49 protein-coding genes, 4 tRNA genes and 1 pseudogene (1 of these 54 running past the window's edge) are annotated in these 57671 nt (G+C 69.1%); 11 read left to right on the plus strand and 43 right to left on the minus strand.

Features of this window, described 5'->3' with window-relative positions:
- From MHN80_RS23760 to aspS, 9 genes and pseudogenes are all read right to left on the minus strand, one after another.
- A pseudogene (locus MHN80_RS23760) lies at window positions 1-259 on the minus strand (ABC transporter substrate-binding protein); the annotation flags it as partial.
- Complete coding sequence (gene ruvX / locus MHN80_RS23765) at window positions 246-707, minus strand: Holliday junction resolvase RuvX (protein WP_239403930.1); 462 nt, start codon at window positions 705-707, stop codon at window positions 246-248. The gene ruvX and the pseudogene MHN80_RS23760, both read right to left, overlap by 14 nt.
- Window positions 707-3418 (minus strand): alanine--tRNA ligase, encoded by a 2712-nt coding sequence (alaS, locus tag MHN80_RS23770; RefSeq protein ID WP_239403931.1) that lies wholly within the window; start codon window positions 3416-3418, stop codon window positions 707-709. Before alaS ends, ruvX begins: the two co-directional genes overlap by 1 nt.
- A gap of 123 nt (window positions 3419-3541) precedes the next feature.
- Window positions 3542-4927 carry a replication-associated recombination protein A gene (locus MHN80_RS23775; protein ID WP_004019009.1) on the minus strand — a complete coding sequence of 462 codons (1386 nt, stop codon included), beginning with the start codon at window positions 4925-4927 and terminating at the stop codon, window positions 3542-3544.
- Window positions 4928-4934: 7 nt separating this feature from the next.
- Window positions 4935-6113 (minus strand): hypothetical protein, encoded by a 1179-nt coding sequence (locus tag MHN80_RS23780; protein WP_033203545.1) that lies wholly within the window; start codon window positions 6111-6113, stop codon window positions 4935-4937.
- A 148-nt stretch (window positions 6114-6261) separates the two neighbouring features.
- Window positions 6262-7167, minus strand: coding sequence for a transglutaminase family protein (locus MHN80_RS23785; RefSeq protein WP_239403932.1), 906 nt, complete (start codon window positions 7165-7167; stop codon window positions 6262-6264).
- A complete protein-coding gene (locus tag MHN80_RS23790; RefSeq protein ID WP_239403933.1) occupies window positions 7164-9869 on the minus strand; it encodes a circularly permuted type 2 ATP-grasp protein in 2706 nt (901 codons plus the stop codon). The genes MHN80_RS23785 and MHN80_RS23790 overlap by 4 nt, the downstream gene beginning before the upstream one ends.
- On the minus strand, window positions 9866-13351 hold the full coding sequence (locus MHN80_RS23795; protein ID WP_239403934.1) for a DUF2126 domain-containing protein: 3486 nt from the start codon (window positions 13349-13351) through the stop codon (window positions 9866-9868). The genes MHN80_RS23790 and MHN80_RS23795 overlap by 4 nt, the downstream gene beginning before the upstream one ends.
- A gap of 98 nt (window positions 13352-13449) precedes the next feature.
- Complete coding sequence (gene aspS, locus MHN80_RS23800; RefSeq protein WP_239403935.1) at window positions 13450-15282, minus strand: aspartate--tRNA ligase; 1833 nt, start codon at window positions 15280-15282, stop codon at window positions 13450-13452.
- Window positions 15283-15422: 140 nt separating this feature from the next.
- Here aspS and MHN80_RS23805 point away from each other — a divergent pair, with 140 nt between their 5' ends.
- Window positions 15423-16286 carry a neutral zinc metallopeptidase gene (locus MHN80_RS23805; protein ID WP_239403936.1) on the plus strand — a complete coding sequence of 288 codons (864 nt, stop codon included), beginning with the start codon at window positions 15423-15425 and terminating at the stop codon, window positions 16284-16286.
- Between the two features lie 10 nt (window positions 16287-16296).
- Entirely contained in the window at window positions 16297-17970 is a 1674-nt protein-coding gene (locus tag MHN80_RS23810) for a DUF885 domain-containing protein (RefSeq protein WP_239403937.1), read from the plus strand.
- Window positions 17971-17986: 16 nt separating this feature from the next.
- On the opposite strand, the gene MHN80_RS23815 is transcribed toward MHN80_RS23810, so the two are convergent.
- Together MHN80_RS23815 and MHN80_RS23820 are read right to left on the minus strand one after the other, a co-directional pair.
- Window positions 17987-18802, minus strand: coding sequence for an SDR family oxidoreductase (locus tag MHN80_RS23815; protein ID WP_239403938.1), 816 nt, complete (start codon window positions 18800-18802; stop codon window positions 17987-17989).
- On the minus strand, window positions 18799-19476 hold the full coding sequence (locus MHN80_RS23820; protein WP_239403939.1) for a hypothetical protein: 678 nt from the start codon (window positions 19474-19476) through the stop codon (window positions 18799-18801). Before MHN80_RS23820 ends, MHN80_RS23815 begins: the two co-directional genes overlap by 4 nt.
- A gap of 113 nt (window positions 19477-19589) precedes the next feature.
- Here MHN80_RS23820 and MHN80_RS23825 point away from each other — a divergent pair, with 113 nt between their 5' ends.
- Entirely contained in the window at window positions 19590-20261 is a 672-nt protein-coding gene (locus MHN80_RS23825; RefSeq protein ID WP_004018778.1) for a TetR/AcrR family transcriptional regulator, read from the plus strand.
- Between the two features lie 15 nt (window positions 20262-20276).
- On the opposite strand, the gene hisS is transcribed toward MHN80_RS23825, so the two are convergent.
- Window positions 20277-21542 (minus strand): histidine--tRNA ligase, encoded by a 1266-nt coding sequence (hisS, locus tag MHN80_RS23830; protein WP_004018779.1) that lies wholly within the window; start codon window positions 21540-21542, stop codon window positions 20277-20279.
- Window positions 21539-22279: an MBL fold metallo-hydrolase gene (locus MHN80_RS23835; protein WP_239403940.1), complete on the minus strand. Its 741-nt coding sequence runs from the start codon at window positions 22277-22279 to the stop codon at window positions 21539-21541. The genes hisS and MHN80_RS23835 overlap by 4 nt, the downstream gene beginning before the upstream one ends.
- A gap of 210 nt (window positions 22280-22489) precedes the next feature.
- On the opposite strand from MHN80_RS23835, the gene MHN80_RS23840 reads away from it, so the two are divergent.
- Complete coding sequence (locus tag MHN80_RS23840; protein ID WP_033203425.1) at window positions 22490-23410, plus strand: peptidylprolyl isomerase; 921 nt, start codon at window positions 22490-22492, stop codon at window positions 23408-23410.
- A 291-nt stretch (window positions 23411-23701) separates the two neighbouring features.
- Here MHN80_RS23840 and MHN80_RS23845 read toward each other — a convergent pair whose 3' ends face one another.
- The 24 genes from MHN80_RS23845 to MHN80_RS23960 all read right to left on the minus strand — a co-directional run bounded on the left by MHN80_RS23845 (window position 23702) and on the right by MHN80_RS23960 (window position 48561).
- Window positions 23702-26086: a bifunctional (p)ppGpp synthetase/guanosine-3',5'-bis(diphosphate) 3'-pyrophosphohydrolase gene (locus tag MHN80_RS23845; protein ID WP_239403941.1), complete on the minus strand. Its 2385-nt coding sequence runs from the start codon at window positions 26084-26086 to the stop codon at window positions 23702-23704.
- A 109-nt stretch (window positions 26087-26195) separates the two neighbouring features.
- Complete coding sequence (locus MHN80_RS23850) at window positions 26196-26771, minus strand: adenine phosphoribosyltransferase (protein WP_004018784.1); 576 nt, start codon at window positions 26769-26771, stop codon at window positions 26196-26198.
- A 16-nt stretch (window positions 26772-26787) separates the two neighbouring features.
- A complete protein-coding gene (locus MHN80_RS23855) occupies window positions 26788-28509 on the minus strand; it encodes an ABC transporter substrate-binding protein (protein WP_239403942.1) in 1722 nt (573 codons plus the stop codon).
- 10 nt (window positions 28510-28519) lie between these two features.
- Window positions 28520-29716, minus strand: coding sequence for a protein translocase subunit SecF (gene secF / locus MHN80_RS23860; protein WP_004018786.1), 1197 nt, complete (start codon window positions 29714-29716; stop codon window positions 28520-28522).
- On the minus strand, window positions 29713-31338 hold the full coding sequence (gene secD / locus MHN80_RS23865) for a protein translocase subunit SecD (protein WP_239403943.1): 1626 nt from the start codon (window positions 31336-31338) through the stop codon (window positions 29713-29715). Before secD ends, secF begins: the two co-directional genes overlap by 4 nt.
- 252 nt (window positions 31339-31590) lie before the next feature.
- Window positions 31591-31974, minus strand: coding sequence for a preprotein translocase subunit YajC (gene yajC, locus MHN80_RS23870; protein WP_239403944.1), 384 nt, complete (start codon window positions 31972-31974; stop codon window positions 31591-31593).
- Window positions 31975-32123: 149 nt separating this feature from the next.
- Window positions 32124-33212, minus strand: coding sequence for a Holliday junction branch migration DNA helicase RuvB (ruvB, locus tag MHN80_RS23875; RefSeq protein ID WP_004018789.1), 1089 nt, complete (start codon window positions 33210-33212; stop codon window positions 32124-32126).
- The gene (gene ruvA, locus MHN80_RS23880) at window positions 33213-33806 is read right to left on the minus strand and encodes a Holliday junction branch migration protein RuvA (RefSeq protein ID WP_239403945.1); all 594 of its coding nucleotides are present in this window, start codon (window positions 33804-33806) and stop codon (window positions 33213-33215) included.
- Window positions 33803-34372, minus strand: a complete 570-nt coding sequence (gene ruvC / locus MHN80_RS23885) for a crossover junction endodeoxyribonuclease RuvC (protein WP_064571789.1) — start codon at window positions 34370-34372, stop codon at window positions 33803-33805. Before ruvC ends, ruvA begins: the two co-directional genes overlap by 4 nt.
- Window positions 34373-34476: 104 nt before the next feature.
- A complete protein-coding gene (locus MHN80_RS23890) occupies window positions 34477-35232 on the minus strand; it encodes a YebC/PmpR family DNA-binding transcriptional regulator (protein WP_004018794.1) in 756 nt (251 codons plus the stop codon).
- 155 nt (window positions 35233-35387) lie between these two features.
- A complete protein-coding gene (gene pdxT / locus MHN80_RS23895; RefSeq protein WP_064571788.1) occupies window positions 35388-36008 on the minus strand; it encodes a pyridoxal 5'-phosphate synthase glutaminase subunit PdxT in 621 nt (206 codons plus the stop codon).
- On the minus strand, window positions 36005-36847 hold the full coding sequence (locus tag MHN80_RS23900) for an acyl-CoA thioesterase II (RefSeq protein WP_004018797.1): 843 nt from the start codon (window positions 36845-36847) through the stop codon (window positions 36005-36007). The genes pdxT and MHN80_RS23900 overlap by 4 nt, the downstream gene beginning before the upstream one ends.
- Window positions 36848-36911: 64 nt before the next feature.
- Complete coding sequence (locus tag MHN80_RS23905) at window positions 36912-37406, minus strand: LuxR C-terminal-related transcriptional regulator (protein ID WP_101818785.1); 495 nt, start codon at window positions 37404-37406, stop codon at window positions 36912-36914.
- A 170-nt stretch (window positions 37407-37576) separates the two neighbouring features.
- Complete coding sequence (locus MHN80_RS23910) at window positions 37577-38344, minus strand: FHA domain-containing protein (RefSeq protein WP_239403946.1); 768 nt, start codon at window positions 38342-38344, stop codon at window positions 37577-37579.
- 11 nt (window positions 38345-38355) lie between these two features.
- Complete coding sequence (locus MHN80_RS23915; RefSeq protein WP_101818783.1) at window positions 38356-39222, minus strand: PP2C family serine/threonine-protein phosphatase; 867 nt, start codon at window positions 39220-39222, stop codon at window positions 38356-38358.
- A 131-nt stretch (window positions 39223-39353) separates the two neighbouring features.
- Complete coding sequence (pdxS, locus tag MHN80_RS23920; protein ID WP_004018801.1) at window positions 39354-40265, minus strand: pyridoxal 5'-phosphate synthase lyase subunit PdxS; 912 nt, start codon at window positions 40263-40265, stop codon at window positions 39354-39356.
- A 95-nt stretch (window positions 40266-40360) separates the two neighbouring features.
- On the minus strand, window positions 40361-40906 hold the full coding sequence (locus MHN80_RS23925) for a LemA family protein (protein ID WP_239403947.1): 546 nt from the start codon (window positions 40904-40906) through the stop codon (window positions 40361-40363).
- Entirely contained in the window at window positions 40906-42030 is a 1125-nt protein-coding gene (locus MHN80_RS23930) for a glycosyltransferase family 4 protein (protein ID WP_101818781.1), read from the minus strand. The genes MHN80_RS23925 and MHN80_RS23930 overlap by 1 nt, the downstream gene beginning before the upstream one ends.
- Before the next feature lie 46 nt (window positions 42031-42076).
- Window positions 42077-43000, minus strand: a complete 924-nt coding sequence (locus MHN80_RS23935; RefSeq protein WP_239403948.1) for a phosphatidylinositol mannoside acyltransferase — start codon at window positions 42998-43000, stop codon at window positions 42077-42079.
- Window positions 42997-43698 (minus strand): phosphatidylinositol phosphate synthase, encoded by a 702-nt coding sequence (pgsA, locus tag MHN80_RS23940; protein ID WP_239403949.1) that lies wholly within the window; start codon window positions 43696-43698, stop codon window positions 42997-42999. Before pgsA ends, MHN80_RS23935 begins: the two co-directional genes overlap by 4 nt.
- 96 nt (window positions 43699-43794) lie before the next feature.
- Window positions 43795-44358 (minus strand): HIT domain-containing protein, encoded by a 564-nt coding sequence (locus MHN80_RS23945; protein WP_004018806.1) that lies wholly within the window; start codon window positions 44356-44358, stop codon window positions 43795-43797.
- Window positions 44351-46444, minus strand: a complete 2094-nt coding sequence (thrS, locus tag MHN80_RS23950; protein ID WP_239403950.1) for a threonine--tRNA ligase — start codon at window positions 46442-46444, stop codon at window positions 44351-44353. Before thrS ends, MHN80_RS23945 begins: the two co-directional genes overlap by 8 nt.
- A gap of 121 nt (window positions 46445-46565) precedes the next feature.
- Entirely contained in the window at window positions 46566-47078 is a 513-nt protein-coding gene (locus MHN80_RS23955; protein WP_004018808.1) for a TIGR02611 family protein, read from the minus strand.
- A gap of 85 nt (window positions 47079-47163) precedes the next feature.
- Window positions 47164-48561, minus strand: coding sequence for a glycosyltransferase 87 family protein (locus MHN80_RS23960; protein ID WP_239403951.1), 1398 nt, complete (start codon window positions 48559-48561; stop codon window positions 47164-47166).
- Window positions 48562-48709: 148 nt separating this feature from the next.
- On the opposite strand from MHN80_RS23960, the gene MHN80_RS23965 reads away from it, so the two are divergent.
- On the plus strand, window positions 48710-49243 hold the full coding sequence (locus MHN80_RS23965; protein ID WP_239403952.1) for a hypothetical protein: 534 nt from the start codon (window positions 48710-48712) through the stop codon (window positions 49241-49243).
- Between the two features lie 43 nt (window positions 49244-49286).
- On the opposite strand, the gene MHN80_RS23970 is transcribed toward MHN80_RS23965, so the two are convergent.
- Window positions 49287-49619, minus strand: coding sequence for a hypothetical protein (locus MHN80_RS23970; protein ID WP_239403953.1), 333 nt, complete (start codon window positions 49617-49619; stop codon window positions 49287-49289).
- Window positions 49620-49889: 270 nt separating this feature from the next.
- Here MHN80_RS23970 and MHN80_RS23975 point away from each other — a divergent pair, with 270 nt between their 5' ends.
- Complete coding sequence (locus MHN80_RS23975; protein ID WP_239403954.1) at window positions 49890-50651, plus strand: GTP pyrophosphokinase family protein; 762 nt, start codon at window positions 49890-49892, stop codon at window positions 50649-50651.
- Window positions 50652-50734: 83 nt separating this feature from the next.
- On the opposite strand, the gene MHN80_RS23980 is transcribed toward MHN80_RS23975, so the two are convergent.
- Window positions 50735-50809: transfer RNA gene (locus MHN80_RS23980), tRNA-Val, on the minus strand.
- A gap of 253 nt (window positions 50810-51062) precedes the next feature.
- Here MHN80_RS23980 and MHN80_RS23985 point away from each other — a divergent pair.
- The 3 genes from MHN80_RS23985 (at window position 51063) to MHN80_RS23995 (ending at window position 51327) form a co-directional block, all read left to right on the plus strand.
- Window positions 51063-51135 (plus strand) — tRNA-Gly (locus tag MHN80_RS23985).
- 22 nt (window positions 51136-51157) lie between these two features.
- Window positions 51158-51231, plus strand: a tRNA-Cys gene (locus MHN80_RS23990).
- A 21-nt stretch (window positions 51232-51252) separates the two neighbouring features.
- Window positions 51253-51327: transfer RNA gene (locus tag MHN80_RS23995), tRNA-Val, on the plus strand.
- Between the two features lie 49 nt (window positions 51328-51376).
- Here the strand turns inward: MHN80_RS23995 and MHN80_RS24000 are convergent.
- The 4 genes from MHN80_RS24000 to MHN80_RS24015 are packed head-to-tail and all read right to left on the minus strand — an operon-like array spanning window position 51377 to window position 55338.
- A complete protein-coding gene (locus MHN80_RS24000) occupies window positions 51377-52471 on the minus strand; it encodes a CaiB/BaiF CoA-transferase family protein (RefSeq protein WP_239403955.1) in 1095 nt (364 codons plus the stop codon).
- Window positions 52468-53112, minus strand: a complete 645-nt coding sequence (locus tag MHN80_RS24005; RefSeq protein ID WP_004018814.1) for a TetR/AcrR family transcriptional regulator — start codon at window positions 53110-53112, stop codon at window positions 52468-52470. The genes MHN80_RS24000 and MHN80_RS24005 overlap by 4 nt, the downstream gene beginning before the upstream one ends.
- Complete coding sequence (locus MHN80_RS24010; RefSeq protein WP_239403956.1) at window positions 53093-54703, minus strand: class I adenylate-forming enzyme family protein; 1611 nt, start codon at window positions 54701-54703, stop codon at window positions 53093-53095. Before MHN80_RS24010 ends, MHN80_RS24005 begins: the two co-directional genes overlap by 20 nt.
- A complete protein-coding gene (locus tag MHN80_RS24015; protein ID WP_239403957.1) occupies window positions 54700-55338 on the minus strand; it encodes a nitroreductase family protein in 639 nt (212 codons plus the stop codon). The genes MHN80_RS24010 and MHN80_RS24015 overlap by 4 nt, the downstream gene beginning before the upstream one ends.
- Before the next feature lie 138 nt (window positions 55339-55476).
- Here MHN80_RS24015 and MHN80_RS24020 point away from each other — a divergent pair, with 138 nt between their 5' ends.
- On the plus strand, window positions 55477-57420 hold the full coding sequence (locus MHN80_RS24020) for an NAD(P)/FAD-dependent oxidoreductase (RefSeq protein WP_239403958.1): 1944 nt from the start codon (window positions 55477-55479) through the stop codon (window positions 57418-57420).
- 22 nt (window positions 57421-57442) lie between these two features.
- Window positions 57443-57671 carry the 5' end (the start) of a sulfurtransferase gene (locus MHN80_RS24025; protein ID WP_239403959.1) on the plus strand. It continues 590 nt past the right edge of the window, so only the first 229 of its 819 coding nucleotides appear in the window; the start codon lies at window positions 57443-57445; the stop codon falls past the right edge of the window.

Genomic DNA, 57671 nt, shown 5'->3' on the forward strand with positions numbered 1-57671 from the left:
GCGGCGAGCCGGCCACCGGACGCGCCTGCTCGGCGGGCGGGACGGGCGGCGGGACCGGCCGACGGCCGGCCGGGTCCGCGGAGTCCGGACCGGTCCGGCGGCGACGATGCCGCGTGTGCGGGGACCCCTCGGCGGACTGGGTGAAATACCGCAGACGCTCCGGATCCATGCCCTCGGTTCGGCGTCCCTGGCCGTCGCGGTGGCGTGTGCGACGCCGATCGTCGGTCACCGGAGGCTCCCCTGACTCACCGTCGTGCATCCAACCACCCCTGAAGAATAGCGACCGCCGCGGCCTGGTCGATCACCGCGCGCGAGGACTTCACCGTCCGGCCGCTCGCGTGCAGTGCCTGCTGTGCGGTCACCGTCGTGAAACGTTCGTCGTGCCACTGCACCGCCACCGGGTCTATCCGGGACGCGAGTCGGTCCCCGAAAGCACGTGCGGTCTCCGCCGCCGTGCCCGCGGTGTTCTTGAGTGTCTTCGGGAGGCCCACGACCACGCCGACGGCCTCGTACTCGGTGACCAGGGCCGCGATCCGGTCGAGATCGTCGGTGCGCGACGGAGTCCGGCGCACCGTCTCCACCGGCGTGGCGAGGATGCCGTCGGGGTCACACACGGCGACGCCGATCCGCACGCTCCCGACGTCGATGCCGAGGAGTCGTCCTCGGGTCCGCGGCGCAGCGTCGGGCCGGGATTGCGGGTCGGGCATCAGGCGACGAACTCGCGGATGCGGGTCAGCGCGGCGGCGATGCCCGACGGATCGGTACCGGCACCCTGAGCCAGGTCGGGTTTGCCGCCGCCACGTCCGCCGAGCAGCGGTGCGACTTCCTTGACGAGGTCGCCGGCCTTGATACCGGCGTCCCGCGCGGCGGCCGTGGTGGCGATCACGAACGGCACCTTGGCATCCGGCCCGTCACCGCTCGGCGAGAAGAGCGCGATCACCGCCTGCCGGTCGGCGACCCGGCCACGCAGGTCGGTCACCACCGAGCGGAGCCCGTTGGCGTCCAGGCCCGGCACCCGGCCCTCGACCACGAGCGTCGCACCGACGGTCGTCGCGGTCTCGAGAAGACCGGAGACCGCGGCCCGTGCGGCGTCGGCGCGCACCCGCTCGAGTTCCTTCTCGGCGTCGCGCAGCTTGGTGACGAGCTGCTCCACGCGGCCCGGCACCTCCTCGGACGGCACCTTCAGCGACGACGCCAGCCCGGCCAGCAGCGCCCGTTCCTTCGACAGGAACCGGAACGAGTCCATGCCGACATACGCCTCGACGCGCCGGACGCCCGAGCCGACCGAGGATTCGCCGATCAGGGTGATGGGTCCGATCTGGGACGACGACGCGACGTGCGTGCCGCCGCACAGCTCCATCGAGAACGGCCCGCCGATCTCGACGACGCGGACGACGTCGCCGTAGTTCTCGCCGAAGAGCGCCATCGCGCCCATCGCCTTGGCCTCGGACAGACCGGTCTCGAAGGTGTTGACCTGATAGTTCGCCTCGACCGCGGCGTTGCTGATCTCCTCGATCTCACGACGCTGGGCCTCGGTCACCGGACCGCCGGCGTTGAAGTCGAAACGCAGATAACCGGGACGGTTCAGGGACCCGGCCTGCGTCGCCCCGGGGCCGAGGACCTCGCGCAGCGCCGCATGGACCATGTGGGTGCCCGAGTGGCCCTGGGTGGCGCCGTGACGCCAGGCGGTGTCCACCGCGGCCAGGACCTCGTCGCCCTCTTCGATCTCACCCTCGTCGATGCGGACCTTGTGCAGCCACACCGACTTCCCGACCTTCTGCACGTCGGTGACCGACATGCGAACTCCGGATCCGGTGCTGATGGTGCCGATGTCGGCCATCTGTCCACCGGACTCGGCGTACAGCGGCGTGCGGTCGAGAACGACCGTCAGCTCCTGCCCGGCCGATGCGGCGGGCAATCGCGCACCGTCGGCGACGAGGCCGAGGACGCGGGCTTCCGACACCAGCTCGTCGAAGCCGGTGAACTCGGTCGGCCCGCGGTCGAGGAAGTCGCGGTAGACGCTGAGATCGGCGTGCCCGGTCTTCCGGGCGGTCGCGTCGGCCTTGGCGCGTTGCTTCTGTTCGGCCATGAGCGCGGTGAAGCCCTCTTGGTCGACGGCGAGACCGGCCTCGGCCGCCATCTCCAGGGTGAGGTCGATCGGGAAACCGTAGGTGTCGTGCAGGGTGAAGGCGTCCGACCCGGTGATGGTGCTGCGCGACGCGGCCTTGGTGGCGGTCGCGGCGTCGGCGAACAGCTTCGAACCCGCGGCGAGGGTCTTGGAGAACGAGGTCTCCTCGCCCACCGCCACGTCGACGATGTGCTTGCGCTGGGTCTCGAGTTCGGGATACGACGGCGCCATCAGATCGATGACCTTGCCGATGATCGTGCCCATGGTGGGCTGACTGTCGCCACTACCGAGCTGATTCGGCCCGCTCGCTCCGCTCCCGGCGCCGAGCAGACGCATGGACCGGACGACCCGCCGCAGCAGACGACGCAGGACATATCCCCGGCCGTCGTTGCCGGGCAGCACTCCGTCGCCGATCAGCAGGGCCGACGTGCGGGCGTGGTCGGCGACCACGCGGAACCGGACGTCGTCGGCGTGCGAACCGGCGCCGTAGGCCCGCCCGGACAGCTGCGCGGCGAGATCGATGATGGGCTTGCACAGGTCGGTCTCGTAGACGTTGTCGACGCCCTGCAGGATGCAGGCCACGCGCTCGACGCCCATGCCGGTGTCGATGTTCTGCTTCGGCAGCGGACCGAGGATCTCGTAGTTGTCCTTGCCGCCGCCGGGGCCGCGGACGTTCTGCATGAACACGAGATTCCAGATCTCGATGTAACGGTCCTCGTCGGCCTCGGGGCCGCCTTCCACGCCGTACTCGGGCCCGCGGTCGTAGAAGATCTCCGAACAGGGACCGCACGGGCCGGGCACGCCCATCGACCAGTAGTTGTCCTTCATGCCGCGTCGCTGGATGCGTTCGGCGGGGACACCGATCTCATCGCGCCAGATGGCCTCGGCCTCGTCGTCGTCGAGGTAGACGGTCGGCCACAGCTTCTGCGGGTCGATGCCGAAGCCGCCGTCGGCGACGCTGTTGGTCAGCAGCGTCCAGGCGAAGGTGATGGCCTCCCGCTTGAAGTAGTCGCCGAAGGAGAAATTGCCCGCCATCTGGAAGAAGGTGTTGTGCCGGGTGGTGATGCCGACCTCGTCGATGTCGAGGGTCCGGACACACTTCTGCACGCTGGTGGCCCGCGAGTAGGGCGGGGTCTGCTCACCCAGGAAGAACGGCTTGAACGGGACCATGCCGGCATTCACGAACAACAGGTTGGGATCGTCGAGCAGCAACGAAGCGCTCGGCACCTCGGTGTGCCCGGCCTTGATGAAGTGGTCCAGGAACCGCTTCCGGATGTCATGCGTCTGCACTGTGGGTTTCGTCCTGCCGTTGGTGATCGCAGCCGTTGGTGGTGGCGGCCGTTGATGTCGCGACATCCCAGCCTACCGTCGGCGGGTCGTCGAACGGCGCAGGGACTCTCAACTGCGAGAACGTCAGCGGGACCGGCGCCGCGACACCGCGCCGCGCACGATCGACCGCAACTTCGCCACTCGCGGACCGATCTCGCGCTCCAGCCCGTGGTCGGTGGGGACGTAGTAGTCCCTCCCGACCAGATCGTCGGGCGCATACTGTTGCGCCACAACGCCATCGGGATCATCGTGCGGATATCGGTAGGCGACGCCGTTGCCCAGCTTCTTGGCCCCCGGATAGTGGCTGTCGCGCAGGTGGGCCGGAACCGCGCCGGCCTTGCCCGACTCGACGTCGGCGAGGGCCGCGCCGATGGCCGACACCACACCCGCCGACTTCGGGGCCGTCGCGAGGTGGATGGTCGCCTGGGTGAGTGCCAGTTTGGCCTCCGGCATCCCGACCAGGTTCACGACCTGAGCGGCCGCGACCGCGGTCTGCAGGGCCGTCGGGTCGGCCATCCCGATGTCCTCGCTGGCATGGATCATCAGGCGCCGCGCGATGAACCGCGGGTCCTCCCCCGCCGCGATCATCCGCGCGAGATAGTGCACGGCGGCGTCGACGTCCGAACCACGGATGGACTTGATGAACGCGCTCGTCACGTCGTAGTGCTGGTCGCCGTCCCGGTCGTAGCGCACCGCGGCGCGATCGATGGCGGTCTCGACGTCGGCCAGGTCGATGGACTCGGTCGAGTCGGCGCTCGCCTCGAGGGCGGTCAGTGCCCGGCGCGCGTCCCCGCCCGACACCGCGACGAGGTGGTCGTAGGCGGCGTCGGAGACCTCGACCTTGCCGTCCAGCCCCCGCGGGTCGGCGACCGCCCGGGTCAGCACCTCGCGGATGTCGGCGTCGGTCAGGGACCGCAGCTGCAGGACCAGCGACCGGGACAGCAGCGGGGCGACCACCGAGAACGACGGGTTCTCGGTCGTCGCGGCGACGAGCAGGACGATGCGGTTCTCCACCGCGTCGAGCAGTGCATCCTGCTGTGTCTTGGAGAACCGGTGCACCTCGTCGATGAACAGGACCGTCTGCTGACCGCCGTTCTTGCCGTCGCCGATGAGCCGGCGGCGGGCCACGTCGATGACCGCCCGCACCTCTTTCACCCCTGCGGTCAGCGCGGACAGCGCCTCGAAACGGCCGCCGGTGGCCCGCGCGATGAGCGAGGCCATGGTGGTCTTGCCGGTGCCCGGTGGCCCGTAGAGCAACACCGACGCCGCGCCCGACCCGCTGATCAGCTTCCGCAGCGGCGAGCCGGTCCCGAGCAGGTGCTGCTGCCCGACGATCTCGTCGAGGTTCTGCGGGCGCATCCGGACCGCGAGCGGCGCGGTCGGGGACGGCGGCGCGGTGAGGCCGCCCGCGTTGCCGGGCCCGGCGGAACCTGCCCGAGGATCGTCGGGTGGGTCGAACAGTCCGTCCACGAGCGTGTCAGGCCAGCCAGATGCGCTGGAGCGCGACGCCCATCGCGGTCGCGAACACGGCGGTCTCGTCGTCCCCCGCCCGTCCGGCCGCGGCGGCGAGATCGGTCCAGCGGCTGACGATCACGCGGGGGTCGTTGGTGTGCAGGGCCCAGTCGTGGGTGAAGCCGGCGGCACCGAAGTCGGCCACATCGAACTCGGCATCTGGCTGGTCGGTCGTCTCCGGATCGCCCGGCAACATCCACACCGTCGACAGCCACACCCAGAGCTGGCGGGCGAGCAGCACCTTGCGCTGCATCTCCCGCTCGTGGGCGAGGGCCGGCCAGATCGAGTGCACCTCGGACCGCCAGGCGTCCACCATCGACACCTCGAGGTCGGTGGCACGCGCGGAGGTCCGGGGCGGCAGCTGGGCGGTGATGGTGACGAGCGCGTAGGCGATGTCGAGGGTCGCGTCGCGGAATCCGCCCCACTCGTAGTCCATGAACTGGACACCGTCGTCGTTGAGCAGGATGTTCTCGGGTCCGACGTCGGAGGGGCTGAAGGCGCGGTGATCGCCCTCGTCGAACAGCGTCGCCGCGCTCCGCAACGACTCGACGACCTGCTCCGGGACCACGACGTCGAGCGCGGCAGCGTGCCCGACAACCGAATCGATCGACCGCAGCGCCTCGTCGCGCAGGATGTCGCGCCCCTGCGTACCCGACGGTCCGCGGCGCAGCAGCGCGAGGAAGTCCCCCTCGCCGCCGACCGTGGCCGCATGCATCCGGCCGAGGGCCTGACCCCAGGCGCTGACCGCGCGGGAGGTCTCGACGGGGTCGACGCCGGCGAGGTACTCGAGCATCGAGCGGCCGTGGCCGAGGTCGGAGAGCACCATGATCCGCAGGTCGGGATCCGAGGCGATGAGTTGCGGCCCCGGGCGTGATTCGTTGGGCAGCGCGGTCGCGTACTTGTACGACGCGATCTCCCGGTGGAAGGCCTGCGGGTCCTCGTGCTCGGGAAGGGCCTTGATCACGAGCGATCGGTCCAGGCTGAGAGGGTTCTGGGCGACCCGGACCCGCACCACCGTGGTGCGCCCGCTGCCGCCGAGGTCCTCGGGATCATCGAGGACCACTGCTGATCCGGCGCGGTGTGACAGCAGCGCCTCTGCCGCCCGCACCACGCTGGTGATGCGGCTTTCCGTAATGACCGTCATGTCGCCCACCAACCTACCCGTTGCAACGATGTCGCAACAGCACTGTTCGTTCATCTGTACCACGTCGCGATCGGGGCGTCAGCAGATCGGGTACCGAACACGCTGTGGCACAGCGGGTTACCGCGTGGGCCGCGGAACCGTGTCCGATTCAGCCCGACGCGGGGCCGTCGGCCGGGCTCACGTCCACCGACACCTCGATCCGGCTCTTGGTGGAGTCGGTGTAGATGACCCCGCGTAGCGGCGGCACGTCGTCGTAGTCGCGTCCCCAGGCGACCGTGACGTGGCGTTCGTCGACCAGCTTGTCGTTGGTCGGGTCGAAGGGCAGCCAGCGGCCGTCGGGCATCCAGACCGCAGCCCACGCGTGGCTGGCATCCGCGCCGAAGACCTTCTCCGTGCCGGGCGGCGGCTCGGTCGCGAGATACCCCGACTCGTACCTCGCCGCGAGGCCCTGCGACCGCAGGCAGGCGATCGCGACGCGGGCGAAGTCCTGGCAGACGCCCTCGCGCCGCTGCAGGACCGTGTCGACCCGGGTGGTGATGGCCGTCGACCCCGAGCGGTAGGTGAAGTCGGCGAAGATCCGTGAGGTGAGTTCGGTGACGGCCTCGACCAGCGGCCGGCCCGGGGTGAAAACCCCGGCGGCGTACTCGTGGACCGCGGGGGTGATCTCCGGCCGCTCCAGATCCAGGACGAACTCGGCGGCCAGGGCACCCTCCCGGCCGTCGACGGCGGCCGGACGTGCCTGCTCCCACGGGGTACGGGCGGCCGGGCTCAGGAGGACACCCGGGTCCACCGGGTCCACCTCGACGACGGAGCGCGCGGTGACGGTGAGCTCGCGATGCGACGTCCGCACGTGGAAGTAGCTGTCGTGGTTGCCATAGACGTCGAGCCCCGTCGACCGGTCGTCGGGCTCGGGTTCGATCTCCAGCGACGTCGAGTGCACGCGCTGCCCGGGCAGGTCACGCGGCGTCAGGTGGCACCGCCCGTACGACGACGACACGTCGTCGTCGTAGGTGTAGGTGGTCCGGTGCATGACGCGGTAGGTGCGCGAACTCACGATTCCCCACCGGCCCAGATCGGTCGCGCCTGACGGGGGGTGGCGAAGCGGGTCCGGGTCAGCAGGTCGGAGAGTTCGCGCGCACCGGTGCGCAGCGTCGACATCAGTTCGACGAGTTCGGGACGGCGCCGCTCGGTGTCGACGTGCACGAGATCCACGGGGTCGCTTCGCCGGAGTTCGGCGATCATGTCCTGGACGGCGCGTTCGGCCCCGGCCGACCGCAGGGTCTCCGGCACCGAGGACAGGGCTGAGTTCAACCGCTCCAGTGAGAAGATCATCGACCTCGGATTGGTCGGGTCGAACAGCAGCAACTCGGCGACGCCGGCCGGCTGGTACAGACCGCGGTTGCGGCGGCGGTAGATGACGGACGACTCGTTGGCCACCAGGTACGACTCCAGCAGCGCCTGCTCGACGTCGGTGTCCTGCGCGTCGGCGAACATCGCGAGCGTGAGGTCGGCGAGGGTCACCGCCCGCTCGATGCGCCGGCCGACATCCATGAACATCCAGCCCGGGTCGTGCACCATCGACTCGGCCTGTAGTCCGGTGAGGGCCAGCACGCCGTGCAGGATCTCGTCGTGCGCGCTGGCCAGGTCGGGGCCGAGGTCGAGCGCGGCGTCGCCTGCGCCCGCCTCGGCCCGCGACCGGACGACCAGCTTGGTCGTGCTCGCCATGACGCGTTCGACCGGGGCGAGCACCATCCAGGTGCTCGTCGACATCTGGTCCCGGACCGCCCGGGCCGTACTGATGAGCCGGTCGATCGAATACGCGATGGTCCCGGGCACCGACCGCGACACGGTGAGGTCGGCGATCTTCTCGATCGCCTCGTTCACCTGCTCGGGCGACGGCGGCCGGTCCGACCCCGACATCAGCAGCCCGGCGGTGTCGAGGTAACGCGCGGTGCCGGTCACCGTGGCGACGGCATGCAGCAGCCGCGGTACCGCCGGCGTGCCGGACATCCACGGCCGATACTGGAAGTCTTGATAGCGCTCGCGGGACACCTTCGCCAGTCGGGTCACGAGCTCGGTCCGCTCGCCGTAGCGGCCGAGCCAGAACAGGTCCGCCAGCACTCGTGGGCTGGCCGCGGCCGCGACGTCGGAGTACTCGCGGGTCACCGGACGGCCCGCCGCAGCGCCTGCGACGACCTCGGCGGCCGGCTCGGTGCGGGTCTCCGGACGGCGCGAGACGTGCCCGCCCACCTCGGTGCTGGTGACCCAGACGTCCTTGGCGGCGATCACGTGGTGGGCGGCGCCCTCCACCCCGTCGGCGAGGACCGCCCCCAGCCCGCCGGGCATCACCGCGTAACCGGGACCCTGCGCCACGCTGAAGGCGCGCACCGACACCGGCGCCGCACGAAGCGGCGCCTGCGACCCGCCCGGAGCGCTGCCGGGGGTGACCGTGGGGGCCACCGAGAACGCCTCGAGTTCGCGCGCGACCCACTGCCAGGTCTGCGCCTCGATCCGGGCGGCGAGGTCGGCGCGCTCGGACGCGGCGAGCAGCGGGCCGATGACTTCCTCTCCCGTGCACGTGTCGGTCAGCACGAGGGACGCCAATCGATCGCGGATCAGGCTGCGCTGCAGCGGATCTCCCGCCCAGTAGGTGGTGACCGAACCCAGTTTCAGCTCCTCGTCGAGCAGGACCGGCGCCAGCCGGTCCAGCACGGTGTGCAGAGCCGGGTTCTCCAGCACTCCCGAACCGAGGGTGTTGAGGACCGTCACCGTACCGCGCGAGATCGCCTCGACCAGACCGGCGACACCGAGCTGGGAGTCCGTCCGCAGGTCCAGCGGGTCGGCGTAGGCGGCGTCGATCCGCCGCAGCAACACGTCCACACGCTTGTACCGACCGAGCGACCGCATGTACACCGCACCGTCGCGGACGGTGAGATCGGCGCCCTCGACGAGCGGGAAGCCGAGCACCGAGGCGAGGTAGGCCTGGTCGAAGGCGGTCTCGGACATGCTGCCGGGACTGAGGACCGCCACCGTCGGATCGTCGACCCCCGGCGGGGCGTATTCGGTGAGCGCGAGGCGCATGGTGCCGGCGAAGTTGGCCATCGGCCGGGGCGCGCACGCCTGGAACAGCTGCGGGAAGGTCTTCGACATCAGCCGGCGCCCGGCGATCGCGTAGCCGACCCCCGACGGCGCCTGCGTGCGGTCGCGGTAGGCGACGAAGTCGCCGTCGGCGGTGCGTGAGATGTCGACCGCATGCAGGAACAGCGCATGGGGTCCGGCGACCTCCAGACGGGCCGCCTTCCGGATGTACCCGGGGTGTCCGAAGACCATCTCGGGTGCGACGAGTCCGGCGGCGATCGTCTTCTGGTCGCGGTAGAGGTCGCGCAACAGCAGGTCCAGCAGCATCGACCGCTGCGTGACGGCCTTCTCGAGTTCGGCCCACTCGACACCGTCGACGACCAGCGGCACCGCGTCGACCTCCCAGTCGCGGGTCACGGTGTCGTGGCCGTCGAACTCGTTGTAGACCACGCCGTCGTCGCTCACCGCGGCCGCCAGGCGCGCCGCGGAGCCCCGGAGCCGTTCGGTGCCGCGCAACCGGTAGATGCGGGCCAGGTCCGCCCACGCCGGACGGATCGCCCCACCGGGTTCGAGGAGTTCGTCGTAGGATTCGACCGGCCGGTCCGGGTCGAAGAGGGTCTGGCCCGCGGCGCGGTAGCGGTCGAACACCGCGGAGGCGTCGCCCGGCGAAGAGATCACCGAAGAACTGTACGTGCCCGCCGGAGGTCGAGGACTCCGGGCACCCCGAAGTCGATGGCCTGCCGGGACGCTCGCTCGCGCAACAGTCCGACGTCGACGGTGCCGGTGGTGTGTCCGGCCGCCTCGAACCGCCCGTTGCGGCGCGACTCGGCCTCGACCGCGTTGACCGGCGGACGGTCGTAGGCCCGTCCGCCGGGATGGACGACGTGATAGGTGGCGCCACCCACCGACCGGCCGTTGACCGTGTCGATCAGATCGAAGGTGAGCGGGGTGTCGATGGTGATCGTCGGATGCAGCGAACTCGGCGGCTGCCAGGCCCGGAACCGGATCCCGGCGACGCGTTCCCCGGTGCGCCCCGTGGCCCGCAGCGGGATCGGAAAACCATTGCATGTCAACAAGTAACGATCGTCCTCACCACCCAGGACCCGCACCTGCACCCGCTCGACGGACGAGTCGACATAACGAGCGGTGCCGGTTCCGGTCGACTCCTCCCCCAGCGTGTTCCACGGCTCGATGGCACTGCGCAGCTCGATCTCCTGGTCTCGGATCTGCACGGTCCCCAGACGCGGGAACCGGAACTCGGTGAACGGGTCCAGCCACGCGGTCTCGAACGGGTAGCCCGCCTCACGGAGCTCCTCGGCGACGAGCGCGATGTCGGCGATCACGTAGTGCGGCAATAGGTGTTTGCCGTGCAGGTCGCCACCGTGGCGGATGAGCCGGGCGCGATAGGGCTTCTCCCAGAACCAGGACACCAGGCTGCGCACGAGCAGCGACTGAACCATCGCCATCCGATGGTGCGGCGGCATCTCGAACGCCCGCAGTTCCAGCAGACCCAGCCGCCCGCGCACCGAGTCGGGGCTGTAGAGCTTGTCGATGCAGAACTCGGCCCGATGGGTGTTCCCGGTGATGTCGGTCAGCAGGTGCCGCAGGGCCCGGTCGGTGACCCAGGGATTGGGTGGCGCCCCGTCGAATCGCCCGCCGACGGTGTCCTTGACCGCCAGCCGGTCGATCTCGGCGAAGGCGATCTCCAACTCGTAGAGCGCCGACTCGCGCCCCTCGTCGACGCGGGGTGCCTGCGACGTGGTGCCGATGAACCGGCCGGAGAACAGGTACGACAGCGCGGGATGCCGCTGCCAGTAGGTCAGCATCGACACCAGCAGATCGGGGCGGCGCAGCATCGGTGAGTCGGCGGGCGTGACGCCGCCGAGGGTGATGTGGTTACCACCGCCGGTCCCGCCGTGACTGCCGTCCAGGTCGAAACTCTCGGTGCCCAAACGCACATGTCGCGCATGGTCGTACAGCGACTCGAGCAGTTCGGACTGCTCGGCGAAACTCCCGGTCGGCTGGATGTTGACCTCGACGACACCCGGGTCCGGCGTGACCGACAACGACACCAGGCGCGGGTCGGCGGGCGGTCCGTATCCCTCGACGACGACCGGTGTCGACGTCGCGGCCGCGGCGTCCTCGACGAGTTCGACGATCGCGAGGTACTCCTCGAGGGTCGAGGTCGGCGGCATGAACACATGGACGACGCCACCACGCACCTCGGCGACCAGGGCGGTGCGGGGCAGGAACTGGACAGGGTCGACATCGCGGACGGCGTGGCCCAACGCCGTCGACGGGTCGGCCGGCAGGTCCTCGTGGCGCGCGGACGGGTCGGCTTCGAAGAGCGTCGGAGCCGGACCCCACGAGGGCGAGTTGAGCGGCAGCCGCAGGCCGGCCGGTGAGGTGCCCGGGGTCAGCACGATGCGCCCCCGCCGGGTCGTCCACACCGCGCTCTGCCACGCGGTCCGATCCTCCGATCGACTCAACGGCACCAGGTGCGCACACGGCTCGGTGACCGCGGCGTCGAGCCGGGCGATCAGCGCCCGCCTGCGGGCGACGGAATCCGTTGCCGGCGCGAGGCTCTGGTCGTCCTCGCCGTCCGTCGAATCCGCGTCGACGATGATGTCGGCCTGCGCGAAGGCGCGCGCGGCGGGGAGGGTGGGGTCGGTACCGGGATCACCGGGGGGCATCGCGGCGAGTTCACGCATCCGCACCAGCGGATCCTCGTAGGCCGGCATCACCTGCCCGGCCGGAAGACCGAGCGCCGCCGCGAACGCGGTGAGCAGTTCCCGCGCCGGGCCGGCATCGCCGGTGATCTCCGGATCCGGACCGTGGGTCTCGGTCTCGATGGCGGCCGCGCACTGCTCCGGCGTCGCCCACGGGTCGGCGAGCAGACCCGGGTCCCGCCAGATCGGCAGACCGTCACTGCGCCACAGGAGTTCGAGCTGCCAGCGCGGGAGCGGTTCGCCGGGGTACCACTTGCCCTGGCTGCGCCGGATCAGGCCATCGGGCGCGTAAGCCTTCTGCAGTCGACCGGCAAGCCGCCCGGCCAGCAGCCGTTTGTGGGGACCGTCCGCGGCCGTCCGCCACTCCGGGTCCGTCTGGTTGTCGATGGACACGAACGTCGGCTCGCCGCCCATCGTCAGGCGCACGTCGTTGCGATCCATCCGCTCGTCGACCAGCGCGCCGAGATCGGTCACCCGGTTCCACTGTTCCGCGGTGTAGGGCAGCGTGACCCGCGGGTCCTCGTGGAAGCGGGTCACCGTGTTGGTGAAGTCGAGCGTCGCGTGGCACGGACCGGTCGAACCGGTGATCGGCGCGGCACCGACCGGATGCGGGGTGGCCGCCAGCGGGATGTGTCCCTCGCCGGCGAACAGGCCCGACGTCGGGTCCAGGCCCACCCAGCCGGCACCGGGTAGGTACACCTCGGTCCACGCGTGCAGGTCGGTGAAGTCGGCGTCGGGACCCGACGGTCCGTCGAGGGCCTTGACGTCGGAGGTCAGCTGGACGAGGTAGCCGGAGACGAAACGCGCCGCGAACCCGAGCTCGCGCAGGAGTGCGACCAACAGCCAGGCCGAGTCGCGGCAGGATCCGATGGCGCTGGAGAGCGTGTACTCGGGCGACTGCACGCCCGCCTCGAGCCGAACGGTGTAGCCGACGGCGTCGCGGACCGCGGCATTGAGACCTACGAGAAAGTCGATGACCCGCGTCCGGCCCGCCGGCCGGTGCTTCGCCGCGAACCTCGCGATCTCCGGATGTACTGGCGCGCCCGCGAATTCACCCTCGGTGACGCCGGCGGGACGGAGGAAGATCTCCAGGTCGCGGCGCAGTTCGGCGGGATAGTCGAACCCGTAGAACTCGGCCCACTCCTCGATGAAGAAGTCGAACGGGTTGATCGCGGTGAGATCCGCGACGAGACTCACGGTGATCCCGAGGGAGGTCGAGGGTTCCGGGAACACCAGGCGCGCCAGGTAATTGCTGAACGCGTCCTGCTGCCAGTTCAGGAAATGCGCACCGGGTTCGACGGTGAGCGAGTAGGCCTCGATGGGCGTGCGCGAGTGCGGCGCCGGACGCAGGCGGACGACGTGGGGGTAGATCTTGGCCGGCCGATCGAACGAGTACACCGTCCGGTGCTCGAGTGCGACCTTGATCGTCATGCTGGGAATCTCATCACAGATGACCGGCGGGCGCCGGGTGGCGAGCACCACCGTCGGATGGCGGTGGCCGAACTCACGTCCGGCCACCGCATTTCGGGTCAGACCGAGGTGCTCCCGGCGTCCTTCTGCCCGGCGTCCTTCTGATCGGCGTCCTTCTGATCGCCGCCCCGCGGTGCGGGCTTGGCGTCGATCCCCGATTCCTTGCGCTGCTGCGCGGTGATCGCCGCGGGCGCGTCGGTCAGCGGGTCGACGCCGCCGCCCGACTTCGGGAAGGCGATCACCTCGCGGATGGACGATTCACCGGCGAGCAGTGCGGTGATGCGGTCCCAGCCGAAGGCGATGCCGCCGTGGGGCGGTGCGCCGTAGGCGAAGGCGTCGAGCAGGAAGCCGAACTTCTCCTGGGCCTCGTCGTGGCCGATGCCCATGATCTCGAAGACGCGCTCCTGCACGTCCCGTCGATGGATACGGATCGATCCGCCGCCGATCTCGTTGCCGTTGCACACGATGTCGTAGGCGTAGGCCAGCGCCGAACCGGGATCGGACTCGAGGGCGTCGACCGACTCCGGCTTCGGCGAGGTGAATGCGTGGTGCACCGCGGTCCAGGCCGAATGTCCCAGTGCGACATCACCGGACGCGGTCGCCTCGGCGGCCGGCTCGAACATCGGCGCGTCGACGACCCAGGTGAACGCCCAGTCGCCGTCCTTGATGAGACCGAGCTTCGAGGCGATCTCGCCGCGCGCCGCGCCGAGGAGCGCGCGGGTCGACTTCACCTCTCCTGCCCCGAAGAACACACAGTCACCGGGCTGCGCACCGACGTGGGCGGCCAGACCGGCGCGCTCGTCGTCGGACAGGTTCTTGGCGACCGGACCCGACAGCGTGCCGTCTTCGGCGATCAGGACGTACGCGAGGCCCTTGGCGCCGCGCTGCTTGGCCCATTCCTGCCAGGCGTCGAGCTGACGACGCGGCTGCGACGCGCCGCCGGGCATGACCACGGCGCCGACGTACGGCGCCTGGAACACGCGGAACGGGGTGTTCGTGAAGTACTCGGCACACTCCACGAGTTCGATGCCGAAGCGCAGATCCGGCTTGTCCGAACCGAATCGGCGCATCGCGTCGGCGTAGGTCATCCGCGGGATCGGGGTCGAGATGTCGACACCGATGAGCTTCCACAGGGCGGTCAGGACCTCTTCGGCGACCGCGATGACGTCGTCCTGGTCGACGAAGCTCATCTCGATGTCGAGCTGGGTGAACTCGGGCTGCCGGTCGGCCCGGAAGTCCTCGTCGCGGTAACAGCGTGCGATCTGGTAGTAGCGCTCCATACCTGCCACCATCAGCAACTGCTTGAACAGCTGCGGGCTCTGCGGCAGTGCGTAGAACGTACCCGGCTGCAGGCGCGCGGGCACCAGGAAGTCACGCGCACCCTCCGGGGTGGACCGGGTCAGCGTGGGGGTCTCGATCTCGGTGAAGTCATGCGCGGCGAGCACCCCACGCGCGGCCGCATTCGCCTTCGAGCGCAGACGCAGGGCAGCACTCGGGCCCTCGCGGCGGAGGTCGAGGTAGCGGTGGCGCAACCGCGCCTCCTCACCCGGCGACTCGTCGAGCTGGAACGGCAGCGGTGCCGACTCGTTGAGGACCTCGAGTCCGACGGCGTTGATCTCGATCTCGCCGGAACTCAGGTTGGGGTTCTCGCTGCCCTCGGGTCGTACCTCGACGACACCGGTCACCGCGACGCAGTATTCGGCGCGCAGACGGTGGGCGGCCGAAGCGACAGACTCGTCGCGGAAGACCACCTGGACGAGTCCGGTGGCGTCACGCAGGTCGATGAAGACCACGCCACCGTGGTCGCGACGGCGTGCGACCCACCCGGCGACGGTGACGGTCTGCGACGCGTCGGCGCGGCGCAGCGAACCTGCGGAATGCGTGCGGAGCACTGAGAATCCTTCCAACGTCGAAATCGGTCGGCAGAAACGCAGACCAGGTGTCCATGGTGCCGTATCCACGACCCGGGGCGTCAATCGCATACCTCCGCGACTGCGCCGAGGGCGGGTGCCGATCGTGCCAGAATGGCCGCGTGACCTTCCAAGGCAGCGGATCGATCGACACCGGCAACGTCTCCGGCGGCGGCGGGGGCGGTGGCGGTGGCGGCCGGATCGCGCTGGGCGGTGGCGCCGGGCTCCTCATCACGATCGTCGCGCTGTTCTTCGGCGTGAATCCCGGCGACCTGCTCGGCTCCGGCGGTCCGGCGCCCGGGACGTCGTCCGACGCGGCGCAGATCCAGCAGCAACTGGACTCGTGCACCTACGAGATGGCCAACGAGAACACGATCTGCCGGATCAAGGCGACCACCGTGAGCGTCGACTCGGTGTGGTCGGACCTCTGGCCCGAGTACGAGGCACCGCAGACGGTCATCTTCGCCGACGCGGTGAACACCGGGTGCGGCCCGGCCAGTTCGGCGACGGGCCCGTTCTACTGCCCCGCCGATTCGACGGCGTACTTCGACCCGACGTTCTTCGCCCAACTCCGCCGCATGGGCGGCAGCGACGGGCCCCTCGCGCAGGAGTACGTGGTGGCCCACGAGTACGGGCATCACGTCCAGAACCTCACCGGCGCCCTGGCGAAGGGGCAGCGGATGGGTTCGCAGGGGCCGCGATCGGGTTCGGTCCGGGTCGAGCTGCAGGCCGACTGCCTCGCCGGGGTGTGGGCCCACCACGCCGACGACGGCCCCGACGCACTGCTCGCACCGATCACCGAGGAACAGATCGCCGGCGTGATCCAGACCGCGAAGGCCATCGGCGACGACACCATCCAGGGTCCGGGGTCCAATCCCGAGGGGTGGACCCACGGTTCGGCCGCGCAGCGCACGCGCTGGTTCTCCGTCGGCTACCAGGGCGGCGACCCGGATCGCTGCGACACCTTCGCCACCGACGACCTGTGAACCCCGGCCTGTGAACCCCACCGACACCGTCGGCGCGCGTCGGCCCACCACCGTCGACGCGATCGCCGAGGCGCACCTCGACCGGCTGTGCACGCTGAATCCGCTCTTCGCCACCGAGATCGGCCACGGCGAGCACGACGACCGGATGACCGACTTCTCCGCGCAGGGGTGCGCCGAACGCGCCGAGGTCGCCGCCGGAACGCTGTCCGCGCTGGCCGACGCCGACATCACCGATCCGATCGACCGCGTCACCGTCGCCACCATGAGCGCCTCACTGCGTCGTGAGCTCGCGCTCGCCGACGCCGGCGAGCACATCGGCGAATGCAACGTCATCGCGTCCCCGCTGCAGGCACTGCGCGACGTCTTCGACCTCATGCCCACCGACACCCGTGAACAGCGCGAGACCTTCCTGTCCCGGCTCACCGCCATCCCGGCCTCGCTGACCGGCGTCGTCGACGGTCTGGCCCATCGCCTTCGGCACGGCCCACCGCCGGCACGCCGGCAGGTGGAAGCCGTCGCCCGCCAGGCGGATTCGGCGGCCGACGCCATCGGCGGCGCCACCGGGCCGATCGCTGCGGACACGGCGCTGGCCGGCACGCTCGCAACCGCGCTCGACGCCGCACGCACCTCGTTCGGGACGTTCGCCCACTACCTGCGCACCGAGGTTCTCGATCACGCCCTCGACGACGACGCCGTCGGCCGCGACCGGTATCTGCTGCACCTTCCCGCATATCTGGGCGCCGACGCCGATCCCGACGATGCGTACGCCTGGGCGATGACCCGCCTGCAGCAGATCATCGCCGAACAGCAGGAGATCGCCGAGGGACTGCTCCCCGGACAGGGCATCGGCGCGACCCTCGCCTGGCTGGACCGCCAGCCGCAGTATCAGATCCACGATCGCGCCGAGTTCGTCGACTGGATGCAGGCGACCTCCGACGCGGCGGTCACCGGCCTGTCGGGAATCCACTTCGACCTCCCGGCCCGGCTGTCCCGGCTCGAGTGCCGGCTGGCCCCCTCGTCGACCGGCATCATCTACTACACCCAGCCCAGCGCGGATCTGTCCCGGCCCGGCCGCATGTGGTGGGCGGTGCCCGACGACCAGACCGTCTTCCACACCTGGCAGGAGAAGACGACCGTCTACCACGAGGGCGTCCCCGGACACCACCTCCAGCTCGGCTCGGCGATCGTCGACCCCGACCTCAACTCCTGGCGCAAACTCGCCTCGTTCACCTCCGGTCATGGCGAGGGATGGGCCCTCTACGCCGAGCGCCTCATGGACGAACTCGGCTGGCTCGAGGATCCCGGCGACCGAATGGGGATGCTCGACTCGCAGCGGCTGCGGGCAGCGCGGGTCGTCGTCGACATCGGGGTGCACTGCCGACTGCCCGCGCCGGAGTCGCTCGGTGGGGGCATCTGGGATGCCGACAAGGCGTGGGCGTTCCTGACCTCGTCGGTCGCGATGGATCACTCGGTGCTGCGCTTCGAACTCGACCGCTATCTGGGCTGGCCCGGTCAAGCCCCCTCCTACGCCCTCGGCCAGCGCGTCTGGGAACAGACCCGCACGGCCGCACTCCGCCTGCACCCGGAGTGGACCCTCAAGGACTTCCATTCGCGCGCACTGGCTCTCGGCGGTGTCTCGCTGGATGTGCTCGCGGCCGAGGTCGCCGGCCGGCCCGCGAGCTGAGGCGGCCCGGCACCGCTCAGGACGCCCGACTGCGGTCCAGGTAGTCCTGCCGCTGCGCCTCGTCGAACGCGCCGTAGTCCGCGCCCCCGACGAACCGCTTGAGGCGCCACATGATCGGCGACGGGATGAGGTCCTCGAGGATGCCGATCGGCGCGAGGTAACGCGGGACGGTGACCTCCCCGCGCCCGTGCTCGACACTGGCGACGATCGCGGCTGCCACGTCGGCCGGTTCGAGGGTCGGCTGCAACCGCAGGCGAACGCCAGCGGTCAGATCGGTGTGGGTGGCCGCGGGCAGGACGGTCGTCATCGTGACGCCGGTCCCGGTGAGTTCGGCGCGTATCGCCTTCGAGAAGGCGACCACGCCGAACTTCGACGCGCAGTAGGTCGCGATCCCCGGCGTGGTGACCTTGCCCGCCATCGACGACACGTTGACGATGTGGCCGCGCCCGCGCTCGATCATCCCGGGTAGCACCAGGTGAGTGCCGGTGACGACCGCTCCGAGATTGATCGCCAACTCACGGTGCAGTCCGGCGAGATCCTGGTCGACCAGTCGCCCCATGTGCTGGATCCCGGCGTTGTTGACGAGCATGTCGATCGGTCCCGTCGACTTCGCGGCGTCGACGAAGGCGGCGAACGAGTCGACGTCGGTGACGTCGACGCGCACCGCGTGGGCCCGGCGCCCGAGTCGCTCGGCCGTGGCGGTCGCGGCGTCGAGGTCGCGGTCGCCGATCCACACGGTCGCGCCGCGGTCGACGAGGGCGGCGGCGGTGGCGGCACCGATACCGCGGGCTCCCCCGGTGACGCACACCCGCGCGCCCTGGAGTGCGATCACAGCGGGCTGCCGATCGGGTGGCGCAGGGCGAAGTACGCGATCAGGCGGATCTCACCGCTGCTCCGGAACAGCAGTGCCCGGCCGAGGTACACGCCGGGGACGAGTTCGACGATCTCGTCGCGCGTCTTGCGGATCGGAAACGTGCGGACTCCCGGATTCTTGTACTTCGGCACCCCGTAGTCGAGCGCGCGCACGCGCACCTTCGGCTCGATCAGTCCGAGGCTCGGCTCGTGCTCGAAATGGAATCCCTCCATCTCGCCGTCGACCGGGCGCAGGCCGAGGTATCCGGCGGTGATGATCGGCATCACCAGCGCCGCGATCGGCGACAGCCGGTTGAGGCCGGTTCCCGACCGCTGGTCGAAGGACTTGCCCCGCCACGTCGGATCGATCTTCATCAGCGGGTTGGCAAGGGCGGCTTCGGGAATCCCGAACAGCTTGCCCACGATCAGTCCCTCCAGCCTGCCGTCGAGGCCTTGCGGGTCACTTCCGGCACCGAAGAGCGTCGAGAGCGCCTCCCGGTCGTCGCGGTCACCGAGCTGCCGAAGGAAGCCCCATGCCTCGCAGCGCGCCCGGAGGGGGCTGTGATCGGCGAGGCTCCGCAGTTCGGCCAGCATCTGGAGCTCCGTCGGGCTCGCCTCGTCGACATCTCGTGCGGTGTTCAGCTCTGCGCTCATTACATCTCCCATCTGGCACTGTGTCGTGCCACTTAATGTGGTACCAGAATGTGCCAGATGGAGTGCGGGCTGTCAATGGCCGCTCCCGTGTGGAGGGATGGAAGGATGAGCCGGTGAGTTCGACCAGCACCGACCGCAGCTATGGCGGCGAATCTGCGGCCGGACGGACGGCGCGACGGCGCGCTGCTCTCGTCGATGCCGCGTCGACGGTGATGTCCGACGGTCGGTGGCGGGCCGCGACGGTCGCGGGTCTCTGCACCGACGCGCAACTCAACAAGCGCTACTTCTACGAGAGTTTTCCGGATCTCGACGCCCTGGCCGATGCGGTGATCGACGACATCTCCGGCGAGGTGGTCCAGGCGGCGGTCGGCGCCTACCTCGGCCTCCTCGACCGTCCGCTCGCCGACCAGGCCCGCGGTGCCGTCGACGCGGTCGTCGGCGTCCTGGGCACCGACCGACGCAAGGCGCGGATCCTGCTGGGCGGTGCGGCCGGGACCCCCGCCGCGGATGAACGGCGCACCGAGGCGATGACGGGTCTGACCGCCGTGCTGATCGAGCACGCACGGACCATCCACGACGTCGAACTCGAGGCCGACTCGCTGGCGCGGACCGCCCCCGCCTTCGTGATCGGGGGAAGCGCCCAGGCGATCCTCGCGTGGGCCGAGGGGACCCTGCCGGTCTCCCGGGCCGATCTCGTCGACGACATCAGCGCCCTGTGGCTCGCGCTGGGTACCGCCGCGAGCGAACTCGCCCGCGCACGACTGGAGTCCGGCAGGGTGGAGTGATCCGGGCCGGGCGGCTCAGCCCAGCAGGCGACCGACCTCGGCGACGACCTCGTCGAGAGCCACCCGGTGCTGTTCACCGTTGCTCAGGTCCTTGATCTCCAGCTGCCGCTCGGCGAGTTCGTTCTCGCCGAGCACCAGAGCCAGGCGTGCCCCCGAGCGGTCGGCCGCCTTCATCGCGCCCTTGAGGCCACGATCGCCGTAGGCGAGATCGATGCTGATCCCGGCGGCGCGCAAAGCGCCTGCGACGCCGACGAGTTCGGCCTTTGCCGCCGTGCCGAGCGGCACTCCGAAGACCTGGCAGCGAGCCGCCTCGGTGCCCGCCACACCCTCGGCTTCCAGCGCGAGCATGGTGCGGTCGACGCCGATCCCGAATCCGATACCGGAGAGGTCCTGCTTGGCGCCGAGCTGTCGCATCAGTCCGTCATAGCGGCCGCCGCCGCCGATGCCCGACTGCGCACCGAGCCCGTCGTGGACGAATTCGAACGTGGTCTTCGTGTAATAGTCCAGCCCGCGGACGAGGCGCGGATTGATCTCGTAGACCACCCCGAGTCGGTCGAGGTGCGCGAGCACGAGATCGAAGTGCGCCTTGGCGTCCTCGGACAGGTAGTCGATGAGCAGCGGTGCACCCGCGGTCGCCGCCTTGATCTCGGGACGCTTGTCGTCGAGGACCCGCAGCGGGTTGATCTCGGCGCGCATACGGGTCGCCTCGTCGAGGTCGAGACCGAACAAGAACTCCTGCAACGCTTCTCGATACCGCGGACGGCTCTCGTCGTCACCGAGCGAGGTGATCTCGAGCCGGAACCCCGTCAGACCGAGGCGCCGATAACCCTCGTCGGCGATCGCGATGACCTCGGCGTCGAGCGCCGGGTCGTCGACGCCGATCGCCTCGACCCCGACCTGCTGCAGCTGACGGTAACGACCGGTCTGCGGTTTCTCGTATCGGAAGAACGGCCCGGCGTAGCAGACCTTCACCGGCAGCTGACCACGGTCGAGTCCGTGCTGGATGACCGCACGCACCACACCGGCGGTGCCCTCCGGACGCAACGTCACCGACCGGTCGCCGCGGTCGGCGAAGGTGTACATCTCCTTGCTCACCACATCGGTCGACTCGCCGACCCCACGCGCGAACAGTGCGGTGTCCTCGAACACCGGCAACTCGATGTGGCCGTAGCCGGCACGACGCGCCGCGTCGGTGAGCGTGTCCCGGACCCTCCGGAAGTCCGCCGAGTTCGGCGGGAAGTAGTCCGGGATGCCCCGGGGGGCCTGAAATGCTCCGCTCACAGTCCGTGTCGTCCCTTCGGTCGTGTGCTCTCGCTGTCGAGTCCGGCCAGGAAGGGATTGCTCGCGCTCTCCTGGCCGATCGTGGTCTGGGGTCCGTGCCCGGGCAGCACCAGTGTCTCCGCGGGCAGCGGCAGCAGTTTCGCCGCGATCGAGTCGAGCAACTGCTGATGGTTGCCACCGGGCAGATCCGTCCGTCCGATCGACCCGGCAAAGAGTACGTCACCGACGAAGCAGACCCCGACGACCGCGGGCGTGTCGGCTCCGGCCTGGTCGCGGGCCTCGTCCGGGACGTCGACCTCGACGCCGAGCAGCACCGAACCCTGCGTGTGTCCGGGCGCGAGATCGACCGAGAACGAGATCCCGGCCAGTTCCACCGGCTCGCCGTCGGCGAAGTCGATCACCTTCTCCGGCTCGGTGAACACCTCGTCTCCGATCATCGCGCCCAGGGCCCGCCCGATTCCCAGACCGGGGTCGGCGAGCATCGGACGGTCCGCGGGGTGTATGTAGGCCGGGATGGAGTACTCGTCGCAGAGCTCCGTCGCGTTCCAGGTGTGGTCGAGATGACCGTGGGTGAGGAGAACCGCCACCGGGGTGAGGTCGTGTTCGGCGAGCAATTCGCGCACCCGGGGCGCCGCGTCCTGACCCGGGTCGATGATCACCGCGTCCGATCCCGCCTCGGCGGCGACGATGTAACAGTTCGTCTGGAACATCCCGGCGGGAAATCCGGTGATGAGCATGATGCTCCTCGGGTCGGCACGGACAGGACGACGCGCACACGTCGATGTCCATTGTTGCGTAGGCGGCATGGCTCGCCACCCGCCGCACCCTGTTCTCAGGTACAACTGGCACACTTGCCCCCGAGTAAGTGACATCCACGACGATGTCGGCACACCCATGCCGGCAGACCGTCGGCACTGGAGTGCCGGGATTCAGGAGGATTCACCCGCGTGTCCACCAATGAGGAGCGCCGTGAGGCGGCGAAGCGGAAGCTCGAAGAACGCCTCGAGACCGAGCGACGCGCCCGGCGCAAGCGGAAGATCGTCATCGCCTCCGTCTCGACCGCGGTCGTGGTGGCCGTCGTCGCGGGCGTGACAGCCGTCGTGGTGAAGAAGATCATGGACGACCGCGAGGCCGCCCGCTGGACGACCTGCGCCTACGAGGACTCCCCGAGCCGCTTCGACCAGCTGCCCGACCAGGTGCCGGACACCGTCCCGGCCGAGCAGCGGCCGCAGTACCAGGCCGAGCTCGACGAGCTGAAGGCTGCCGCCAAGAACGAGCGGACCTCCCCCAAGCCGGACGAACGGGTCCTCAAGTCGGGCACCGAACAGGCCACCTTCGTCACCACCCAGGGCACCCTGCCGATCACGCTCGAACGCGACGGCGCCCCGTGCAACACCGCGGCGGTCACCTCCCTGATCGAGAACAAGTTCTACGACGACTCGACCTGTCACCGCATGACCACCAGCGAGACGCTGAAGATCCTGCAGTGTGGCGACCCCACCGGAACCGGCATGAGCGGGCCCGGCTGGACGAGCCCGGACGAGCCGCCGACCGACCTGCAGCCCGCCGGACAACCCGATCCGCAGACCGGTTCCGCGCCCGTCACCTACCCGCGCGGCACGATCGCGATCGCCAACAGCAGCCAGGGCGGTCAGAATCCGAACACCGGCTCGAGCCAGCTCTTCATCGTCATCAACGACAGCCAGCTCGGCCCGGACTACTCGATCGTCGGCAAGGTCGACGAGCCCGGACTCGCGGTGCTCGACAAGGTCTACGCCGGCGGCATCAACCCCGGACCGGTCGGCAGCCAACCGGGCGACGGCGAGCCCAAGCTCCCCGTGACCATCGAGACGGCCACCATCAACTAGGCCGACCTATGTCGACGAGCCGCCGCTCGCTGCGGTGCGAGGAGTGTTGGCGGCCAACGCTTTCGGAAGCAACCCACCTCTGCTCTCCAATCCGAGAGAAGCGGCCCGCCATTGCTCCCTGAGGTGCGAGCGAAGCGACCCGGCCTGGCGACCGTCGTGGGCCACGAAAGACCTTCCCCGATGTCCCCGATTCAGTGACCGACAGACTTCAACTCGACTCCTAGACTTCGACCGAAGTCTGTCGGTCGAGGTGAAGTCTGCCGGTCGCGGGCCCGACCCCCCGCGTCGCGATCAGGCGGCCGAGGTCACCCGATAGACGTCGTAGACACCTTCGACGTTGCGCACGACGTTGAGGACGTGGCCGAGGTGCTTCGGGTCGCCCATCTCGAAGGTGAACTTGCTGATGGCGACCCGGTCGCGGCTCGTCGTGACCGACGCGGACAGGATGTTGACGCGTTCGTCGGCGAGCACCTTGGTCACATCCGACAGCAGACGGTGCCGGTCGAGCGCTTCCACCTGGATCGCCACAAGGAACACCGATTCCGGCGACGGGGCCCACGACACGTCGAGGATGCGTTCCTCCTGCTGGCGCAGCGATTCGGCGTTGGTGCAGTCGGTGCGGTGCACGCTGATCCCGCCGCCGCGCGTCACGAACCCCAGGATGTCGTCGCCGGGTACCGGGGTGCAGCACTTGGCGAGCTTGATCACGACGTTGTCGATGCCGTCGACCATCACACCGGCGTCGCCGCCCTGCCGCGACCGCGTCGGCATCGTCGACGGTGTCGACCGCTCGGCGATCGCTTCTTCGGCGTCCTCGATGCCACCCAGTGACGCGACCAGCCGGTTGACGACATGCCGTGCGGAGACATGGTTCTCGCCGACCGCGGTGTACAGCGCGGTCACGTCGGTGTAGCGCAGTTCGCGCGCGATCGCCGACATCGATTCCGCGCTGAGGAGCCGCTGGAGTGGCAGTCCGCCGCGTCTGACCTCCTTGGCGATGGCGTCCTTGCCTGCCTCGAGGGCCTCTTCGCGGCGCTCCTTGGCGAACCACTGCCGGATCTTGGCCTTGGCGCGCGGCGAGACCACGAAGGTCTGCCAGTCCTTCGACGGGCCCGCGGTCGGGGCCTTGGAGGTGAACACCTCCACGACCTCGCCGTTCTCGAGCGTGCGTTCCAGCGCGACCAGCCGGCCGTTGACGCGCGCGCCGATACAGCGGTGACCGACCTCGGTGTGCACCGCGTAGGCGAAATCGACCGGCGTCGACCCGGCGGGCAGCGTGATCACGTCGCCCTTCGGGGTGAACACGAAGATCTCGCGGACGGCGAGGTCGTAGCGCAGCGACTCGAGGAACTCACCCGGGTCCGCGGCCTCCCGCTGCCAGTCGAGCAGCTGACGCATCCAGGCCATGTCGTCGATCTCGGCGGTGTCCGACTTCTTGCCCGACTTGCGGTAACCGTTTTCTTTGTAACGCCAGTGCGCGGCGATCCCGAACTCGGCGGTGCGGTGCATCTCGTGCGTGCGGATCTGCACCTCGAGGGGTTTTCCCTCGGGACCGATCACGGTGGTGTGCAACGACATGTACACACCGAATCGCGGCTGGGCGATGTAGTCCTTGAAGCGACCTGCCATCGGCTGCCACAGCGAGTGCACCACGCCGACGGCGGCATAGCAGTCGCGGTCCTCCTCGCAGAGGATGCGCATGCCGACCAGGTCGTGGATGTCGTCGAAGTCGCGACCCTTGACGATCATCTTCTGATAGATCGACCAGTAGTGCTTCGGACGCCCTTCGACGGTGGCGTTGATGCGCGCGCCGGCGAGCGCGTTGTTGATGTCGGCGCGCACGCGGGCGAGGTAGGTGTCGCGGGACGGTGCGCGATCGGCGACGAGCCGGACGATCTCCTCGTACCGCTTGGGATGCAGGATGGCGAAGGACAGGTCCTCGAGCTCCCACTTGACCGTCGCCATACCGAGTCGATGTGCCAGTGGCGCAATGACTTCCAACGTCTCGCGAGCTTTTCGGGCCTGCTTCTCCGGCGGCAGGAAGCGCATCGTGCGCATGTTGTGCAGTCGGTCGGCCACCTTGATGACGAGAACGCGGGGGTCGCGCGCCATCGCGATGATCATCTTGCGGATGGTCTCGGCCTCGGCCGCACTGCCGAGGGCGACCTTGTCGAGTTTGGTCACGCCGTCGACGAGGTGGGCCACCTCCGGCCCGAAATCCTTCTCCAGTGCCTGCAGGGAATAGCCGGTGTCCTCCACCGTGTCGTGCAGGAGTGCCGCGATGAGCGTGGTGGTGTCCATGCCCAGATCGGCGAGGATCGTGGCGACCGCCAGCGGATGGGTGATGTAGGGATCGCCGGACTTGCGCTTCTGCCCGCTGTGCCGTTCGTCGGCGACGTCGTAGGCGCGCTGGAGCAGCGCGACATCAGCCTTCGGGTAGATCTCGCGGTGCAGGGTGACCAGCGGTTCGAGGACGGGGCGGACCTGGCTGCGGGTCGCGGTCATGCGGCGCGCGAGGCGTGCGCGCACCCGGCGCGACGCCGAGGCGGACGCGCCCGGCTGGATGGAACCCACCGCACCCGTGCCGCCGACCGGCCGGTCGGCGCTCTCGGGCGTCGTCCCGGCGTTCTCCGCGGGGGTCACGCCGCGCTGCGCCGTGTCGGATTCATCGGGCATCAGCGGTCCTCCTCACGGTTGTCTGTCGACACACGATGAGCCCATCGCGCCTGCCCGGGCGGGCTCAGACGATTCTAGTCGCGGTCCAGCCGTCACCGTGTCGACGCCGTCAGTCCGACGCGACCGCGTGGACGGGAACGTCCGGTCCGAGACCCCGGGCGATCGTGTCCCGGCCGCCGAGACCGGCGAGCTCCATGATCACCGCGACCCCGACGACCTGCGCACCGGCGCGGTGCAGCAATTCGGCCGCGGCCACCGCGGTCCCCCCGGTCGCGAGCACGTCGTCGACGAGCAGCACACGACGGCCGGTCAGGTTCAGGCCGTTCGCCGGGATCTCGAGCGTCGCCTGCCCGTATTCGAGGCTGTAGTCGACGGCGATGACCGGCGGCGGGAGTTTGCCTCCCTTGCGGACCGCGAGCACCCCGACCTCGAGCTCACGTGCGACCGCACCGCCCAGCAGGAAGCCGCGCGCATCGATGCCGGCCACGAGATCGATCGAGGAGCAACCGTGGGTCAGCGCAGTGACGATCGTCGACAGCCCCTCCGGGTCGGCGAGTACCGGGGTCAGGTCTTTGAATGCGATTCCGGGAGCCGGGAAGTCGTCCACGAGGCGAGCGTGTTCGGCGATGGCCGCCCGTGCTCGCGAGACCGCCTCCGCCGTACGTTCGGGCACGACACCACCCATCGGTTCACTCCCCTGCTCAGCCACGGATCGTCCACCGATCCATGTTCCATCCGGTGCCGTCGCGGCCCATCCCGGCCACCACGTTGCCCACCCGATCCTTCCATTGCCGCACCCGCGGTGCCGCGAAGAGGGGCACTGACGGCATCGTCGACCAGGTCGCGTTCTCGATGGACCGCGCCAGACGCAGCCGGTCGGGCGCCGAGACCGTCGTCGCGAGCTGATCGACCCCTCGACTCACCATCGGTTCCCGGATTCCGGACAAGTTCAACGGGTCCCCGCCGCGCAGGGCGTAGGCGTCGCGGCTCGGGTCGGCGGCGCCGGCCGCCGCGAACGACGCGCCACCGGCGACGATCAGGACGTCGGCGTCGCGGCCGAGCGCGTCGGGTCCGATGTCCGGTGACGACACGTCTTCGACCGCGAGGCCCGCGCCGCGACACGACGCCGCGATCGCCGCGGTCATCTGCTGCCACCGTGGTGTCGGCGCGACGTAGCCGATGCGCACCGTCCGGGTCGCGACGGCCGAGGTTGTCGTGTCACCGGTGGCCGAATCCTCGCCCTGGCCGGTCGCCGCCCGCACGAGTCCCCGCGCCCGTTCGATGTCGGGTCGCTGGTAGGCCTGACCGAATTCGGTGTTCATCTGGCCGGCGAGGTTGTCGGCGGGAGAGAGCACCCGCAGATTCCAGACCTGCGCACCTCCGCCGAAGTCGCGCGCCAGGTCGGCGCGCGGCACACACGAGGCGAACGCCCGTCGCGTGCGGACGTCGCCGAACACGCCGCGGCCGGCCAGGACGAGTTCTTCGACGCCGAGCGCGCGCGCCGGCGAGGCCGGCCCGGCTGCACCCGCGGATCCGGCGACATCACCGTCGACGAGGCCCGCCGTCACGTCGACGACGTCGAACCGTCCGTCGGGGAGCCGGCGGGTGGCGTCGGTACCGCGTCCCCAGACGACGATGCGCGAGGTCTCGGGCTTGTCACCCCACCATTTGTCGTTGGACACCAGGACGAGCCCGCCCGATCGCGAATACCGGTCGATGCGGTAGGGACCCGACGCCGGGTAGTGCGCGTGATCGACGGGGCCGAAACCCAGATCGAATCCGGTGTTCCACGCATCGGCGATGCGTCCGACGGCGGCCCGGTCCATTGCCCGGATCGGGTCGATGACGTCGGACAGTCCGGCCACGCGGGCCACGACGTGCGCCGGCATCAGTGTGCCGGCGCCGAAGAGGGAGAGCCAGTTGCGGTACTCACGCCCGGGCGCGAAGGTCACCGTCGCGCTCTTGTCGCCTGCCGCGCAGTCCACCGACTCGATGTCCCGGTATCCCGCGGTGGTCGCCGGGGTGAAGCCGGGCATCCGTCCACTCATCGCCGCCCAGGCCAGCAGGAGATCGTCGCAATCGAGGGCCACCCCGTCGGAGAAGGTCGCCTCGGGACGGAATTCGTAGCGCAGGGTCGGCGACCGGCCGGGGACCTGGGTGACCGTGCCGACGTCCCGATCGGGGATCACCTGACCGGCCGGGCCCAGCAGACTGAACCCGGGCAGCAACCGGGTGGTCGCCATCAGCACGCCGTCGGCGTTGCCGCCCACCGTGTTCGCGTTGTAGGTCGAGATCCGGGCGTCGACGACGTAGTCGATGGTCGGGGGCCCGTCGTCGCCGCATGCCGTCAGCAGCCCGGCGACCGAGACGACCCCGACAAGGAGGCTCAGGACCCTGACGAACTCCCGGCGCCGAACGATCACGTCGGAGAGACTAGCGGTTCCGGCGGCGTTTGCCGGTCGGGACCGCGCGGTCCGCCTCGTCGGTCTCGACGGTCTCGCCTCGTCGCTGGGTCCGGACGGGACGCGCGTCGCCGACCGGCGCACCGGCCTCGACCGCGGCGCGACGCTTGAGCACCTTGTCGGTGTGGCGGGCGATCTCGGGGCGACGTTCCTTCAGGGTCGCCAGGAGCGGCGCCGCGAGGAAGACCGACGAGAAGGTACCGACCAGGACACCGACGAGCTGGATCAGACCGAGGTCCTTGAGTGTGCCGACACCGAGCAGCCAGACCGCGATGACCATCAGCGCGATGATCGGCAACACCGAGATGACGGTGGTGTTGATCGATCGCATCAGCGTCTGGTTGACGCCGAGGTTGGCCTGTTCGGCGTACGTGCGGCGGGTTGTCTGCAGGACCGAGCGGGTGTTCTCCGAGACCTTGTCGAACACGACCACCGTGTCGTAGATCGAGAAGCCGAGGATGGTGAGCAGACCGATGACCGTTGCCGGCGTGACCTCCCAGCCGACCAGCGAATAGATCCCGGCGGTGACGATCAGGTCGAAGAACAGCGACCCCATCGCCGCGATCGACATCTCCCGGTCGAACCGCACCGCGATGTACACGAAGACGATGACCAGGAAGACCACCAGCGCGATCAGCATTCGCTCGGTGATCTCACTGCCCCACGTGGAGCTCACATCCGAGATGCTCACCTCGGCGGGCGCGAGTTCCGGTCCGAACTCGTCGGCCAACGCACGCGTCACCGACTCCGCCTGGGCGAGATCGAGTGTCTCGGTGCGCACCTGGACCGTCTGGCTGCCGCCGGCACCCGCGGTCTGCACCGACTCGGGAGCCTCGCCCAGCGTGTCGGCGACGACCTTCTCCACCGACTCCGCGGTGATCTCCGAGGAGGCCACCGGTACCGACATCTGGGTGCCGCCCTCGAAGTCGATGCCCAGGGTGAACCCACGGATTCCGATCGAGGCCAGGCAGATCAGCAGGATCGCGGCGGTCACGCCGTACCACATGCGCCGACGCCCGACGATCTGGAACGCACCGGTACCGGTGTAGAGCCGGGACAGGAACGAGCGGTTGCGATCGGCGACGAAGTCGGCGTCCGCGCCGGGCTGGGCCTTGTCGGCGTCGAGAACGGCCGAGTCGCCGGCTGCCTTGTTGTCCGGCCCGGTCATCGCACCGTCCCCTTCTCCCGAGTGGCATCAGTGGTGTCGTCGGCGTCCGCGGTGCCAGCGGGCGTGCCGTCGGGGGCAGCACTCGCCTGTCGGTGTGCCGCGACGCGACGCTGGCGGGCGACCTCGCTGATCGCTCCGAGGCCGTTGACGCTCGGTTTCGACAGGAACGTCGAGCGGCTCGCGTAGACGACCAGCGGGTGGGTGACCAGGAACACGACCATGACATCGAGGATCGTGGTGAGACCCAGCGTGAACGCGAAGCCGCGGACCTCGCCGATCGCCAGGACGTAGATGACGGCGGCGGCGATGAAGCTCACCGCGTTGCCGGACCAGATGGTGCGGCGCGCGCTCGCCCAGCCGCGGGGCACCGCGGACCGGAAGCTGCGCCCCTCGCGCATCTCGTCCTTTATTCGCTCGAAGTAGACGACGAAGGAGTCGGCGGTCATACCGATACCGATGATCAGACCCGCGATACCGGCCAGGTCGAGTGTGAATCCGATCCAGCGGCCGAGCAGGACGATGATGCCGTAGACCATGGCGCCGGCCAGGACCAGCGACAGCACCGTGAGGATGCCGAGCATTCGGTAGTAGGCCAGGGCGTAGATGAAGACCGCGATCAGGCCGACCAGTCCGGCGATGAGGCCCGCCTGCAGCGAGGCGAGACCCAGTGTCGCCGAGATCGTCTCGGCGTCCGACGCGGTGAACGAGAGCGGCAGCGAGCCGTACTTCAGCACGTTCGCGAGCTCGTTCGACGACGATTCGGTGAACGGGCTGGCGCTACCGCCGCTGATCCGCGTCTGACCACCCGGGATGGGCTCGTTGATCGCCGGTGCCGAGACGACGCGCGAGTCGAGCGTGAACGCGGTCTGGGTCCGGTTGGGTGCCTGTTCGGCGGTGTACCGAGGCCAGAAGTTGGCGGCCTCACCCTCGAATTCCAGGGTCACCACCCATTCGCCGGTCTGCGGATCGGTACCGGCGTTGGCGTTCTTGATGTCGCGACCGTCGATGATCTCCGGGCCCAGGAGGTAGACCTCCGAGCCGTCGGTCGAACAGGCCACGAGGTACTGGTCGGGGCGATCGTTGCCCAGCAGCGGATCGTTCGCCGTCGGCGAGCAGTCCATCTTCGCCATCTGCTGCTGCAGTGCCTCGAGCTGCTGCGGGGTCGCGTTCGCCGGCGCCTGGCGCAGTCTGCGCTGCTCGTCGATTGCGGCGGCTGCGGCCTCGGTGGGCAGGGCGTCGGCCTGGTCGTCGGCACTCTCGGGCTTCGGGGGTTGCGGGGTCGCCATGGCCGGCTGCCCGACCACCGGCCGGACGTACAGGCGCGCCGTCTGGCCCAGCGACTTGGCCTGCGCACCGTCTTGGCCGGGAACCGTGATGATCAGGTTGTCGCCGCTGACGACGACCTCGGAACCGGAGACACCGAGGCCGTTCACACGCTGCTCGATGATCTGCTTCGCCTGGTCGAGCTGCTCTCGGGTCGCCGCCTGCCCGTCTTCGGTCCGCGCGGTCAGCGTGACCCGCGTACCGCCCTGCAGATCGATGCCGAGTTTCGGTTCGATGGTCTGGGGTCCGGTGAAGAAGATCAGGCCGTACACGACCGCGAGCAGGCCGATGAAGGCCACGAGCGGGCGCCACGGCGGGATCTCTCGAGCCGGTCGCGACCGCTTCCCTGCAGTCCGGCCCTTCCCCGAAGTCCGAGAGGGAGTTGTCACAGCTGTTCAGGTCTCCTTGAGAGCGTCAACCGGCCGACGGGCATCACGACCGGCACGACCCACCACCGGCCCGCGGCCAGGTCCCGCCGGAGCCGCGTACGACGCGGCCGTGCGGGCAGGTGGGCGCGCCGCGTCGCAGAATCGACGCGGCGCGGATTCGGCTTACTTGTCGGTGTCGCGCGCGTCGTCGGCGGCAGGCTTGTCCAGGCTGACCGAGTCGACGTCGTCGTAGTCGTCGGCCGGGATGTCCGGGGCGACGTGACCCGCATAGGTGGCGGCGGCCTCGTCGGTCGGGACCACGCGCATGACCGCGAGCCGGTTCCAGCGGGTGACCACGCCGGTCGCGATCTCGACGTCGACGACGTCGGGCGAACTCGCATCGATCACGGTGCCGAAGAGGCCGGAGGTCAGCTGGACGCGGGTTCCGGTGGACACCGAGTTCTGCATCTCCTGCATCTCGGCCACACGCTTCTTCTGCTTCCGCATCGACAGGAACATGAAGCCGGCCAGCAGGGCGAGCAGGAGCGGGAAGAGCAGAGCGTCCATGAGTGCGAGTCAGTCCTTTGGGTATCGGGATGTACGGCGTGAGCGAGCGGCCTGTCCGGAGGTGATCCGGGCAGCATCAGCTCAGCTGTGCTCCACACAGTGTGCCACGTCTTGCGCGGAGGTCATCCCCGCAGGTGGTGCCGGTGTGGTCAGAGGTCGTCGAACAACGTCTCCGCGCCGACGTCGCGCGGACGCACGCCGAAGGTGGCGTTCATCGCACCCGCCGGTGGGGTGAGACCGAGGTGATGCCAGGCGGCGGCGGTGGCGACCCGCCCGCGGGGCGTCCGGGCGATCATCCCGGCGCGCACCAGGAACGGTTCGCAGACCTCCTCGACGGTGGCCGGCTCCTCGCCGACCGCCACGGCCAGCGTCGACACGCCGACCGGTCCGCCGCCGAAGGCACGGATCAGGGCGTCGAGCACGGCTCGGTCGAGCCGGTCGAAACCGAGTTCGTCGACGTCGTAGACCGCGAGCGCCGCGCGGGCGACGTCCACGGTGATCGAGCCGTCGCCGCGCACCTCGGCGTAGTCACGGACCCGGCGTAGCAGCCTGTTCGCGATACGGGGCGTGCCCCGCGAGCGGCGAGCGATCTCGCCGGAGGCGTCGCCGCGGAGTTCCATGCCCAGAATCCCGGCCGACCGATGAAGCACCCGGACGAGCTCGTCGGGTTCGTAGAACTCCATGTGGGCGGTGAATCCGAACCGGTCGCGCAGCGGCCCGGTGAGCGAACCGGACCGGGTCGTCGCCCCGACCAGCGTGAACGGCGCGACGTCGAGCGGGATCGAGGTCGCACCGGGTCCTTTGCCGACCACGACGTCGACGCGAAAGTCTTCCATCGCGAGGTACAGCATCTCCTCGGCCGGACGCGCGATGCGATGGATCTCGTCGATGAACAGCACATCGCCCTCGACGAGGTTGGACAGCATGGCCGCGAGGTCGCCGGCGCGCTCCAGGGCCGGCCCCGAGGTCACCCGGATGGCGGCCCCCATCTCCGAGGCGATGATCATCGCGAGCGACGTCTTGCCGAGCCCTGGCGGACCCGACAGCAAAATGTGGTCGGGTGTGCCGCCACGCCCCTTGGCACCGTGCAGAACGAGTTCGAGCTGCTCGCAGACCCGCGGCTGCCCGATGAAGTCGGCGAGCGACTTCGGGCGCAGACCCGCGTCGAGATCGCCGTCGGAGCGAACCGGGGTCGCGCTCACGTCCCGGTCGTCGACGTCATCGGTGTCGTCGAACATCTAGGACGCCTTCCCCAGCAGCGACAACGAGTGCCGGAGCGCCGTCGACGCATCGGCGCCGGGGTGTTCGGCGAGGACCGCGGTGACCGCCTTCTCGGCGGGGCCCGCGGTGAATCCCAGCCCGACGAGGGCCTCGGCGACCTGCTCTCGGATGCCGCCGACGACGGTCACACCGCTCGCGGGCTCGCCGGTGGGCCGGTCGACCTTGTCCCGGAGTTCGACACAGAGCCGTTCGGCCACCCGCTTGCCGATGCCGGGCACGGACGTGAGGGCCTTGGTGTCGGACTCCGCGAGTGCTCGCCGCAGCGCATCCGGTTCGAGCACCGCGAGGGTGGCCATCGCCAGTCGTGGGCCGACACCGGTCACCGTCTGCAGCAGAGCGAAGAGGGCGCGGGCGTCCGGCTCGGTGAAGCCGTAGAGCGTCATCGAGTCCTCGCGGACGATCATCGAGGTCAGCAGCGTCGCCTCGTCGCCCCGGCGAAGCCGGGACAGCGTCGCGGGTGTGGCGAGCACGCGGTAACCCACTCCCCCGCAATCGATCACGGCATGGTCGAGAGCGATCTCCAACACCGGTCCGCGAACTGACGCGATCATGCGCGACTCCCCTCTCGTGCCTGGGCCACCCGCGCGCGGTGACGGGCCGCGGCGGCGTCGGCCTGCTTCTGCGCGGCGGCCATCCGTTCCATCATCGGTCCGCGCCAACAGTGACAGATCGCCAGCGCGAGCGCGTCGGCCGCGTCAGCGGGACGCGGTTTGGTCTGCATGCCGAGAATCCGGGTGACCATCGCGGTCACCTGCGCCTTGTCGGCGCGCCCGCTTCCGGTCACGGCCGCCTTCACCTCCGAGGGGGTGTGGAAGCGGACCGGAACATCGCGCTGCGACGCGGCGAGCGCGATGACGCCACCGGCCTGCGCGGTCCCCATCGCGGTGGACACCTGGTTCTGGGCGAAGACGCGTTCGATGGCGACCACGTCGGGCTGGTGGACGTCGAGCCAGTGACACGCCGAGGTGTAGATGGCGAGCAACCGCTCGGCGAGGTCCATGTCGCTCGGGGTGCGCACCACGTCGACGTCGAGCGCCGTCACCGACCTCCCACGCCCCGACTCGACCAGCGCGATACCGCACCGGGTCAGACCCGGATCGACACCCATGACGCGCACTCGTACCCTCCCAGGCCTCGCGGACAGTTGCGAACAACTGTTCGAGATCCTATCGGGACGGGTGGACAACGCCGGTGATCAACACACCGGGCCGAGTCCTGAGGTCAGTCGTTCTCGAGTTCGGCGAGGACGTCGTCGCTGATGTCGACGTTGCTGTAGACGTTCTGGACGTCGTCGGAGTCCTCGAGCGCGTCGATCAGCTTGAACACCTTGCGGGCGCCGTCGGCGTCCACGGCCACCTCGACCGACGCCCGGAAGCTCGCCTCGGCGGAGTCATAGTCGATCCCGGCCTCCTGCAGGGCGCTGCGGACTGCGATCAGATCGCTTGGCTCGCTGACGATCTCGAAGGACTCACCCAGATCGGTGACCTCTTCGGCACCGGCGTCGAGCACAGCCATCAGCACGTCGTCCTCGCTCTGCCCGTTCTTCTCGAGCGTCACCACGCCCTTGCGGGTGAACAGGTAGGACACCGAGCCCGGGTCGGCCATGTTGCCGCCGTTGCGCGTCATCGCGGTCCGGACCTCGCCCGCCGCGCGGTTGCGGTTGTCGGTGAGGCACTCGATGAGCACGGCCACACCGTTGGGTCCGTAGCCCTCGTACATGATGGTCTGCCAGTCGGCGCCGCCGGCCTCTTCGCCACCGCCGCGCTTGCGCGCGCGCTCGATGTTGTCGTTGGGGACCGACGACTTCTTCGCCTTCTGGATGGCGTCGAACAGCGTGGGGTTGCCCGCCGGGTCGCCGCCGCCGGTCCGTGCCGCCACCTCGATGTTCTTGATGAGCTTGGCGAACATTTTGCCGCGCTTGGCGTCGATGGCCGCCTTCTTGTGCTTGGTGGTGGCCCATTTGGAGTGGCCGCTCATGTCCGTCGATTCCTTTCCCGGCGCCGGCACGTGCGGCGGGCCGCAGCCCGCATCCGGCGCACTCCTGCCTCTGTTCGGCCGCCCAACTTGTTGTGCGCCCTGTTGGTTGCGCCCGGCGTGCCGGGCTCATGGTCTACCTCTGGTTCGGCACGATCTTACCGACGCACCATCTCCACGAAGTATTCATGTACGCGCCGGTCGCCGGTCACCTCTGGGTGAAACGACGTCGCGAGGACGTTTCCCTGACGGACCGCGACGATCCGCCCGGCCGCCGGACCGTCGGGCACGCGCGCCAGCACCTCGACCTCGGGGGCGATCGTCTCCACCCACGGCGCGCGGATGAACACCGCGCGCATCGGCGCAGCACCCTCGACGTCGGTGATCCCGGTGAAGTCGAGATCGGTCTCGAAGCTCTCGACCTGGCGGCCGAATGCGTTGCGGCGCACCGTCACATCGAGGGCATCGAGGTGCCGCGCGTCCGGTCGGGTGTCGAGGATCGTGGATGCGAGCATGATCATGCCGGCGCACGACCCGTAGGCCGGGAGCCCGTCGGACAGCTTCTCCGCGAGCGGGTCGAACAGGTCGAAGATGCCGAGCAATTTGCTCATCGTGGTCGACTCGCCGCCCGGAATGACGATCCCGTCGATCTCGTCGAGCTCGGCCGGACGACGAACGGCGATGGCGTCGGCACCGCTGGCCTCGAGCGCGTGGACGTGCTCGCGGACGTCACCCTGCAGCGCGAGGACCCCGATACGCGGCCGGTTCGTCGCGGTCACCGATCGGTCCGGGCGGGGTCGCGCCGCCCGGTGCGGGTCAGGCCCTCCTGGGTGACCGCGGCCACGAGTCGTCCCTGTAGGTCGAAGATCCGCCCTTGGGTGAGGGAACGTCCGGCTCCCGCCGACGGCGAGGTCTGGTCGTAGAGGAGCCAGTCGTCGGCGCGGAAGGGCCGCATGAACCACATGGCGTGGTCGAGGGAGGCCACCTGCGGCTTGGAGTCCGGATGCGGCACGCGCGACGAACCGATCAGGGTCATGTCGCTCATGTAGGCGAGCGTGCCGACGTGGAACACCGTGTCATCGGGCAGCGGATGTCGGTAACGGAACCACACCCGTTGCTGGGCAGCGAAATAGGGCGACGTGACCAGCTTGTCGGCCGGGACGATGCGGAGGTCGAAGTTGCGCCACTCCTGGAAGACCGCGCGCTCGCTCTCACTCAGTTCCTCGGATCGGTCGGCGAGCTCATCCGGGCGCGGCGCCGGCGGCATCCGGTCCTGGTGCTCGTAGCCCTCGTCGGTGCGGACGTGAAACGACGCCGACATGGTGAAGATGGCCTCACCGTTCTGGACTCCGGTCACCCGCCTGGTCACGAAGGATCGTCCATCCCGGATGCGGTCGACGAGGAACACCGCCGGGCGGTCCGGATCGCCGGGGCGAAGGAAGTAGCCGTGCAACGAGTGGACGTCGAACTCCTCGGACACCGTCCGGGTCGCCGACATCAGGGCCTGGCCTGCGACCTGACCGCCGAAAGTGCGCTGCAGGCGACTCGGGAAGGCACCGCCACGGTAGATGTCGTTGTCGATCTGCTCGACCTGGAGTATGTCCTCGATGGCTGCCACGCAGACCAGTATCGCGCACCGGACCGGTGGACACTCCCCTGCCCGCCGGCCAGACGTTCCGCGATCAGAGCTCGTCGAGCGTCATGATCCCGTCCTGGATGGCGCGGGCCACCAGCGACGCCTTGGTCGGGGCCGGACGGCCGATCTCGGCGTACTTGGCCCGGATACGGGTGAGGTGGGTGTTGACCGTGCCGAGCGAGATGTAGAGCTCCTGTGCCACAGCAGGTTTGGAGTCGACGAGCATCCAGGTGCGCAACACCTCGACCTCGCGTGAGGTGAGGTTGGGCTTCGCCCGGTCGACGGCCGGTGCCGCGGCGACCTCGGGGATGTCGGTGGTGGCGGGCACGGCGACCGCCCGGTGCAGGTGGGGGTGGCCCGGTCGATGTCCCAGACCCAGCGGCTGACCCGCACGCGACGTCTGGATCTGGTGGCCGGGCAACGGCATCCGGCGGGCCGCGAGACGCGCCAGGGCTTCCTTCCGGCGGGCGATGGCCTCCGCATCGCGACGAGCGCTGACCGAGCGCAGGTGCTGGGGAGCCTGGTGGGCAATCGCAGTCATGTGTGCTTCCTCTTCACTCATTCGAACCGGTGGTCTTCCGGGTCTTCCCGGCGATGAAATGAAGATTATGGGCTGATGGCCCGCTGGTCGATGGGGAGAACTCCCCTACCCGTGGGGAGAACTACCCACGGTGAAACCGCAGGTCAACAGCGTGCAAAGGAGAGTCGACCTCAGCCCTCGGCGTTCCGTGCCGCCTCGGCGTCGATGAGCGGGAGGTCCTCGCGGGTGACGATGCGCGACGACACCGCGTATTCCACGAGTTTGGTCCGGCGATTGCTGGCGAGTTTGCCTCCGCCGCCGCGCATTCCGCTCACACCGAGCTGATCGAGTTTGTCGCAGACGTTGTCGAGCTTGCGGTTGAACTTGGTCAGCGGCCAGCCCAGCCGTCGGGCCGCCTGCGCCGACGACGGGATGGCACTCGACCCTGTCCCCTCGCGTCGGAGGATCTCCTCGGCCAGCACGATGATGAGCAGTTTCTGGCTCTCGGTGAGCGTCGGCACGCCCTGGGTGGTGTGACCGCCGCTGTACTCCGGGCGGGTCACGGACTTCACCTGCGGCGCGCGGGCGAACAGGCTCAGTTCATAGGTGGTGGGGCCCGCGGTGAACACGATGGTCGTCTCGCCGAAGACGAGCGGCATCCGCGCGCCGGGACCCAACGTCGCGGAGAACCCGACATCGCCCGCCGACACGCTGGCCGACAGGTGCGTACCCAGATTGGTCAGCCACCACAGCCCGTTCTCGTTGTGGATGACCAGGAATCGACGATGAAGGTAGGGATTGTCGTCGATCGACAGATCGGCTTCCCGACCGATGAAGAATCGGCGATCGGCGTCGAGGGCGATGCGTTCGCCGCAGTACTCGACGTAGGTTGCGCCGGCATCGAGCGCGGCGTCGCCGGGTTCTGCGGGGGTCGCGGCTCGATCCTGCCCCGTGGTCATCTGCTCTCCGATCAGCTCGGGTCGGGTGCCGGAGCCTGTCCGGCTGCCTCTCCCTGCGCCGAACCGTCGAGCGCGGGCATCGTCAGGGTCGGCACCGACTCGTGGACGGACACGACGATCACGGTGACATTGTCGTGCGCGCCGAGTGCCAGCGCGGCGTCGACGAGCCGCTCGGCAGCCTGTTGGGAATCCGCGGCGTTGCGCAGGATGTCGCCGATCTCCTCGTCGGGCAGTTCACCGGTCAGGCCGTCGGTGCACAGCAGCAGCACGTCACCCGGGAAAGCCGGGGTGCTCGAGTAGTCGGCCACCGGGTCGACCATGCCGGCGCCCAACGCACGGGTGATCACGTTGCGACGCGGGTCGGTGCGGGCCTGCTCGGGGGTGAGGAAGCCGGCGTCGATGAATTCCTGGACCTGGGAGTGGTCGGTGGTGAGCTGGTTGAGCGACCCGTTCTGGAAACGGTAGGTCCGGGAGTCGCCGATGTTGAGCACGAGCCAGTGGGGGCTCTGCTCGTGCGTGACGAGCACGACGCCGGTCGCGGTGGTGCCCGCGCGACGCTCGGTCTCGGTGTCGATCTCCCCGATCCGACGCTGGGCGGCGAGCAGCAGATCATCGAGCTGCAGCTGGGTGGCCTTGAGCTCCCCCGCGCTGGTGGCCTCCGACAGGGTGAGAAGCGCTGCCTCGCTGGCCAGCTCCCCGCTGTCGTGACCGCCCATGCCGTCGGCGAGCAGGTACATCCCCGGCAGCGCGAGCGCAGCGTCCTCGTTTGTCTCGCGGACTCGTCCGACGTTGCACGCGGCAGACCACTCGAGCCGCAATTCACCCACGATGTGTGTGCCCGAGACCGAAGCGTCTCGAACGATGGTCGCCGCATCCATGATCAGCAGATACTACCGCCGCGGAGCCCTTGACCCGCTACGCCTGTCGACTGTTCGGTCTCGGGCGTGTTGGGCGGAGGCTCCGCGGCGGACGGCGGTCCGTCTGACCACCTACGATTCGGTCGAACCGGTCACCAGCCGCGCTCGGCGAGGCGGTGCGGCTGCGGGATGTCGTCGACGTTGATGCCGACCATCGCCTCGCCCAGACCGCGCGAGACCTTCGCCAGCACGTCCGGGTCGTCGTGGAAGGTGGTCGCCTGCACGATGGCCGCGGCGCGCTGTGCCGGGTTGCCCGACTTGAAGATCCCCGATCCCACGAACACGCCCTCGGCGCCGAGCTGCATCATCATCGCGGCGTCGGCCGGGGTGGCGATGCCGCCGGCGGTGAACAGCGTGACCGGCAGCTTGCCTGCCTCGGCAACCTCGGCAACGAGATCGTAGGGCGCCTGCAATTCCTTTGCCGCGACGTACAACTCGTCCTTCGGCAGCGACGTCAGCCGACGGATCTGATCGCGGATCTGACGCATGTGCGTGGTCGCGTTGGACACATCGCCGGTGCCCGCCTCGCCCTTCGAGCGGATCATCGCCGCGCCTTCGGTGATGCGGCGCAGGGCCTCACCGAGATTGGTCGCACCGCACACGAACGGCACGGTGAACGCCCACTTGTCGATGTGGTTGCTGTAGTCGGCCGGGGTCAGGACCTCGGACTCGTCGACGTAGTCCACGCCCAGGCTCTGCAGGACCTGCGCCTCGACGAAGTGACCGATGCGGGCCTTGGCCATCACCGGGATCGAGACCGCGGCGATGATGCCGTCGATCATGTCCGGGTCGCTCATCCGCGACACGCCACCCTGGGCGCGGATGTCGGCGGGCACCCGCTCGAGGGCCATGACCGCGACCGCGCCGGCGTCCTCGGCGATCTTCGCCTGCTCGGGGGTCACGACATCCATGATCACGCCGCCCTTGAGCATTTCTGCCATGCCACGCTTGACCCGGGCCGTGCCCTGGCCGACCTCGGGAACGGTCGCGCCGTTGTGACTCACTGAAGATCTCCTCGTGTCGCAGTCTCGACCAGCCGCGATCGCGGCGTCGGTACGCCCACCAGTCTAGGTGAGCGGCCGATCGCCCCCGACGAGGGTCAGTCCGCCTGGCCTGGGGTGACGCGCTCGATGATCTCGAAGTACTCCGGGGTCGTGGCGTGTCCGCCGAGCCGGAGCCACCGGACGGGCCGCCGTTGCGCGAGAGCTCTGGTGTCGCGGACGGCGTCGTTGTAGAAGCGACGGGCCATCATCACCCGCGTCTCGGCATCGGCGAGCTCGACGACGAGCGCCGCGGACCGACGGTTCGGGTCGGTGCGCGCCAGCGCGGCCGACACGGCGTTCTCGGCGTCCTCACGCGCCGACGGAGCCGCACGCTCGGCCCGGTCGGCCAGCAGCGCCAGTTCGCGCGCCTGAGCGGCGACGTCGTCGCCGACGGGCTTGCGGTACCCCGCGGAACCGTCGCCCGCGATCATCTCGGCGGCGACGGCACGCACGACCACCGCTCGACGGTCGAGACTCGACTCGAGCGCCTGACGGGCGAGGTCGACCCGCACGTTGAGGCGGTCGAGCCGGTTCGCGGTGTGGTAGGCCCAGCCCATCACGAGCAGCACGGCCACCACGCCGAGAACGATCCAGGTGGCCATCAGTCCGACACCACGACCGGACCGGCTCCCACCGTGACGGTGTCGTAGACCCGGAGGATCTGATCGGCGACCCGCGACCAGTCGTATTTGTCGGCGCGGATCCGGCCGGCGGCGACGAGGTCGGCGCGCGCTTCCGGATCGGTCAGCAGCTCGACGAGCCCCGCCGCGAGCTGATCGGGGGAACCCGTCTCGACCAGCCGACCCGCTCGGCCGTCGTCGAGGACCCGGCGGAAAGCGTTCAGCGAGCTGGCGATCACCGCCGCACCCGCCGCCATCGCCTCGACCAGGACGATGCCGAAGCTCTCGCCGCCGAGGTTGGGTGCGCAGTACACGTCGGCCGAAGCCAGCGCCCGCGCCTTGGTCGCGTCGTCGACCTGCCCGAGGAACACGAGATGCTCGGCGAGCGCGCCCGCCCGACGGCGCAACGCCGCCTGATTGCCGCCGCCGACGACGAGGACCCGCACATACGGGAACTTCTCCACCACCGCGGGCAGGGCGCGCATCAGCACGTCGATGCCCTTGCGTGGTTCGTCGAAGCGACCGAGGAACAGGATCGTCCCACCGGGATGCGGATATCCCTCGAGGGGCTCCGCGTCGGCGAAGGACGCGACGTTGATGCCGTTCGGGATCTCGACGGCATCCGAGCCGAGCGATTCCATCTGCCACCGGCGCGCGAGCTCGGAGACGGCGATCTTGCCCGCGATCCGTTCGTGATAGGGCCGCAGGATTCCCTGGAAAACACTCAGCCACAACGACTTCGACGTCGCTGTGTGGAACGTCGTGACGATCGGCCCGGACGCCACCATCAGCGACAGCATCGAGATGCTCGGCGAATTCGGTTCGTGCACGTGCAGGACGTCGAAGCCGTTCTCGGCGACCCAGCGTCGCAGTCGGAGATAGCCCTTGGGACTGAAGTTCACGCGGGAGACCGACCCGTTGTACGGGATCGCCAGTGCCGGCCCCGCCCGGACGACGTACTCCGGCAGGTCGGTGTCGCGGGCGGCCGGGGCGAGCACACTCACCTCGTGACCGCGGTCGAGGAAGACGTCGGCGAGTTCGGTGACGTGGGCCTGCACCCCGCCGGGCACATCGAAGGAGTAGGGGCAGATCATCCCGATACGCATGGCACTCCCCTGGTCGTCGTTCCCGAATCCTGATCGTGCGTGCCGGTCACCGCGGCGGCCCGTCCTGTTCCACGCGACTGCGTTGCCGATCGGTCCAGTCCGCCTCCCAGAGCGGCTGCAGCATGTGCCAATCCGCCGGGTGCGCGGCGATGTTGACCGCGAAGGCGTCGGCCAGTGCCTGCGTGGCGGATTCGATGCCGCCGGAGACGTCGATCGGCTCGCCGAGGCTCATGCGGGAGGACGGCGCCTCCTCGAACCAGTGATGGGCCGGCAACAGTGCCGCGCCGGTCTCGATCGCCAGCCGCGCCGACCCGGCCGGCATGCGGGTTCGCTCGCCGAAGAAGGTCACCGGCACCCCGTGCCGGGCGATGTCCCGCTCCCCGAGCAGGCACACGATGCCCCCAGCACGCAGCCTGTCGGCCAGCAGCCCGAAGGGCGGCTGCTCGCCGCCACTGAGCGGGAAGATCTCGAAGCCGAGCGACTCCCGGTAGGCCACGAACCGCTCGAACAGCGTCTCCGGCTTGAGTCGCTCGGCGACGGTCGCGAATCGGCCGTAGTGCTGGACCAGCCAGACTCCGGCCATGTCCCAGTTGCCGGTGTGCGGCAGGGCCAGGATCACGCCCTTGCCGGGGGCCAGCGCGGCATCCAGACGAGCCCGGTCCGCGTCGGGGAGCACCGCGGTCTGCGCCACCGTCGCGCGATCCTGCGCGGGCAGCCGGAACGCCTCACACCAGTAGCGCGCGTACGACCGCATCGCGTCGGCGAGGAGGTCGTCGGGCACCTCCGCCGGTTCGACACCGAGGACACGGGCGAGATTGCGCCGCAACTGATCCGGACCGCCGGACCGGCGCCCGGCGAAGTTCCCCGCGCGGTCGAACACGGCCCGCGCCGCCCGCTCCGGTGCCCATCGGACCGCGGCCCAGCCCGCCCGGTACCCGAGGTCGGCCGCCAGTGCGCCGAGATCGGTCATCGCTCTCCCACGGGTGGCGTCGGTCCGTCCGGGCCGGCCGTCGGGCCGTCCTCGGATGCGGTGTCCTCGGGTGCAGGCGTGATCGGGATGAGGTCCCGCGCGCCCGGCGACTGGGCGATCGACCACATCCGCTGCCCGACGGTGATCACGCTGGCGACGGCGAGGAGCCACATCGCCACATGCACGGCCCACCACAACCCGAGTCCCGTGAGCCCGGTGCCGACGAGCACGATGATGAGCCGGTCCGGCCGCTCGATGAGACCGCCGTCGCCGTAGAGACCGCTCGCCTCCGCGCGGGCCTTGGCGTAGGAGATCACCTGGGAGGTCACCAGACAGATCAGGGTCGCGACGAGCAACAGATCGTGGGGTTCGGTGATGGCGCACCACCACGCCAGGCCGGCGAAGATGGCGCCGTCGGCGACGCGGTCGCATGTCGCGTCGAGGACCGCACCGAAGCGCGTACCACCGCCGCGGGCACGGGCCATCGCGCCGTCGAGCATGTCGAACATCACGAACAGCCAGATGACCAGCGTGCCCCAGAAGAGCTGTCCCATCGGGAAGAGGGTGAGCGCGGCCGCGACGCCGGCCAGCGTGCCGATCACCGTCACCGAGTCCGGCGTGAGCCCGGTCCGCAGGAGCCCCCGACCCATCGGGAGGGTCACCTTCGAGACCGACGCCCGACCCAGAATGCTCAGCATCGCCGAGTTCCTCCCCCATCTCGCCGCGCGCCGCGCGCCGACGCGTCCCGGTCACTCATCGTCTGACTCGCCTCACCTGATCGCACGCCGCGGACGTCAGTCGCCCAGACGCTGCCAGGCATCGGCCAGCAGTCCGCGGGTGTCTCGCAGCAGCTGTGGCATGACCTTCGTCTCGCCCACGATCGTGATGAAGTTCGCGTCGCCCATCCACCGCGGCACGATGTGCTGGTGGAGATGCTCGGAGAGCGAACCGCCCGCGGCGTACCCGAGGTTCAGTCCCACGTTGAAGGCGTTCGGATTCGACACCGACTTGATGGTTCGGATCATCCGCTGCGTGAACGACATCAGTTCGGCCGATTCCGTCGCGGTCAGGTCCTCGAGGTCGGCGACCTGCCGGTACGGCACCACCATGGTGTGCCCCGGGTTGTACGGATAGAGGTTCAGCACCGCGTAGACGGCCTCGCCGCGCGCCACGATGAGACCGTCCTCGTCGGACATGGTCGGGATGTCGAGGAACGGGTGTCCGGTCTTCTCCGCCGGTTGCGGGTCGGCGATGTAGGTCATCCGGTGCGGACTCCACAGCCGCTGCAGGCGATCGCCGACGCCGACCCCCTCGTCCCGGATCTCGCCGGGCGCGTCCCCGAACGCGGCGTCACTCATCGAGCGCCCCCGCCACCACGACCGTCTCCACGTCGCCCAGGGCGATCTCGATCAGCTCCTTGGTGGGCGACTCGTTGCGCCTGCTGCGGACCCACTCGACGATGACGGACACCGCGTCGGCCACCGGCACGCCGTTGACCTGCGTCCCGTCGCGGAAGCGGAAGCTCACCGCGCCTGCCTCGACGTCGCGCTCGCCGGCCAGCAGCATGAACGGCACCTTGCCGGTGGTGTGGTTGCGGATCTTCTTCTGCATCCGGTCGTCGGAGGAGTCGACCTCGGCGCGGACGCCGGCGGCGAACAGATCGTCGACGACGCCCTGGAGGTGCTCGACGAACGCCTCGGCGACCGGGATGCCCACCACCTGGACCGGGGACAGCCAGGCCGGGAACGCTCCCGCGTAGTGCTCGGTGAGTACACCGAAGAACCGCTCGATCGACCCGAACAGGGCGCGGTGGATCATCACCGGGCGGTGCTTGGCGCCGTCGGAACCGGTGTACTCCATCTCGAACCGGTCCGGCAGCATCAGATCGACCTGGATGGTCGACATCTGCCACGTCCGGCCGATGGCGTCGCGGGCCTGCACGGAGATCTTCGGCGCGTAGAACGCGGCGCCCCCGGGGTCGTCGACGAGGTCGAGTCCGAAGCTCGACGCGGCGTCGCGCAGGACCTCGGTCGCCTCTTCCCATGCCTCGTCGGAGCCGATCGACTTGTCGGGATTGCGGGTCGACAGCTCCAGGTAGAAGTCGTCGAGACCGTAGTCGCGCAGCAGATCGAGCACGAACTGCAGCAGCGACCGCACCTCATCGCCCATCTGCTCCCGGGTGCAGTAGATGTGGGCGTCGTCCTGGGTGAAGCCGCGCGCACGGGTCAAGCCGTGGACGACGCCGGACTTCTCGTATCGGTACACCGTGCCGAACTCGAACAGGCGAAGCGGCAGCTCACGATACGAACGGCCCCGCGAGTTGAAGATCAGGTTGTGCATCGGGCAGTTCATCGGCTTGAGGTAGTAGTCGATGGCCGGTCGGCGGACGGTGCCGTCGGCGTCGACCTCCTCGTCGAGCTGCATCGGCGGGTACATGCCGTCGGCGTACCAGTCGAGGTGACCCGACCGCTTGAACAGCTCGCCCTTCGTCGCATGCGGGGTGTAGACGAACTCGTAGCCGGCCTGCGAGTGGCGGAGTCGCGAGTAGTCCTCGAGCTCCTTGCGGATGATGCCGCCCTTGGGGTGGAAGACCGGTAGGCCCGAGCCGATCTCGTCGGGGAAGCTGAACAGGTCCAGCTCGGAACCCAGGCGGCGGTGGTCGCGCTTCTCGGCCTCCGCGAGCATCTCGAGATGCGCGTCCTGGGCCTCCGCCGACTCCCACGCGGTGCCGTACACGCGCTGCAGGCCGGCGTTGGCCTGATCGCCGCGCCAGTAGGCCGCCGAGCTACGGGTCAGCTTGAAAGCCGCGATGTACTTGGTGGTCGGGACGTGCGGCCCGCGGCACAGATCGCACCAGATCCGTTCGCCCGTCCGAGGATTGAGGTTGTCGTAGACCGACAGTTCGCCACCGCCGACCTCCATGACCTCGGCGTCGTCGGCGGCACCCTTGTCGTCGATGAGCTCGAGCTTGAACGGCTCGCCGGCCAGTTCGGCGCGGGCCTCGTCCTTCGACGCGTAGACCCGGCGCGAGAATCGCTGACCCGACTTGATGATCTGCTTCATCTTCTTCTCGAGGGCTGCGATGTCCTCGGGTGTGAAGGGCTCGGCGACGTCGAAGTCGTAGTAGAAGCCGTCCTTGATCGGCGGGCCGATGCCGAGCTTGGCCTCGGGGAACAGCTCCTGGACCGCCTGCGCGAGAACGTGTGCGGTCGAATGCCGGATCACGCTGCGGCCGGCCTCGGTGTTCGCGGCGACCGGCTCGACATCGGTGTCGGCGTCGGGTGCCCACGACAGGTCGCGCAGATCGCCGCCCGCGTCGCGGACGACGACGACGGCCTCCGGCCCCTTGTTGGGCAACTCGGCCTCGCGCAGTGCGGTGCCCGCGGTCGTCCCAGCCGGCACACGGATCGTGGCGGGGCTGGTCACCTGGACGTCGTCGGGCACGGGGGCGCTCCTAGGGTCGGGGCGGACACGCGAAGACGCGTCCGGGTCGGGACGTTTGCGACTCTGATGGTATCCGCGCCGGGTCGTCGCGGGGTGCACCCCTACCTCGTCGCGCCGGCGGTCAGCCGAAGACGGGGCTCGCCAGCCACTCGTAGTCGAGACCCACCCAGCCGGCGACGGTGTGCAGGGCACCGAGCACCCAGAGGGTCGCGATGACGATCGCGCAGGTGCCGAGCCAGAAGATCGCCTGCACCGACCAGTGCTGACGGCCCATCCACTCCATCCAGGCGTCGTACTTGGCGCGCGCGAACTTCAGCAGGCGGTGGGCCCACTCGAACTCCGATGCCAGGATTCCGAGGCCGAGGAACACGATGAGCCATCCGGGGCCCGGGTACGGGATCGCGACGATCCCGCAGAGCAGGACGATCGTGCCGATGGTCCCGACCGCGATGCGGTAGATGCCGTGCCACCGCGGATTGCTGCGTACGACGAAGCGACGGTGCCGCGCGAGGATCCGGAGCCGGTGCCGGCGGGACCCGCGATCGGCCCGGTCCGACGTCGACGATCCACGCCGCGCGGTGTCCGGCGTGGAGGTCTCGTTCACTCCGGACTCGCTCGCCCCCGGTGTCGGCATCGTCTCCCACCCTGTTCGTCCGGCCCGATGATGTGTGGGGCCGGTGTGCGTCCCGGCCGTACGTGCCGGAAAAGTGACGTCCAGGCTACGCGATCGAGGCAGCGTCCTCCGGCGCCGACAGTGTCGACGTACGACGCCGGTGTCGCGTCCGCGCAGCGTCGACCAGGGTCGCCGACACCGTGACCGCGAGCAGCAGCGGGTAACACCCCGAGTAGAGAACGACCAGCACGTCCCCGACGAGGGAGCCAGGTGGGTCACGCGGCATCATGAACAGCCCCAGAGCGATCGCGTGATCCGACGTCAGATACGGCCCGCTGTCCCACCAGTGCCGCCACCAGGTGAACGTCAGGCCCACCACGCCCGCCGGGGCGAGCCAGTACCACCACGTACGAGCCGTCGTCCCCCGCCGCAGGGCCAGGTCGAGCCCGACGATGAAGAGGGGTACGCACCAGACCCAGTGGTGTCCCCACGCGAAGGGCGAGACCGCACACATCGTCATCCCGACGATCGTCGCCGCCAGGAGGTCGCGCGACTCGCGATGGGCGAGCACCGCGGCGAGCAGCCCGAGACCGGCGACGATCACCGCGAGCGGCAGCCACAACCAGGTCGGCGCCACGAAGACGGGCCCGCCGGGCGCGCGCTCGGCAAATCGTCCTATGTCGAAGTGGGCCAACAACTGTGACACGGATCCGCGTAGCGACTGGTTGGCGGGCGAATCGGCCCGGCCGACACGGTCGGTCTCGGTCAGGTGGCGGGTCCAGTAGGCCCACGAATCACCCGGGATGACCACGAATCCGATGGCCACGGTCGCCGCGAAGGTCGCCACCGCGGTACCGGCCGCACGCCATTGCCGGCTCGCCACCAGGTAGACGACCGCGAACAGCGGTGTCAGTTTGATCCCGGCGGCGATCCCGATCGCGACTCCGCGCCACCGCGAACTCTTCCCGAGGAACACCAGGTCGACCAGGATGAGCGTCATCACCAGGAGGTTGACCTGCCCGAGCCAGATGGTCGTGCGGATGGGTTCGAGGGCGGTGGACGCGATCGCGATCAGCACGGCGAACACGCCGAGGCGGGGATCGAAGCGGTATTTCAGGCTGCGGAGGCTCATCGCGACGACGCCGGTGAGCGCCGCGAATCCGATTGTCCACCACACGATGTTGGCGACAGTCTCGGTGAGCAGGGCGAGCGGGACGAAGGCCACCGCGGCGAACGGCGGATAGGTGAAGTGCAGTCGCCACAGGACAGGGGCGTCGTACAGCGGTCCGGCGTCGAGCACCGTGGCAGCGCCTGCGCGGTAGACACGGACATCGGTGGCGTTCTCGAAGAGTCCGTAGAACGGGTTGGTGATGGGGAATGCCGCGACGTGCCAGGCGATCACCCCGAGCGCGACGACGGCCGCGACGACGATCGCCGCCGTCGGGATCGGTGCGGGCACAGCACGTGGCGACTCCGGCAGATCGACGGCAGTCTTCGCGGCCACGCGGCGAGAGTACGCCCCAATTGTGAGCCCGCTCACGCGAAACGCCGCGTGACGAGGTCGGTTGTTCGACAGACAGCCCGGTCTCGGCGGCCCGGGCCGGACTACCGTCGATCTCGGTGGGTGACGAGATCACCTTGGGGACGACACCATGCCACCGAAAGCACTCGGCACACTGGCCGCGGCAACTCTGGCAGTGACCATCGCCGCCTGCACGGGCAGCGGCATCGAACGGGCGGCGATGACGCGCGCCGGCGCGTTTGATCCCGTGGTCGAGGGGCCGGCGCCACCGATTCGCATCGCCGTCGACAGTCCGTCCGAGCCCGTACGCCCACACATCGATCCGTGGCCACTCCCCGACGACGCCGCGCTCCGGCCAGACCAACAGCGTGCGACCGAGGCACTGGTCGACCTTTCGACCGGGAACGCCGGCGAGAAGCTCGCGCAGCGGTCGACCTGCCGCGTCCTGAACGCCATCCAGTCACCACCGGCCGACGCGCCGGGCTGGCAGGTGCGCATCCTCGGCACGGTGACGATGCGGCACGGTTACGCACTCCTCGCCGCGCCGCAGCAGCGGTCAGCGGACGCCGCGGTCGTCGTGCTGGCCCGGGTTCTCGCCGACGTCGATGCGGTTGCGGGACAGCCATACCGGCCCGTGGTCGTTCAGGGGTGCAGTCCCTACTGACCGCGACCGGACGTGCCGCACCCACCGAACTCCGGTGCGGCAACTACCACTGCCATCGCAAACCGGCGTTGTTCGACTGCCGGCAGGTGGCGATGCCGTCGGTTTGGTACACCATCGCGCGAGCACCGAGCTTCGGGCAGGGGGCGCCGAGTCGGACCTTGGGCGCGCGAGACACCGCATGACTGCGCCAGAACCCTCCGCCCTCAGGCGAGCAGTACAGCGTGCCATCAGCGGAGTCCATGCCGTATTCGTGCTGGTAACAGGGTCCGCCTTCGCGGTGAACCGAAGACGTCGCCGCCGACGCATTGCCGACACCAGCCAGAGCGCCGATGACTGCTGCGGCCACGGCAAATCCGGCGATGCTCCTCTTTGCCATCACGGTTCTCCTCAGAAGTTCTCGTAGCGGTAGGCGGGGCGGGGACAGAGGGCATGGTCGCTGCCGAGGAACAATCCGTCCGCTGTGGACAGCCCACGTGAGTCCGCAGCATATCCACTGAATGGCGACGAAAATCGAGGTGAAGGGGCTGTTCATCTGATCGGTCGAACGCCCGATGTTCGCCCAGACGCGGCGAAATCGCGAGAGCTTCTATCGTCGATGGTCGATGGCCAGGTTGTGCGTCCATCGGAGCGAGAAAGTGGAGGACCGATGACCGCAGGAGACAGCGACAGTCCGACCGACCGCGAGATCCTGGGTGATCTGGCGCGACTGCGTGGCGACATGACCCGATTCCAGATGGAACATCAGTTCGCGGTCGACGAGATCCTGACCAAGGTCACCATCCTGCGCACCGAGTTCCTTCACCTGCATCACTACAACCCCATCGAGCACGTGACCTCGCGGGTCAAGACACCGGAGAGCATCTTGCGCAAGGCCATGCGCAAGGGCATCGCCCCCGACCTGCCCACGATCCGCTCCCAGCTGACCGACATCGCGGGTATCCGCGTCACGTGCAGCTTCATCGCCGACACCTATCGAATCCTGGAGACCTTGACCTCGCACGACGACATCCGCGTCATCGAGATCAAGGACTACATCGCCGCGCCCAAGCCCAACGGCTACAAGAGTTTGCACGCGATCGTCGCGATCCCGGTCTTCCTGTCCACCGGACCCGTCGAGGTCGTGGTGGAGATCCAGATCCGAACCGTCGCGATGGACTTCTGGGCGTCGCTGGAGCACAAGATCTTCTACAAGTACGACGGCCGCGTCCCCGATCATCTGGCCGCCGAGCTCGCCTCGGCGGCTCGCACCGCGAACGAACTGGATCAACGGATGGAACGGCTGCACGCCGAGGTTCACGGCGACGGGCCCGATTCGGGGCGCGACCCGATCGACGACGACGTGATCCGGTATCTGCGGCAGCATTCGTCGTGGCCGGAGGTCGAGGAAGGCCGGCCGGAAGCACGCTGACCTCCCCGCCGGCGGATTCGGGTGTCGCAGAACCCGGTCAACTACAAGAGCCTCGCCGGAAATCCGGCGAGGCTCTTGTGATCTGGTGGTCCCGGCTGGGATCGAACCAGCGACCTTCCCGGTGTGAACGGGACGCTCTTCCACTGAGCCACGGGACCGTGTCGGGCGCCTACGGTCGATGCCAGGGGCGCCTGTGCACGAGCCAGAAGATTACACGGGTTGCGCAGAAGTCCCAAATTCCGACGGTGGGCCACGTCACAGCGAGGAGTTTCGGGTCGCCTGGTGAATCACATGCTGGGGATTCACTCTGTCCCACGCTTCTGACCAGGCGATTTGGATAGTTCGGAAACCATCGCGTAAGTTTCTCTTCGCACCGCGAGCAGCAAGATCCACAAGATCGCTCGTGGGCATGCGGATGTAGCGCAGCTGGTAGCGCATCACCTTGCCAAGGTGAGGGTCGCGGGTTCGAATCCCGTCATCCGCTCGGCGCGAGTCGACTCGCATCTGGTGGTGTGGCCGAGTGGTGAGGCAACGGCCTGCAAAGCCGTGTACACGGGTTCGATTCCCGTCGCCACCTCCACCGCTACACAATTTGATACCCGCGCGATTAGCTCAGTGGGAGAGCGCTTCCCTGACACGGAAGAGGTCACAAGTTCAATCCTTGTATCGCGCACCACGACAAAACCCCCGGGTCGCCCCGGGGGTTTTTCGTTGTCATGAATTCGCTACCTCGACGCCGACCACTCGCCCACGATTTCCTTCAGCGACGCCGCCGACGGCGCGAAGGGAGCAGGCAACACGGTCCGCGAGAACCGGGGTGCCGGCGCCGGGGCGATCGCGTCGTCGACGCGCACGAACGAGCCCCGCTGCACCGCGACCGGGTCCACGGCGGCCTCGTCGAAGTCGAGAACCGGTGTGACGCAGGCATCCACGTCCGCGAAGACGCTCCCCCACTCGTCGCGCGTGCGCGTACCGAAGCGGGCCTGCAGTGCCGCGCCGATCACCGGCCACGAGGCCCGGTCCCACCGATCGGGCAGATCGCCCACCCCGAGGGTGTCGACGAGGTTCCGCCAGAACTTCTCCTCGAGCGCACCGACGGCGACGAATCTGCCGTCGGCGCACCGATACGTGGCGTAGAACGGTGCCGACCCGTCGAGCAGGTTGCCCTGATCCCGAGAACTCCAGCGTCCGGCCGTCTTCCACGACCATTGGAGCGCGGCGAGGAGTCCGGCACCGTCGACCATCGCGGCGTCGATCACCTGACCGCGGCCGGTACGCGTGCGGTCGTGCAGGGCGGCCAGCACCCCGACGACGAGCAGCATCGATCCCCCACCGAAATCGCCGACGAGCGACAGCGGCGGCACCGGTGGCGATCCGGCCGGACCCATCGCCTCGAGCACACCGGTGACGGCCAGGTAGTTGATGTCGTGTCCCGCAGTGGCGGCGCGGTCACCGCTCTGGCCCCATCCGGTCATCCGCGCGTAGATGAGTTGCGGAGCGTCGGAGCAGATCTCGGGCCCGAGGCCGAGGCGCTCCATCACACCCGGCCGGAAACCCTCGACGAGAATATCGGCGCGCAGGACCAACTCGCGGATGCGCGCGAGGTCGGTGGGATCCTTCACATCGGCGTCGACGCTGCGCCGTGACCGGTACAGACCTGCGTCGGCATCCGGGATACCGTCGGGCCCGGGCAGATCGGGGCCGGGGCGCCGGATCCGGATGACGTCGGCACCGAGATCCGCGAGCAGCATGCAAGCGTGCGGGGTCGGCCCGAGGCCGGGCATCTCGACCACCCGCACGCCGGCGAGCGGGCCGCTCACGACGCCGGACGGTGGTGGAGAACGCCACCGATCGTGAAGTCGACGTAGTCGCGCACCAACTGGTCGACGTCGTGGGAATCGTTGAGCCACCAGCTGATCCCGTTCATCAGGTCGAGCACCGCGATCGCCGATTGGTGCGGGTCGCGAACCTCGAACAGGCCCAGCCGCGCGCCGGCATCGATGACATCGCGGATCCGACGCTGGTAGTACTTGCGATAGTCGGTGACCACGCGGCGATGCTCGGGCGTGAGCGCCGACAGCTCCCGCAGGGCGACAAGGTGTTCCACCCGGTGTCGCGCCAATCGCCGGACATGCGCCTCGATCAGGTTGGTCAACCGCTCGACGGGACCGCCTTCGCCGTCGAGCAGCAACAGGTCCTGCTGCGGATCCTCGGTCATCCGCAGGGCGATCGCGTAGAGGATCTCCTCCTTGGACTGGAAGTGGTTGTAGAGGCTCGCGCCCCGCATGCCGACCGCCTGCGCGATGTCACGCATCCCGGCGTTGGAGTATCCGTGTTCGGCGAAGTATCCCGCGGCGGCCTCGACGATCTCGTCGCGGCGCCGGCGTGGCCGTCGATCTGTTCGCTGCCGCTGATCGTCGGCTGCCGAGACGGCGTCGTCCTCAGCCCTGACCGGTTCCATAGGCCTTCCTCAACTCGCGCTTGAGCAGTTTGCCCTGGGCGTCGGTCGGCAGTGCGTCGACGACGTGGACCTCTTTGGGCACCTTGTACTTTGCCAGGTCGGTGCGGCAGTACTCACGGATGTCGTCGCCGTTCACCTCCGCACCCGCGCGCAGGACCACGAAGCCGGTGACGGCCTCCGACCAATAGGGGTCCGGAAGCCCCACGACGGCGGCGCGCTCGACGTCGGGGTGCGCCTGCAGGACACGCTCGACCTCTTGCGATGCGACGTTGAACCCGCCGGTCTTGATCATGTCCTTGCGCCGGTCGCGGAAGAACAGGTTGCCCTCCGCATCGATGCGGACGATGTCACCGGTGTGCACCCAGCCACCCTCGAAGACCTGCGCGGTGCGCTCGGGGTCCTTGAAGTAGCCGAGCATGACCGACGGTGTGCGACAGAGCAGCTCGCCCTCTTCGGCGTCGTTGCCGTCGGCGTCGACGACCCGGACCTCCAGGTGCCCGACCGGCTTGCCGATCCAGGTCGGGTCCTGGTCCGGTACGTCTTCGAGCCGCCGGAACCAGCCGACCGAGCCGAGCTGGGTCAGCTCGGACTGTCCCCAGTATGTGCCCCAAACGGACTCGGGTGTGGCCGCGGCCCACGCGTCGACCGCGTGCGGCGACACCTGGCCGCCGTAGGTCAGGCAGCGACGCACCGTACCCACGGTGTCGGGGCCGAAATCGGGGTGATTGGCCAGTGCGATGAAGAACGTCGGCGTCTGCGCCAGGACGGAGATCTTCTCGTCCCGGATCATCCGCAACGCCGTCGCCGGGTCGACCGCGGCCGGCAGGACGAGGGTGGCACCCAGCAGCGTCAGCGACGTCAGCGAACCGATCCCGGCGATGGTGTGGAAGGGCATGACGTAGAGCCACACGTCGTCGTTGCGGCAGCGAAGTCCCCATGTGTACGCGGGCGAGGTGGAGATGAGGTAGTTGCGGTGGGCGATCTCGACGCCCTTGGGTGTCGACTCGGTCCCGCTGGTGTAGACGATCATCGCGAGGTCGTGTTCGTCGACCTCACACTCCGGTTCGGAGTCGTCCGCCGCGGCCACCGACTCGTCGAAGGAGTTCCACGAGTTCCCCTCGGCGTCGCCGACGACGAGGACCGAGATGCCGAGACTGTCGGCGATGGGGCCGGCCAGCGCGGACAGCGGTTGTTCGACCACCAGCACCGTCGGCTCCAGGTGGCGGAGCTGTTGTGCGACCTCGCCTTCGCGGAACATCGGGCTCACGCCGGAGTACGCGGCGCCGACCTTCAATGCGCCGTAGTAGGTGGCGACCGTTTCGACGCGGTTGCGGCTCATCACCGCCACCCGGTCCCCTCGCCTGACGCCGAGGTCGAGCAGAACATGCGCGACGCGATTGGCCATCGCGTCGAGCTCGGCGTAGGACGTCGACGTCCGTCCGCCCTGTGCGTCGTACGCCACGATCGCCGGGGTCGATCCCTGGGACCGGGCCAGTCGTCGGAGCTGGTCACCGATGGTGGCCCGGCCGAGCATCGAGGTCTGTGCGGGCGACAGGGCGCGCGTGGTCGGGTTCATGGCGGGGGCACTCACGCGAACATCTGGTTGTCGAAGCGGTCGAGGAAGGTGATGTCCTCGACCGGGGTCCGGGTCAGCTTGCGGGGAAAGTCGTCGCGCGGGTAGCCGACGGCGATGTGCGCTGCGGTGAGGTAGCCGTCGGGGATGCCGAGCAGGTCTTTCACCTCGTTCTCGGCGGCGCAGAGCAGGGTCGTCAGTGCGGTCGCCACGCCCTGTTGCCGGAGCGCGAGCGTGAGGTTCTGGACACTCGGGTAGATCGACGCCCCGCCGACGACGCTGAGCCTGCCCAGTTCGTGGTCGGTGGGATGCAGACCGTCCATCTCGGCACAGACCACGATCAGCGCCGGCACCTCGGCGAGGTGGTGGGCGAAGTAGTTGGCACTCTCCACGGTCTTGGGGATCGCGCCGACCTTCTTCGAACCCTCGACGACCGAGGCGTAGTAACCCTCCCAGAACGGCAGGTAGAGGTCGGCGAGAGCTTTCTTCGTCGTCTCGTCGCGGACGACCACCCAGCGGACGGGCTGACGGTTCCCGCCCTGCGGGCCGAATCGCGCGTCGTCGAACGCCCGGTACAGCACCTCGTCCTCGACGGGCCGCTCGCTGAAGTAGCGGCAGGTGCCCGTGGTGCGCATTGCTTCGCTGAGTTCCATGTCAACCCTCCGTGATCACTAACTGTTGTTAGTATGACTGAGCACACACTTACACACCCGATTCGCGACGTCAATAGCCGCGAGGAGTGCATCGATCCGGTATTGACGTCGAAGTACTAACAGTGGTTAGTTTCAGTCATGACATCCGTTTCCTCGCCCTCGGACACCCGGCCGCGCACCGCGGACATCCGCGCGGCGGTCGCGGCCGGCAACATCCCGACCCTGCTCGCCGTTCTCGTGGAGATGACCGGTGACCGCCGGTGGATGGCCGACCGATACCGGCCGACCCGCAGCCGCGGCATGGACGACAACTCCTCGGGCGGGCTCGCAGCGGACATCCAGCAGGAGATCCGCGAGGCGGTCGTCGAGGCTCTCGACGACTGGTACGACCGGGGGCAGCCGACGCGCACGCCCGCCGACGAGACACTCGTGGCCGCCCTGATGTCGTTCACCGCGGGCGAGCAGGTGGCCCCGGAATTCGCGCCGATGATGACCGAGATCGTCCGCGGCGACCTACGGGGTACACACCTGCCGACCGTGCCCGCCGATCTCGCCACGTCGATCGACGCGCTGGTGATCGGCGCCGGGGTGGCCGGCATGCTGATCTCCACGCAACTCGCCGAAGCCGGCGTCGAGCACACCGTGCTGGAGAAGAACGATGAGGTCGGCGGCTCGTGGTACGAGAACCGCTACCCCGGCGCGGGCGTGGACACGCCGAGCTACCTGTACTCCATCTCGTCCTTCGACCACCCGTGGTCGACGCACTTCGGCAAACGCGACGAGGTGCAGGGCTACCTACAGGCCTTCGCCGACCGGCACGCGGTGCGTGATCGCGTCCGCTTCGGCACCGAGGTCATCTCGGCGACCTACGACGCCGACACCCAGCGCTGGACGGTCCACGTCCGGGATCGCGACGGCCGTCAGGACACCCTCACGGCCCGGATCCTGGTGAGCGCGGTCGGACTCCTCAACCGCCCCAAGCTCCCCCAGCTCTCGGGCCTGGCCGACTTCACCGGTCCGATCTTCCATTCCGCCCAGTGGCCCGACGAACTCGACGAGCCCGACGCCCTCACCGGCAAGCGGGTGGCGATCGTCGGGTCCGGCGCCAGCGCGATGCAGATCGGGCCGGCGATCGCCGATCGGGTCGGGTCGCTGACGATCTTCCAGCGCTCACCGCAGTGGATCGCGCCGAACGACGACTACTTCGCACCGGTCGGCGACGCCGTGCACTGGCTGATGAACAATCTCCCCGGGTACCGGGAGTGGTACCGCGCACGTCTGTCGTGGATCTTCAACGACAAGGTCCACTCGACCCTGCGCGTCGACCCGGAGTGGCCCGAGCCGACCGCGTCGATCAACGCCGTCAACCACGGTCACCGCGAGTTCTACCTGCGCTACCTGCGCACCGAACTGGGCGACCGCGACGACCTCATCGAACTGTCGACTCCCGACTACCCGCCCTTCGGTAAGCGGATGCTGTTGGACAACGGCTGGTTTCGCATGTTGCGCAGGCCGAATGTGGAACTGGTCCCGCACGGCGTCGAGCGGGTCACGTCCCAGGGACTCGTCGACGGCACCGGCGCCGCGCACGACTTCGACATCATCGTCTTCGCGACCGGGTTCCACAGCGATCGCTACCTCTACCCCATGGACATCGTGGGGCGCAGTGGGCAGAACACGGTCGAGGCGTGGGGTGACCACGACGCGTATGCCTACCTCGGCATCACCGCGCCCGATTTCCCGAACCTGTTCATCCTCACCGGACCGAACACCGCACTGGGACACGGCGGCAGCTTCATCAGCATCCTCGAATACCAGGTGCGCTACGTCTGCGACGCCATCCGCGCGATGATCGAGAACCGCTTGGGCGCACTGGAAGTCCGGCGGGACGTCACCGAGGAGTACAACGACGCCGTCGACCGCGCCCACGCGCAGATGGTGTGGACGCATCCGGCGATGACCAACTGGTATCGCAACCCCGACGGACGCGTGGTCGCCGTCCTGCCGTGGCGGATCGTCGACTACTGGGACAAGACCCGCCGCGTCGAGCTCGCGGACTTCACCACCGAGCCCCTCCGATGACGGCGGGACTACGGTGTCTGTCATGACCTCGCTCATCTCCGCCACCGACCTCGCCACCCGTCTCGACGACGAGAACCTGCGCATCGTCGACGCCACCGTGCACCTGACCTTCGATGCCGACGGCGCACATGTCGCCTCCGGCCGGGACACCTATCTGGCCGGTCACCTGCCCGGCGCGGTGTTCGCCGACCAGATCGCCGATCTGAGCGATCCCGACGGCGAAGCTCCCTTCGCCGCGGCCGACTCGGCGC

It is taken from the genome of Gordonia sp. McavH-238-E, from assembly GCF_022348225.1.
GTDB classification, from domain to species: Bacteria; Actinomycetota; Actinomycetes; order Mycobacteriales; family Mycobacteriaceae; genus Gordonia; species Gordonia terrae.

What these genes read in the sequence shown, in the direction of transcription:
- ruvX (WP_239403930.1), bottom strand. Translation starts at nt 707, where the DNA reads ATGCCCGACCCGCAATCCCGGCCCGACGCTGCGCCGCGGACCCGAGGA.
- MHN80_RS23780 (WP_033203545.1), bottom strand. Translation starts at nt 6,113, where the DNA reads ATGACGGTCATTACGGAAAGCCGCATCACCAGCGTGGTGCGGGCGGCA.
- MHN80_RS23795 (WP_239403934.1), bottom strand. Translation starts at nt 13,351, where the DNA reads ATGACGATCAAGGTCGCACTCGAGCACCGGACGGTGTACTCGTTCGAT.
- MHN80_RS23820 (WP_239403939.1), bottom strand. Translation starts at nt 19,476, where the DNA reads ATGAGCGCAGAGCTGAACACCGCACGAGATGTCGACGAGGCGAGCCCG.
- MHN80_RS23835 (WP_239403940.1), bottom strand. Translation starts at nt 22,279, where the DNA reads ATGCTCATCACCGGATTTCCCGCCGGGATGTTCCAGACGAACTGTTAC.
- MHN80_RS23845 (WP_239403941.1), bottom strand. Translation starts at nt 26,086, where the DNA reads ATGCCCGATGAATCCGACACGGCGCAGCGCGGCGTGACCCCCGCGGAG.
- MHN80_RS23850 (WP_004018784.1), bottom strand. Translation starts at nt 26,771, where the DNA reads ATGGGTGGTGTCGTGCCCGAACGTACGGCGGAGGCGGTCTCGCGAGCA.
- secF (WP_004018786.1), bottom strand. Translation starts at nt 29,716, where the DNA reads ATGACCGGGCCGGACAACAAGGCAGCCGGCGACTCGGCCGTTCTCGAC.
- yajC (WP_239403944.1), bottom strand. Translation starts at nt 31,974, where the DNA reads ATGGACGCTCTGCTCTTCCCGCTCCTGCTCGCCCTGCTGGCCGGCTTC.
- ruvB (WP_004018789.1), bottom strand. Translation starts at nt 33,212, where the DNA reads ATGTTCGACGACACCGATGACGTCGACGACCGGGACGTGAGCGCGACC.
- ruvA (WP_239403945.1), bottom strand. Translation starts at nt 33,806, where the DNA reads ATGATCGCGTCAGTTCGCGGACCGGTGTTGGAGATCGCTCTCGACCAT.
- MHN80_RS23890 (WP_004018794.1), bottom strand. Translation starts at nt 35,232, where the DNA reads ATGAGCGGCCACTCCAAATGGGCCACCACCAAGCACAAGAAGGCGGCC.
- MHN80_RS23905 (WP_101818785.1), bottom strand. Translation starts at nt 37,406, where the DNA reads ATGACTGCGATTGCCCACCAGGCTCCCCAGCACCTGCGCTCGGTCAGC.
- MHN80_RS23910 (WP_239403946.1), bottom strand. Translation starts at nt 38,344, where the DNA reads ATGACCACGGGGCAGGATCGAGCCGCGACCCCCGCAGAACCCGGCGAC.
- MHN80_RS23915 (WP_101818783.1), bottom strand. Translation starts at nt 39,222, where the DNA reads ATGGATGCGGCGACCATCGTTCGAGACGCTTCGGTCTCGGGCACACAC.
- MHN80_RS23925 (WP_239403947.1), bottom strand. Translation starts at nt 40,906, where the DNA reads ATGGCCACCTGGATCGTTCTCGGCGTGGTGGCCGTGCTGCTCGTGATG.
- MHN80_RS23930 (WP_101818781.1), bottom strand. Translation starts at nt 42,030, where the DNA reads ATGCGTATCGGGATGATCTGCCCCTACTCCTTCGATGTGCCCGGCGGG.
- MHN80_RS23935 (WP_239403948.1), bottom strand. Translation starts at nt 43,000, where the DNA reads ATGACCGATCTCGGCGCACTGGCGGCCGACCTCGGGTACCGGGCGGGC.
- pgsA (WP_239403949.1), bottom strand. Translation starts at nt 43,698, where the DNA reads ATGCTGAGCATTCTGGGTCGGGCGTCGGTCTCGAAGGTGACCCTCCCG.
- MHN80_RS23945 (WP_004018806.1), bottom strand. Translation starts at nt 44,358, where the DNA reads ATGAGTGACGCCGCGTTCGGGGACGCGCCCGGCGAGATCCGGGACGAG.
- MHN80_RS23955 (WP_004018808.1), bottom strand. Translation starts at nt 47,078, where the DNA reads ATGCCGACACCGGGGGCGAGCGAGTCCGGAGTGAACGAGACCTCCACG.
- MHN80_RS23965 (WP_239403952.1), top strand. Translation starts at nt 48,710, where the DNA reads ATGCCACCGAAAGCACTCGGCACACTGGCCGCGGCAACTCTGGCAGTG.
- MHN80_RS23970 (WP_239403953.1), bottom strand. Translation starts at nt 49,619, where the DNA reads ATGGCAAAGAGGAGCATCGCCGGATTTGCCGTGGCCGCAGCAGTCATC.
- MHN80_RS23975 (WP_239403954.1), top strand. Translation starts at nt 49,890, where the DNA reads ATGACCGCAGGAGACAGCGACAGTCCGACCGACCGCGAGATCCTGGGT.
- MHN80_RS24005 (WP_004018814.1), bottom strand. Translation starts at nt 53,112, where the DNA reads ATGGAACCGGTCAGGGCTGAGGACGACGCCGTCTCGGCAGCCGACGAT.
- MHN80_RS24015 (WP_239403957.1), bottom strand. Translation starts at nt 55,338, where the DNA reads ATGGAACTCAGCGAAGCAATGCGCACCACGGGCACCTGCCGCTACTTC.
- MHN80_RS24020 (WP_239403958.1), top strand. Translation starts at nt 55,477, where the DNA reads ATGACATCCGTTTCCTCGCCCTCGGACACCCGGCCGCGCACCGCGGAC.